Origin of the sequence: Paenibacillus sp. S02 (assembly GCF_019454065.1) — a bacterium.
Lineage (GTDB): Bacteria > Bacillota > Bacilli > Paenibacillales > Paenibacillaceae > Paenibacillus > Paenibacillus polymyxa_B.
Map to the genome: position 1 here is coordinate 57672 of NZ_CP073682.1, position 54829 is coordinate 112500.

Annotated in this window: 30 protein-coding genes (2 of these 30 only partly in view); 29 read left to right on the forward strand and 1 reads right to left on the reverse strand. The window is 48.4% G+C overall.

Annotated features, from left to right (window positions below; translation table 11 throughout):
- The 29 genes from KAI36_RS00275 to KAI36_RS00415 form a co-directional block, all read left to right on the forward strand.
- Positions 1-524, forward strand: partial view of a protein kinase domain-containing protein gene (locus KAI36_RS00275; RefSeq protein WP_023986445.1) — the 3' portion only. The gene continues 415 nt to the left of window position 1, outside the view; 524 of the gene's 939 nt are visible here — the last part of the coding sequence; its start codon lies off the left edge, out of view; its stop codon occupies positions 522-524.
- A 66-nt stretch (positions 525-590) separates the two neighbouring features.
- The gene (tilS, locus tag KAI36_RS00280; protein WP_220026533.1) at positions 591-2039 is read left to right on the forward strand and encodes a tRNA lysidine(34) synthetase TilS; all 1449 of its coding nucleotides are present in this window, start codon (positions 591-593) and stop codon (positions 2037-2039) included.
- A 47-nt stretch (positions 2040-2086) separates the two neighbouring features.
- Positions 2087-2626: a hypoxanthine phosphoribosyltransferase gene (gene hpt, locus KAI36_RS00285; protein ID WP_023986447.1), complete on the forward strand. Its 540-nt coding sequence runs from the start codon at positions 2087-2089 to the stop codon at positions 2624-2626.
- 97 nt (positions 2627-2723) lie between these two features.
- Positions 2724-4763, forward strand: a complete 2040-nt coding sequence (gene ftsH, locus KAI36_RS00290; RefSeq protein WP_220026534.1) for an ATP-dependent zinc metalloprotease FtsH — start codon at positions 2724-2726, stop codon at positions 4761-4763.
- 277 nt (positions 4764-5040) lie between these two features.
- Positions 5041-6654: an L-aspartate oxidase gene (nadB, locus tag KAI36_RS00295; protein WP_220026535.1), complete on the forward strand. Its 1614-nt coding sequence runs from the start codon at positions 5041-5043 to the stop codon at positions 6652-6654.
- A complete protein-coding gene (gene nadC / locus KAI36_RS00300) occupies positions 6644-7534 on the forward strand; it encodes a carboxylating nicotinate-nucleotide diphosphorylase (protein WP_220026536.1) in 891 nt (296 codons plus the stop codon). Before nadB ends, nadC begins: the two co-directional genes overlap by 11 nt.
- Positions 7535-7540: 6 nt before the next feature.
- Positions 7541-8308 (forward strand): type III pantothenate kinase, encoded by a 768-nt coding sequence (locus KAI36_RS00305; RefSeq protein ID WP_220026537.1) that lies wholly within the window; start codon positions 7541-7543, stop codon positions 8306-8308.
- Positions 8309-8528: 220 nt separating this feature from the next.
- Positions 8529-9413: an Hsp33 family molecular chaperone HslO gene (gene hslO / locus KAI36_RS00310; protein WP_220026538.1), complete on the forward strand. Its 885-nt coding sequence runs from the start codon at positions 8529-8531 to the stop codon at positions 9411-9413.
- Between the two features lie 20 nt (positions 9414-9433).
- On the forward strand, positions 9434-10378 hold the full coding sequence (locus tag KAI36_RS00315) for a peptidyl-prolyl cis-trans isomerase (protein WP_220026539.1): 945 nt from the start codon (positions 9434-9436) through the stop codon (positions 10376-10378).
- A gap of 239 nt (positions 10379-10617) precedes the next feature.
- On the forward strand, positions 10618-11556 hold the full coding sequence (gene cysK, locus KAI36_RS00320; RefSeq protein ID WP_028542507.1) for a cysteine synthase A: 939 nt from the start codon (positions 10618-10620) through the stop codon (positions 11554-11556).
- A gap of 126 nt (positions 11557-11682) precedes the next feature.
- Positions 11683-13305 (forward strand): anthranilate synthase component I family protein, encoded by a 1623-nt coding sequence (locus KAI36_RS00325; RefSeq protein WP_220026540.1) that lies wholly within the window; start codon positions 11683-11685, stop codon positions 13303-13305.
- A 5-nt stretch (positions 13306-13310) separates the two neighbouring features.
- Positions 13311-13886: an aminodeoxychorismate/anthranilate synthase component II gene (gene pabA / locus KAI36_RS00330; RefSeq protein ID WP_013308153.1), complete on the forward strand. Its 576-nt coding sequence runs from the start codon at positions 13311-13313 to the stop codon at positions 13884-13886.
- A gap of 3 nt (positions 13887-13889) precedes the next feature.
- Complete coding sequence (locus tag KAI36_RS00335) at positions 13890-14786, forward strand: aminotransferase class IV (RefSeq protein WP_220026541.1); 897 nt, start codon at positions 13890-13892, stop codon at positions 14784-14786.
- Entirely contained in the window at positions 14783-15649 is an 867-nt protein-coding gene (folP, locus tag KAI36_RS00340) for a dihydropteroate synthase (RefSeq protein WP_220026542.1), read from the forward strand. The genes KAI36_RS00335 and folP overlap by 4 nt, the downstream gene beginning before the upstream one ends.
- A gap of 220 nt (positions 15650-15869) precedes the next feature.
- Complete coding sequence (folB, locus tag KAI36_RS00345; RefSeq protein WP_023986457.1) at positions 15870-16232, forward strand: dihydroneopterin aldolase; 363 nt, start codon at positions 15870-15872, stop codon at positions 16230-16232.
- A 9-nt stretch (positions 16233-16241) separates the two neighbouring features.
- A complete protein-coding gene (gene folK / locus KAI36_RS00350; RefSeq protein WP_220026543.1) occupies positions 16242-16790 on the forward strand; it encodes a 2-amino-4-hydroxy-6-hydroxymethyldihydropteridine diphosphokinase in 549 nt (182 codons plus the stop codon).
- Complete coding sequence (locus tag KAI36_RS00355; RefSeq protein ID WP_220026544.1) at positions 16742-16942, forward strand: helix-turn-helix domain-containing protein; 201 nt, start codon at positions 16742-16744, stop codon at positions 16940-16942. The genes folK and KAI36_RS00355 overlap by 49 nt, the downstream gene beginning before the upstream one ends.
- Positions 16943-16986: 44 nt before the next feature.
- On the forward strand, positions 16987-18015 hold the full coding sequence (dusB, locus tag KAI36_RS00360) for a tRNA dihydrouridine synthase DusB (protein WP_220026545.1): 1029 nt from the start codon (positions 16987-16989) through the stop codon (positions 18013-18015).
- Positions 18016-18229: 214 nt separating this feature from the next.
- A complete protein-coding gene (gene greA / locus KAI36_RS00365; RefSeq protein WP_013308160.1) occupies positions 18230-18706 on the forward strand; it encodes a transcription elongation factor GreA in 477 nt (158 codons plus the stop codon).
- A gap of 110 nt (positions 18707-18816) precedes the next feature.
- Positions 18817-20343 (forward strand): lysine--tRNA ligase, encoded by a 1527-nt coding sequence (gene lysS, locus KAI36_RS00370; RefSeq protein ID WP_220026546.1) that lies wholly within the window; start codon positions 18817-18819, stop codon positions 20341-20343.
- 85 nt (positions 20344-20428) lie between these two features.
- Positions 20429-21766, forward strand: coding sequence for a TrkH family potassium uptake protein (locus KAI36_RS00375; RefSeq protein ID WP_071639027.1), 1338 nt, complete (start codon positions 20429-20431; stop codon positions 21764-21766).
- A gap of 295 nt (positions 21767-22061) precedes the next feature.
- Positions 22062-22595: a hypothetical protein gene (locus KAI36_RS00380; RefSeq protein WP_220026547.1), complete on the forward strand. Its 534-nt coding sequence runs from the start codon at positions 22062-22064 to the stop codon at positions 22593-22595.
- 468 nt (positions 22596-23063) lie between these two features.
- Positions 23064-23834 (forward strand): enoyl-ACP reductase FabI, encoded by a 771-nt coding sequence (gene fabI, locus KAI36_RS00385; RefSeq protein ID WP_013308164.1) that lies wholly within the window; start codon positions 23064-23066, stop codon positions 23832-23834.
- A gap of 12 nt (positions 23835-23846) precedes the next feature.
- A complete protein-coding gene (locus KAI36_RS00390; RefSeq protein WP_220026562.1) occupies positions 23847-25307 on the forward strand; it encodes a class I adenylate-forming enzyme family protein in 1461 nt (486 codons plus the stop codon).
- Positions 25308-25351: 44 nt separating this feature from the next.
- Positions 25352-26575 (forward strand): aldehyde dehydrogenase family protein, encoded by a 1224-nt coding sequence (locus KAI36_RS00395; RefSeq protein ID WP_220026564.1) that lies wholly within the window; start codon positions 25352-25354, stop codon positions 26573-26575.
- Complete coding sequence (locus tag KAI36_RS00400) at positions 26572-28272, forward strand: thiamine pyrophosphate-binding protein (protein ID WP_220026565.1); 1701 nt, start codon at positions 26572-26574, stop codon at positions 28270-28272. Before KAI36_RS00395 ends, KAI36_RS00400 begins: the two co-directional genes overlap by 4 nt.
- Before the next feature lie 23 nt (positions 28273-28295).
- Positions 28296-29537, forward strand: a complete 1242-nt coding sequence (gene fabF, locus KAI36_RS00405) for a beta-ketoacyl-ACP synthase II (protein ID WP_025721666.1) — start codon at positions 28296-28298, stop codon at positions 29535-29537.
- A gap of 4 nt (positions 29538-29541) precedes the next feature.
- Entirely contained in the window at positions 29542-29949 is a 408-nt protein-coding gene (locus KAI36_RS00410) for a 3-hydroxyacyl-ACP dehydratase FabZ family protein (protein WP_220026567.1), read from the forward strand.
- Positions 29950-30042: 93 nt separating this feature from the next.
- Positions 30043-53769, forward strand: a complete 23727-nt coding sequence (locus KAI36_RS00415; RefSeq protein ID WP_220026569.1) for a non-ribosomal peptide synthase/polyketide synthase — start codon at positions 30043-30045, stop codon at positions 53767-53769.
- A gap of 110 nt (positions 53770-53879) precedes the next feature.
- On the opposite strand, the gene KAI36_RS00420 is transcribed toward KAI36_RS00415, so the two are convergent.
- On the reverse strand, positions 53880-54829 hold the 3' portion of the coding sequence (locus KAI36_RS00420) for an alpha/beta hydrolase (protein ID WP_220026571.1). The gene runs 85 nt beyond the window's last position; the window shows 950 of its 1035 coding nt (coding positions 86-1035); the start codon falls outside the window, past its right edge — the gene reads right to left on this strand; the stop codon is at positions 53880-53882.

Below are 54829 nucleotides of genomic sequence, written 5' to 3' on the forward strand. Positions count from 1 at the left end.
CGGATCTCCATCAGGCAGGATGGGTGTTTGGTGACCTGAAGCCGCAGAATATTTTGGTCAATGCCTATGGAGAGGCTGAATTAATTGACTACGGCGGGGTGTCTCTTGCTGGTCGGAGTGTTAAACAATTTACAGAATGGTATGACAGGGGATTCTGGAATGCTGGCAGCCGGAATGCCGATTCCCAGTATGACCTGTTTGCCTTCGCTCTTCTAACGATTCATATATTGGAGAGCGAATCGTTAAAGGCGGCTGCGAGCAGGCTGCCACAGTTGCGTAATACGGCAGAATTGACGGTCATCATTCGCCGCAGCCGTGTATTACGCCCCTATGCCGAATGGCTACTGGGTGCAGTGCGTGGAGAATATTCCGATACTCGTGCAGCGGCCCGATCTTGGTCACGTTTGGCTTCCGCACATGTCAGGCAATCGTCGGTCAAAAGAGGGAACCCACGCTGGCTGGGATATGCTTTCACGGTATCGCTTTTGCTGCTTGCCGGAGCGCTCTGGATTGCGTTAAGGTAGCAGCATGACTTACATAAGATAACAGATGATCATCATTTTTACGGTCGGGAGAAAAGAGGGTCGTGAATGGGAACAACAAAACCGACCGGTGTTGTACAGGAAGTGCTCGCCTTGGCGCGAGATCATTCACTGTGGAGCCCCGGAGACCGCATTGTGGTTGCTGTATCCGGTGGGCCGGATTCGGTGGCCCTTTTGCACATTTTACATGAAATATCCGTTATACATATGCCTTTACAACTCGTCTGCGCTCACGTTCATCATGGCTTCAGACCAGAGGAATCGGATGCGGAGGCTGAAGAGGTACGCAATATTGCCCAAAAGCTTGAACTTCCATTTGAAATGACTCGGGTGGATGTACCCGCTTATATGAAGGAGAGCGGGAAGGGACCACAGGAAGCAGCCCGCGAGCTGCGCTACAGCTTTTTACATGATATGGCTACAAAGTGGGAAGCACAGCATATTGCAATGGCCCACCACGGCGACGATCAAGCCGAAACGGTTCTCTTGCACTTGCTGCGTGGTAGCGGCCCAGCAGGTTTGGCGGGTATGCGTTTGGCGCGCAGGGAAAAAAATGTGCAACTCATTCGCCCGCTGCTACGTATGTACAAGGCTGACCTGATTGATTTTTGTAACTTTTATGGTCTTTCCTATGTGATAGACAGCACTAATTTATCGTCCAAATACCGCCGTAACGCCATCCGCATGGATGTGCTTCCTTTTTTGGGGCAATATAATGAGCGACTGACACCGTCCCTAAACCGGTTGGCCGAAACGATGGCTGACGAAAATGACTTTATGGAGGCATCTACGCTGTCGGCATACGAGAAAATGGTGAGCTTGGATAATGGCAGGTACATGTTTCCCATCGCTTCATACCGTAAGCTATCCGTTGCTTTACAACGGAGGTTGATTAAACTAATATTAAATTATCTGCCTTCGGACAGTGAAAATTTTGATTTTCGTAAAATTGAGACCGTTCGACTAAGACTTCTCCAAGAGGCATCGTCTACATGGAGTTTGGATTTGGGAGGCGGTGCGGTTGGAGTCCGCGAATATGACCAGGCGGTTTTGTTTGACCGTACGCAAGTCGTTATGGGCAAATGGTGCTATGGACTAAGTGCATTGCCTATTTCCGGTGAGCTAGAGTTGCCTGAGGCAGGTGGTATACTTCGGTGGCGAAGGGCTTCCTATTCGGATGCGGACCATCCGGCGAATAAGGAGGAAGCGTGGTTCGACGCAGATCAATTGAGTCTGCCTTTGACTGTACGCTCGCGATTACCTGGAGATACCATGTATGTAATGGGATTAAACGGAAGAAAAAAGGTTAAAGATATTTTTATTGATGAAAAAATACCTCCTTCAATGCGTTCCGTTATTCCCATCGTCTGCGACCACTCTGGAGCTATTCTCTGGATTCCGGGCGTACGACGTTCTGTACATGCCGCGGTGCAAAAGCACACGTCTTCGGTTATATATATGTCATGGCAAAGACGAGAGAGTCCGAGGCACCGGTAATTGCGCAGGAACGGCTTTCATAGTATAAACTTAGGAGGTTTACACCGTTGCAGAATGATATTCAGGAAATATTGATCAGCGAAGAAGAAATTCAGAGTAAAATTAAGGAATTGGGTGCACAGCTCAGCGTAAAATATGAAGGTAAAAATCCATTGGTGATTTGCGTGCTGAAAGGTGCGTTTATCTTTATGGCTGATTTGGTTAAATCCATTACAGTGCCGTTGGAGCTTGATTTCATGGCTGTATCAAGTTATGGAGCGTCCACAAAATCCTCAGGTATCATAAAAATCATTAAGGATTTGGACGCATCTGTGGAAGGACGCGACGTTCTGATTGTCGAAGATATTATCGACAGCGGCCTGACGCTGACGCATTTGATCGAACTGCTGAAGAACCGTAATGCCAATTCGGTATGTGTCGTAACCTTGTTCGACAAGCCTGCACGCCGGACGGTTAATCTTGAAGCAGATTATACTGGATTTACGCTTCCAGATGCGTTTGTTGTCGGCTATGGTCTGGACTATGCCGAGCACTACCGGAACCTCCCATACATAGGGATTTTAAAGCCGGAAATCTACACCAGCTAATCTCAGCCTCCAGTCCTAGGACTAAATAAGGCCCTTTGTTGAGAAGGACTTACAGGCTATGGTAAAATAACTTAAGTGTCTCGAGAGGAGGTAGGGGATGAATCGGTTCATCCGGAATTCTGGTTTTTATTTGATTCTTTTTTTAGTTGTGGTGGGTATCGTTCAGTTTGTTAGCAACAGTAACGAAGCCTCCGATCTCCCTAGATATGACCAATTACGGCAAGAGGTTAAAGCTAATAACATCTCTAAAGTAACGGTCCAATTTGACGGTTACGCCTATCTTGTAACCGGTGCATATAAGAAGCAGCCGGCTAATGCTAAATCGACCAATTTTTCCGTGTATGTTCCACCAACGGATCAAGCACTAAGTGAACTGGTGAATGCCAGCGAAACGAACGGGTTTGAATACGTGCAGAAGAAAATGGAAGGCGAAAGCATTTGGCTGACGTTTTTGACTTCTATCATTCCTTTGGTGATCATGTTCCTGTTGTTCTTCTTCCTGTTTAATCAGGCACAGGGCGGTGGCGGCAAAGTTATGAACTTCGGCAAGAGCAAAGCCCGTCTGTATAACGAAGAGAAGAAGAAAGTTACGTTCGAGGACGTGGCAGGGGCTGACGAAGAGAAGCAGGAGCTTGTCGAAGTTGTAGAATTCTTGAAGGACCCACGCAAGTTTGCAGCTGTGGGTGCTCGTATTCCAAAAGGTGTTCTGTTAGTGGGCCCTCCAGGTACGGGTAAAACACTCTTGGCGAGAGCTGTTGCAGGCGAGGCCGGAGTACCGTTTTTCAGCATCTCGGGTTCTGATTTTGTAGAAATGTTCGTCGGGGTCGGTGCTTCCCGTGTTCGTGATTTGTTCGAGAACGCGAAGAAGAACGCACCTTGTATCATTTTCATTGATGAGATTGATGCCGTTGGACGTCAACGTGGCGCCGGATTAGGTGGCGGACATGATGAACGTGAGCAGACGCTCAACCAATTGCTCGTGGAGATGGATGGATTCGGCGCAAACGAAGGTATCATCATCGTAGCGGCTACAAACCGTCCGGATATTTTAGACCCGGCGTTGCTTCGTCCAGGACGTTTTGACCGTCAAATTACGGTTGACCGTCCAGATGTTAAAGGCCGTGAAGCAGTATTGTATGTACATGCTCGCAACAAGCCATTAACGAAGGATGTTAAATTGGACGTAATTGCGAAACGTACAACAGGCTTTACAGGCGCTGACCTGGAAAATCTGTTGAACGAAGCTGCCTTGTTGGCGGCTCGTCGTAACCGCAGAGATATTTCGATGCGAGAAGTAGATGAAGCCATCGACCGTGTTATCGTAGGTACAGAAAAACGCAGCCGCGTAATCAGTGACCGCGAGAAACGAATTGTTGCTTATCATGAAGCAGGCCATACGATTATTGGTTTCTTCTTGGAAAATGCCGACATGGTTCACAAGGTAACGATTATTCCTCGTGGACGTGCAGGCGGATATGTCATCATGCTTCCGAAGGAAGACCGCATGCTGACTACCAAGCAGGAATTGCTGGACAAAATCACTGGATTGTTGGGTGGACGCGTATCCGAGGAACTGTTCATTGGTGAGATCGGAACGGGAGCCTATAGCGACTTCCAGCAAGCGACAAGCATTGCACGCAGCATGATCGTAGAATATGGTATGAGTGAGAAGCTTGGTCCGATGCAGTTCGGTACTTCACAAGGCCAAGTATTCCTTGGACGCGATATCGGTCATGAGCAGAACTACAGTGATCAGATCGCTTATCAGATTGACCAGGAGATGAATCGCTTCATCACTGAATCTTATGAGCGTGCTAGAGAACTCCTGACCAAGTATTCCAAAGAGGTTCATTTGATTGCTCAAACCTTGCTGGTAGAAGAAACCTTGGAACTTGAACAAATCAAACGTTTGATCGAGACAGGTTCTTTGGATGGTGGCACGACTGAGGGAGAAAGAACACCGGAAAACGGTGAGCCTGTGATCGACAACATTGGCGACGTCCGTGTACGTATTCAAGGTAAGGATGACGAGCCTAAGAATACAACGGATCAACCGAATGATATCCCTAATCTGCAAAAGCCAGAGGATGATAACAATTCGGGCAACTCCGGTGGTACTCCACCGACAACAACCTAATCATCCGATGGATAGTTGAATAAGCGTATATGTAAGCTCCGGGGAACCAGGTATTATGGGTTTTCCGGAGTTTTTTAAATGGAAGATTATTGCTAACGTGATTTGACAGACACCGGAACGTTGTGTACATTTATTGTTAAATAAACGGCTGTCGTCTTCTTAGCTTATAAAAGCCAACAGCCGCTGCAATCGACTTTCTATCATTTTGAACATATACGTGAGCGCATACTGTAGAACCTATGGTGTGCGCTATTCTTCTGTGAAATCAGGTGAAGGCATGATTCCAAGATATCTAGTTGATTTTGATGTAGCGGAATTGACCCGATTGGAGGCCGACGTGTTAATAATCGGCTCGGGCATTGCGGGCTTATATACGGCGATTAAGGCTGCGGAGAATCGGAAAGTGTTGCTGATTACCAAGAAGACTTTGATGGAAAGCAACACGCGTTATGCTCAAGGCGGCATCGCTGCTGTCACATCGGACGAGGATACACCAGCTTATCATATGGAAGATACCCTGATTGCTGGTGCAGGTCTGTGTGAATCTGAGGCGGTCAGAACGCTTGTCCATGAAGGTCCAGTTGGTATTCAGGAGTTAATACGTATGGGAACGGCCTTTGACCGTGTGGATGGTGAACTAGCGTTGACACGGGAAGGAGCACATAGTCATCGGCGTATTTTGCATGCAAATGGAGATGCTACGGGTTATGAAATTGTTCGTGCGTTGTCAAAGCAGGTTGCTGCCCATCCCGGTATCGAAGTGTGGGAAGAGTGCATGGTAATTGATCTGCTGACGGAGCATGGTGAGTGTATTGGGGCCCTCGTCCAAAAGCCAGGTGGGGAAAGGTCGTATATAACCGCTAATGCAACGATTTTGTGCTCAGGAGGTAGCGGGCAATTATACCGCTATACGACCAATCCGGATATTGCAACCGGGGATGGTATTGCTATGGCATATCGTGCTGGGGCGATTGTACGGGATATGGAATTCATACAGTTTCATCCTACGGCGTTGTGCCATCCGGGCGCTCCAAGGTTTCTAATTTCCGAAGCCGTACGGGGAGAAGGAGCCGTGTTACGCAATATTCACGGAGAACGCTTCATGGACAAGTATGATTCCCGGCAGGAGCTTGCACCCAGAGATATCGTAGCTCGTGCTATCATTCATGAGATGGAACGCACCCAAGCTGCGTTTGTATACCTGGATATTACGCATGAGCCACCTGAGCGGGTGAAGCAACGTTTTCCAACAATTTATCGGACATGTCTGTCATTTGGTTTGGATATGACGACAGACTGGATCCCCATTGCGCCTGCTGCTCATTATATGATGGGTGGTGTTCAGACCAATTTACACGGGGAAAGCTCTATTGCGCGTTTGTTCGCCTGCGGGGAGACCTCTTCTACAGGTGTTCACGGAGCTAATCGTCTGGCGAGCAATTCGTTATCTGAAGCTATTGTATTCGCCAGCAGGATTATTGAGCGACTGCATTCATTGCCACCGCTGGTCGGCCATACGTTGATATCTTATAGCGATAACCGTACAGAGTTCCCGGCTTCATCGGTCGCGGAGCAGCGGCATAAGCTGCAAGAAGCAATGGTTCGTTATGCTGGAGTTCGGCGGCACGGCGAGGGGCTGCAAGCAGCATTAGATGAGTTGCAAGGGCAAATGCCTATTTTTGAGGGTATGATCGCCAGCCGGGAAGAGATCGAATTTGCCAATTTGCTCACCTGTGCTTTATTAGTAACAGATGGTGCGCTGCTACGTGAGGAGAGCCGGGGAGCGCATTATCGCGAGGATTTTCCTGAGACAGATGATAGCGTCTGGCGAAAGCATGTTCAGCAGAGACGTGAGCAAGGGATAACGGAGGAGTACGTTCATGACATCTAACAGCGAGCTTTATGGAGAGTTTAGTGGATATCAGGAAGAACTGACAGCACAAATTCGCAGCTGGCTGCGAGAAGATACGGGCTCTGGCGATGTAACCACGCGCTGGACGATTGAGCAGGGCCACCATTCCAAGGCTGTCATTCATGCCAAGGAGAGCGGCGTGGTTGCCGGTTTACCCGTGGCTGCCCTTGTATTTCAGGTAGTGGACCCTTTCTTGTCGTTCACTCCGCTGGTGACGGATGGACAGTGGATTGAAAAGGGAAGCGTTTTGGCGGAAGTGACGGGTAGTACCCATGCGATTTTGACTGGAGAACGACTGGCGTTAAATTTGCTCCAACGGATGTCTGGCATTGCCACGCGGACTCGGGCTTTTATAGATCAATTGCATGGTTTGTCCACTCGCTTGGTGGATACACGTAAAACAACACCAGGACATCGGCTGCTGGAGAAGTATGCTGTGCGTGTAGGCGGTGGCTCGAATCATCGCTTTGGCCTGTACGATGCTGTTATGATTAAGGATAATCATATTAAGGGTGCAGGTGGGATTGAACAAGCTGTAAGTCGAGCGCGCGCGCATATACCGCATACGATGACCATTGAAGTAGAGACGGAAAACATGAAACAAGTTCAGGAAGCCCTGGAAGCTGGGGCGGATATCATTATGCTGGATAACATGTCTGCCCCAGATATGAAGGAAGCCGTTCGGTTCATTCGGGAACGGGCACCACATGTCAAAACAGAAGCCTCGGGCAATGTATCGCTGGATACAGTGCGTGAGATGGCTGAGAGCGGCGTAGATGTGATTTCTGTAGGCAGGCTGACATACTCTTTTCATAACCTGGATATCAGCCTTGACCTTAACGCAAAGAAAGATAGGTGACACCCATTGATTCTTGTAGTGGATGTAGGTAATACCAATATTGTTCTGGGGATGTACGAAGGGCGGGAGCTGTTGCACCATTACCGGATTAGTACCTCCAGACAGGCAACCGCAGATGAATACGGCGTACTCATACATAATCTTTTTAGTATGGGTGGCGTATTAAAGGATGACATCCAGGGAGTTATTATTTCCTCTGTCGTTCCGCCGTTGGTCCGTGTATTAGAAGAAATGTGCGATAAATACATAGGCAAAACGCCGTTAATCGTCGGACCGGGAATCAAGACCGGTCTTAACCTGCGTTATGAGAATCCGCGTGAAGTAGGCGCGGATCGGATCGTGAACGCTGTTGCGGCTGTCGAACGGTTCGGCGGGCCGCTGGTTGTGGTGGATTTTGGGACAGCGACGACGTTTGATTGTATTGACGATAAGGGAAACTACTTGGGCGGTGTCATTGTGCCGGGTATCGGGATTTCGACAGAGGCACTGTATCAACGGGCTTCCAAGCTACCCCGCATCGAGTTGGAGAAACCCAAAAAGGTTATTGGTCGTAATACGGTTCATGCCATGCAAGCTGGGATTATCTTCGGTTATGCTGGGCAAGTGGATGGCATTGTGCGGCGCATTAAGGAAGAAATGCGGGCGGAGCCTACAGTTATTGCTACCGGAGGTCTTGCAGAGCTAATCGCATCAGAGACAGAGAGCATTCAGAAAGTGTTGCCGATGTTGACGCTCGAAGGATTACGCATCATTTACCAACGTAACGCCGAATAAAAAAAGTGGATATAAGCTGCCGCTGAGTCCAACCGAATGATCTTATCGGTTTGGATTAGCGGCGTTTTTCGTCTATACTGAAATATGTTACGTTTTTGAACAATTCGCGTGATCTGTAGATGCAGGTTGTTTATATAGTAGGAAATTATGCTTCAATGATGAGCAATACTAACGAAAATAAGCAGCATAGCTGTCCTGGTGAATAGGGGAGGATATCAATATGGAAAATAAGCAGGATCGACTTATTCGTGGCACAGCCATGGATGGGAGGGTTAGAGCTTTTGCTGTTCGGACAACTCAATTGGTAGAGGAATTGCGGAGAAGACATGATACGTATCCAACGGCTACCGCTGCTTTGGGGCGAACCCTCACAGCAGGTGCTATTATGGGTTCTATGCTAAAAGGCAAAGAGCGCTTGACCATTCAAGTTAAAGGTGATGGACCGATTGGGCAAATCATCGTTGATGCCAATGCTGTAGGGGAAGTGCGAGGTTATGTTACTGAACCGCATGTGCATTTGCCAAGCAATAGTATGGGCAAACTGGATGTAGCGGGTGCCGTAGGTACAGAGGGGTTCATTCATATCATCAAGGATTTGGGGTTAAAAGAACCGTATCGCGGCAGTACTCCGATTATTTCCGGTGAACTGGGTGAGGACTTTACCTATTATTTTGCCAAATCGGAACAGACCCCGTCAGCGGTGGGCTTGGGTGTGTTGGTAGATACTGATAACTCGGTTATTGTGGCTGGTGGATTTATTATTCAGTTGCTTCCAGGCTTGAATGATGATGAGATTACTGCGATCGAAAATGCAGTCAGCTCCATTCCCCCCGTTACTGCTTTGCTGGATCAAGGGTTGGAACTTGATGAAATGCTGCGCTGGATGCTGCCGGACGTTCGGATTCTCGATGAATTGGATATCCATTTTCAATGTGAGTGTTCACGTGAGCGCGTGGAAAAAACATTGATCAGTTTGGGAGAAAGCGAATTAGAGCAGTTAATTGAGGAAGACGGACAGGCTGAGGTCGTATGTCACTTTTGTAATGAGGCTTATCAGTTTAATAAGGATGAATTGCAAAATCTGTTAGATCAAGCCAAATCCTAACCGGATGGGCGGTGCAAGCGATGACTACACGGGAAAAAGGATTATGGACAGCTGTCATTATTCTGACCGTTAGCGTCGCCGCCTTAAGTGGTCTTATCATGCTTCGGGGGCTGTCAAAGCCGGGTGATGTAAGCAAGGATGACGGCGATCATACTGTGGCGGAGATGGGTCAGGAAGGCATATCGGAGGAACAGTGGGTAGCGGAACTGAAAAAGCGATATGGAACCAATACGCTGCTGCAAATGTTGAATCGTAAAGCCGTGCAGGCTGAAACCAAGCGTCTCGGTATCAAGATCACCCAAGAGGATTTACAGCAGGTGCTGGAGCAGGATAGTAAAGGGTATGACTCAGATCATGCCTACTTTGATGAAATGCAGCGACAGTTTGGCTTAGATCCGGTTGACTTGCGGAATGAAGCGGAATACCGGATTGGTTTGGAGAAAATAGCCACGCAGGGTATTCAGGTTCAGGAAGCTGAGATTGACGAGTATTGGGAACAGCACCCTGAGGAATTTGCCTTCGGTAAGCAGATCCAATTGGCAGCTCTTTATGTGGATAATGCGGAGGAAGCAGAAGCGTTGCTAGATCGGGTCAAGCAAGGGGAGAGCTTCGATGTGCTGATTCAAGAGTACTCAGGTAAGCCTTTTGGCAAGGATAGCAGCGGGCAGTTGGGATGGGTGGATGAATATGATCCATTGCAACCGGAGGCGATCATGAAGGCGGCGAGAGAGCTAACCTCCGGGGATGTTGCAGGTCCGATCTCTGTTAACGATGGCTATGCTGTCATTTATGTACAGGATGTCCGGTTGAAGAGTTCTCCGGATAAGCAGCAGATCCGGCAGCAAATTCGCCGATCTCTTGCGCTTGCACAGGCCGCTCCTTTGGAAGAGGTCGAGAAGAGTCTACGTGATAAATATGGAGCGCGTATTTTATCTGGAAAAGATGCATCCTCCGCTGCTCTGTAACGTAGTGAAAGAATATTGGTTTGAAGGAAGCGCGATGCTGATAACGCGGGTTGACAGCATCGCAGCTTACTCACTCGTATTGACATTGGAATTGAAGATTGTTATGATTAGCGTATAAAACCCACTATTTTTATCGGAAATTAAATGAACGGTACAAAACTAAAGTGATTGACTAAGATTGATCTACAATATGATTTCGCAATTTTTAATATATCATCTACAGTCAGGGAGGAATTATCATGGCTAAAGTTGTTAATAACATCACCGAACTTATCGGGGAAACTCCCCTCGTTCGGCTCAACCGGATCGTACCGGAAGATAGCGCCGAAATTTATTTGAAACTGGAATATCAGAACCCAGGCTCCAGTGTAAAAGATCGTATTGCGATTAGCATGGTAGAAGAGGCTGAACGTGAAGGTTTGCTTAAGCCAGGCGGTACGATTATTGAAGCAACTAGCGGTAATACAGGAATCGGCTTGGCTATGGTTGCTGCTGCGAAGGGTTATAAAGCAGTAATCGTTATGCCAGAAACGATGAGCATAGAGCGTCGTAATTTGCTGCGTGCTTATGGAGCCGAACTTGTGTTAACACCAGGATCAGAAGGTATGAACGGGTCCGTTAAGAAAATGGAAGAATTGCTGAGTGAAAATCCGGAATATTTTGCTGCTGAGCAGTTCAAGAACAAAGCTAATATCAAAATTCACCGTGAAACGACCGGTCCTGAGATTGTGGAAGCCATTCGTTCCATTGGCGGAACTCTGGATGCTTTTATAGCGGGAATAGGTACTGGCGGAACCATTTCTGGTGCCGGAGAAGTGCTTAAGAAAGAATTCCCTGATATTAAAGTTGTGGCTGTAGAGCCTGCCTCTTCCCCGCTGTTAGCAGGCGGTAAGCCAGGACCCCACAAGATCCAAGGGCTGGGTGCAAACTTTATTCCTGAAATTTTAAACCGTGATATCTATGATGAAATTATTCATGTAGAAAACGATGAAGCTTTCGAGGTAGCACGTAGAGTGGCCAAGGAAGAGGGCATTTTGTCCGGTATTTCATCTGGCGCGGCTGTTCATGCGGCTTTGAAACTTGCTAAGCAATTGGGCAAGGGTAAACGGATCGTTGTCATTGTTCCAAGTAATGGAGAACGTTACCTGAGCACACCACTATACAATTTCGAGCTGTAATTATGTCGTAATTGTGTATACTATACGTAAGGATTCCCTCATTTCCCTGTTGCAGGGGGGTGGGGGTTTCTTTTTAAGGAGAGAATATAGACTTATTGAAAAGTAGGGAAGGGGAAGCACACACGGATGAAATCGACAGCTAGAGTGACGGAGACGCAGTGGCAGGTTTGGCAGGAGGAAGGCTGGAGCATACTTCCCTATATTGCTGAGTACCCATTACCCGTGGGGGGGCTACCGTCATCGTGGCGGAAGGCTTGGGAGGATTCGTCGCCATATGCCTTTTTGCTGGAGAGCGCTAAAGGTGGGAGGTACACCTATCTGGCCTTAAATCCGGTTGCTATATTGGAGGGCAAGGGAGAACATGCAGTTTGGACTGATTTGCAAAGCGGGAAGCATGGAGATATGCATGGTAAACCTTTGAAAGTCATGAGCAACTGGATCGCTCCTTACCGTGCGCCGCGTGTACCTGGCATGCCTTTTTTCTCTGGAGGATTTGCGGGTTATCTTGGCTACGATGTAGCTCGCTCGTTGGAGCGTTTGCCATCTCAAGCTGCAGACGATACAGACATACCTGATTATGTATGGATGAGGGTGGATGAGCTATGGATTTATGATCACGAGAAATCCTGCATATATTGTGCTGTTCATATGCCCGCTCCTGCGCATTCCGATAAAGTCAGCAATAATACCGATTTGACCAATCATGCTATGCTGGATGGGCCCAATCCCATACTTTGCGAGCGTTACGCGGAAGCTGCCCAACGTGCAGAACGTATGCTGACTCAGTGGAATAACATCATAAATGCAGGAGAGATTGATCCTGCGTACCCTCGTCGTTGTGCTAGGCTCGCCGAAGAAGGGTTAGAGGCTGCTCATCTTGAATCTGAAGGCTGGACAGTGGCATTTAACCAACAGGATTTTGAACATGCCGTAAAACGTGTGCAGGAATACATTGCCCAAGGGGATGTATTCCAGGTTAATTTGTCGATTCGTCAGCAACGTGCGCTTACAGCCCTCCCTGAAAATATATATGAATGGCTTCGTCTGCTGAATCCTTCCCCTTATATGGGTATTCTGCGTATGCCAGATTTACGGATCGTTAGTGGCTCGCCGGAATTGTTGGTGAAGCTGGAGGATGGACGTGTGAGCGCCCGACCTATTGCAGGTACGAGAAGAAGAGGGATAACACCGGATGAAGATGCCGCTATGGCAGCAGAGCTTCTATCAAGCGAAAAAGAACGCGCCGAGCATATTATGCTCGTCGATCTGGAGCGTAACGATATCGGACGGATTGCCGAATACGGATCGGTGCATGTGCCTGAACTGCTGACTGTCGAATACTATTCGCACGTTATGCACCTGGTTTCTCAGGTTGAGGGAAAATTAGCTCCGGGTCGTACAGCTATAGATGTAATTGCTGCTACCTTTCCAGGCGGAACCATTACCGGGGCACCCAAGGTGCGCACCATGGAAATTATTGAAGAATTAGAGCCCGTTCGTCGGGGGCCTTATACAGGGTCCCTTGGATGGATTGACTATAACGGTAATATGGAATTAAATATTATAATAAGAACATTAGCTGTTAAAGGCAGCACTGCCTATTTGCAGACAGGTGCGGGGATCGTCATCGATTCAGAGCCGTACAGGGAATACCGGGAATGTCGGAACAAGGCTAGAGCTGTCATGAAGGCGGTACAATGTGGTGAAGAAGAAGCCGCTTTGAGCAGAGGCGGTATCACAGGAGGGTGAGTCGTATGATTTTGGTGATTGATAATTATGATTCGTTTACGTACAATCTTGTTCAATATTTGGGTGAACTTGGCGAAGAAGTAACCGTAAAACGGAACGATGAGATTGATGTGAAAGGCATAGAAGAGCTGGCACCAGAGCATATTTTGATCTCGCCGGGCCCATGCACGCCGAATGAGGCAGGGATATCACTGGATGTGATCAGCCATTTTAAAGGTCGCATTCCGATTTTTGGCGTTTGCCTCGGCCACCAGGCCATCGGACAGGCTTTCGGCGGTAAGGTTATCCGGGCTGAACGACTCATGCACGGTAAAACATCACCGATTCTTCATCACAATACGTCAGTATTTGAAGGTTTGCCTTCTCCGTTCACAGCAACCCGGTATCACTCATTGCTGGTGGAGCGCGAGAGTCTGCCTGAATGTCTAGAGATTACCGCTGAAACCGCAGAAGGTGAAATTATGGGTTTGCGGCATAAAGAATTTGCCGTAGAAGGAGTTCAGTTCCATCCAGAATCCATTATTACGGATTATGGGCATCAACTGTTACGCAATTTCCTAAAACGCAAGGTAGGCGTCTGATTCATGAAATATATCGGAGTCAACGGCGTCCTCACGGAAGCCGCAAAAGCCGTGATTCACGTAAGTGATCACGGCTTTTTATACGGAATGGGTTTGTTTGAAACATTCCGCACCTACAAGGGTGTCCCATTCTTGCTGGATCGGCATCTGCATCGACTGCAGGAAGGTTGCCGAATGCTCGGCATTCCTTTTCAACCGGATGAGGAGCAACTTACGAGACACATCCAACATCTGATGGTGGCGAATGGACTGGATGAGGCCTATATCCGTTACACTGTATCAGCGGGCGAAGAGGTGCTAGGATTGCCAACGGGGGACTATACGCGTCCTAATCATATTCTGTTCGCTAAAACGTTGCCCTCTACCAATACACAAACCGGGCAATCCACTTCCCCATCGGCGCTTCAGTTGTTGCGAACTCCCAGAAACACTCCAGAGGGTGAGGTTCGCTTAAAGTCGCTCCATTATATGAATAACATTCTTGCGAAGCGGGAACTTCAGCAGTATGCCGAGGCTGTCCATTATAAGGCCGAAGGAATGATGCTTACGGCGGATGGTTTTCTGGCAGAGGGAATGGTCAGCAATCTGTTTTTTGTGCGGAATAATACGCTGTATACCCCTGACTTGTCTACAGGGATTCTGCCAGGCATTACACGTGAGTTCATTTTGGAGCTGGCGCAATTGCGAGACATTCCTTGTAAGCAAGGCCTATACCGCTGGGACGAGCTGAAACAGGCTGATGAAATTTTCATAACCAACTCTATACAAGAAATACGGCCCGTGAATTTGTTGTTGGAACCGGGGGGAGCGACGAACCATTTATCGGTTCCCTTGACGCAGACCAGGTCCATAACAGCTTTGCTGTTGCACGATTATAGACAGAAAGCAGGGATCAAGTGAACATACCGACCCTTTATCAACGTAGTTACCGAATGGGGGATGCCGAGTTTACGCTCGGACATTCCACACAGATCATGGGCATACTGAATGTGACCCCGGATTCATTTTCCGATGGAGGATTACATTATAGCCCAGAGATTGCTGTTTTACATGCATTGAAGCTGGTGGAAGATGGAGCTGATATCATAGACATTGGTGGAGAGTCTACCCGCCCGGGACATGATCCGGTAGGTGTGGAAGAGGAGTTGGCTCGGGTCATTCCGGTCATCCAGGCGATCCATCGTATTGCACCGCACATCCCGTTATCAGTGGATACTTACAAAGCTGAGGTAGCCAGGCAGGCACTTGAGGCTGGCGCACATATCATTAATGATGTGTGGGGGTTTAAGGCAGACCCCGATATGGCACGTATAGCTTCGGAATTCGATTGTCCGGTCATTTTGATGCATAATCGTCATGACCGTAACTATAGTGATTTGGTTTCTGATATGCTGTCCGATTTAAAAGAAAGTATCCGATTAGCGCTGGATGCAGGGGTACGTGAGGAACAGATCATTTTAGACCCAGGTATCGGTTTTGCCAAGGATTACGATGAAAATATTCATGCCATGACTTCTCTCGATACATTGAGTCAGCTGGGCTTTCCGCTGTTATTGGCTACGTCACGCAAAAGATTTATTCGTACAGCACTGGATTTGCCTGTGAATGACGTGGTGGAGGGCACGGCGGCTACTGTTGCTTTTGGCATTGCTCAAGGGTGCCAAATTGTGCGTGTACACGATGTTGCGCAAATCAAGCGCACCGTACGTATGTGTGATGCGATGGTGTACGGGTCTAAAAATGCACTGAGTTATGGTGGTTAGAAGACGCTTCATGAATGATTTGATCCTACGATCGCTGTTGCAACGGGATTCTTTGAATTGGTAAAACATATGACTGTAAGAATCCCGTTGCAAAGGCGAGCGCTTCGCTTCTCCGGATTCAAATCCTTCATTCCGCTACAACGCGCCATAAAGTCACTGTATTTTTAGAAAAAAATTTATTATAAAAAATTGAAATAAAAAAACAGGGGGTCTACCCACGATGGATAAAATGGTTTTGCATCGTATGGAGTATTACGGGTATCATGGCGTTTTTCCAGAGGAACGTAAGCTGGGACAGCGTTTCTACATTGATTTGGAACTGGAGCTTGATCTGCGTGAAGCGGGTGAGCAGGATGCTTTGGACAAAACGGTTAATTACGCCGAGGTGCATTACACCGTTAAAGATATTGTAGAAAAGGAATCTTACCAATTGATTGAAGCTTTGGGCGAACGTATTGCATCTTCCCTACTGGACACTTATACTAGTGTCAATGCACTGACTGTCAAAGTCACAAAGCCGCATCCGCCGTTTGATATTCATTTTCAGGGCGTGACGGTTGAGCTTTATCGCGCAAGAAAGTAGGAACGATACATGAATGCACATTCGACCTCTGAGGCATCAGAGGCTTATATTGCTTTAGGGGCTAATTTGGGGGAGCGCGAGCATACCCTGTATGAAGCCATTACGGTGCTGGACGAACATCCGGGTATACGGGTGCTTCGGTGCTCCAGCCTGTACGAAACAGAGCCTGTTGGGTATCTGGATCAACCTTCTTTTTTGAACATGACGGTAGCCGTATCTACAACACTTGCTCCAGAGGAGCTTCTGGTATATATGCTGGAGGTGGAGAGTCGTCTGGGGAGAGTAAGACATATTCCTAATGGGCCACGAACCATTGATCTGGATTTGTTATGGATGGAAGCGGCGCAACTGGCTACACCGGATTTGGAGCTTCCTCACCCTCGTATGTTGGAGCGTGCTTTTGTGCTGGTTCCTTTGGCTGATATCGTTCCGAACCAAGATCCGTCCGGTCTGTACAGTATCGTGCATACTGCATTGAATTCTGTGGATGGAAAGGACGGCATACAGCTTTGGCAAACATGCAGCTGGCGCAACGACTCCGCGCCTTTCGGAAGCTAAAAGGGTTCACACAGCAGGAGTTGGCAGAACGTACTGGTATATCTTTGACTGTATTAGGTGCTGTGGAGCGAGGCAATCGTACAGTAGACCCAGACATGCTGAACATTATCGCCCAAACGCTAGAAATTGAAGTCCGGGAACTGACGGAATGACGATAAGTGACGATACAAAAGAAAGAATAAAGGGGTGAACAGATATGTTGAAAATCGGCGATATTGAAATGAAAAATCAAGTCGTTCTGGCTCCGATGGCAGGCGTGTGTAACCCTGCTTTTCGCCTGATCGCCAAGGAATTCGGTACAGGTCTGGTGTGCGCAGAAATGGTTAGTGATAAGGCGATCATTCACGGCAACAAGCGTACGCGCGAGATGCTGTTTGTAGATGAACGCGAGAAGCCGCTTAGCTTGCAAATTTTCGGGGGAGACCGCGAATCTTTGGTGGAAGCAGCGAAGGTCGTAGATCAGGAAACGAATGCAGATATTATTGACATCAATATGGGCTGCCCGGTTCCCAAAGTGACCAAATGTGATGCGGGTGCTCGTTGGCTGCTCGATCCAAACAAGATTTATGAAATGGTATCGGCGGTAGTGGAATCAGTAAGCAAGCCGGTTACCGTGAAAATGCGTATTGGTTGGGATAGCGAGCATATTTATGCCGTAGAGAACGCTCGCGCTGTTGAACGTGCCGGAGGTCAGGCCGTTAGCGTACATGGCCGTACACGGGAGCAACTGTATACGGGACATGCGAATTGGGATATTATAAAAGAAGTTAAAGAAGCAGTTTCCATTCCTGTAATTGGAAACGGTGATGTGGCATCACCGGAAGATGCCCGCCGCATGCTGGATTTGACCAATTGTGATGGCGTTATGATCGGACGCGGTGCTCTGGGGAATCCATGGATGCTCTACCGTACGATTGAGTACTTGCAAACAGGTGAGCTGTTGCCCGATCCTGCACCGGAAGAAAAAATCCGCATTGCCATTCTGCATATGGATCGTCTGGTTGCATTGAAGGGTGAAGCGGTAGCTGTCCGTGAAATGCGCAAGCATCTGGCTTGGTACCTCAAGGGGCTTAAAGGTTCTGCACGTATTAAGGATGTCATTATGGAAGAAACAAAGCGCGATGATATGGTACATATTTTGGATCAATTTGTATCTCAATTGCACATGGTAGAAAACGATGAGCCTTCTACAAGCGCTGCTTCTCCTGCTGCTGTTGCGCAATAAGGAAGCTGTTCCGGCCTGCGCACGCGATTGACTTTTCCAATTGCTTGCCCTATAATCGTTCAGTATAAAATCTTGATGTATGCTACAAATTGTGTGCAGCTCTCAAGACAACAGCAGGAAATGTTCTCATTCCCTCAGAGTGGCATATTATGTTTTGAAAGCGTGCATTCCGATGCACTTTTAAACTTTTCCCATGACAGGAGAATCGGTTAAGATGAGCGATAAAGAAGTCATTCTGACACAGGAAGGTCTTAGAAAGCTCGAAGATGAGCTTGAGAACTTAAAGTCTGTCAAACGCCGCGAAGTGGCTGAACGGATTAAGGTAGCCATCGGATACGGAGATATTAGTGAAAACTCCGAATATGAGGATGCAAAGAATGAGCAGGCCTTTATTGAAGGCCGTGTAATTACGTTGGAAAAGATGCTACGCAATGCCCGCATTATCAATAGTGATGAAATTGACACCGATGTTGTGGGAGTAGGCGCAACTGTAACCGTTGAAGATTTGGAATTCGGAGATATTACAGAGTATGCTATCGTAGGCTCTGCCGAATCCGACCCGCTACAGAATAAGATTTCGAATGAAAGTCCGGTTGGCAAGGCAATTCTCGGTAAGAAAAAGGGAACTGTTGTGGATGTCACCGTTCCAGCAGGCGTTATTCAATATAAAATCGTGGATATCAAGAAATAAGACACGGACTTTGGAATTTAATGTAAAAGCTTCCTTGTGGAAGCTTTTTTTCTCTACACCCGGACGGACCCCGGCCCGTCTATTCATATTGAAGGAGCTGATTTAGCACCATGTCGGATGAAACTACTAACCAGGAAACACAAGAAAATCGCGAGGAATTAAGTGAATTATTACAAATTCGTCGTGCCAAATTGGACGAGCTTCGCTCATTGGGCATTGATCCTTTTGGACGCAAATACATACGCACGGCTGAAGCGGGCGTACTACTGAGCAAGTATGACAGTTTGACTAAGGAAGAACTGGAAGAAAAGAATATTGAAGTTAGCATAGCAGGCCGTATTATGGCTAAACGTGTGATGGGAAAAGCCAGCTTTGCTCATATACAGGATCTGAGTGGACGTATTCAAATTTATGTTCGTCAAGACACGGTACCTGAATCCAAATATAAAGCATTTGGTATTTTGGATCTGGGCGATATTGTTGGTGTTAAGGGTGTGCTCTTTAAGACCAAAACAGGCGAAACGACAATCAAAGTGCTGGATATTGAGGTCTTGTCCAAATCCTTGTATCCATTACCGGAGAAATATCATGGTCTGAAGGATGTTGAATTGCGTTACCGTCAGCGGTATGTCGATCTGGTTATGAACCCTGAAGTACAAAAAACGTTCATTACACGGTCCCGCATTATTCAATCCATGCGTCGTTATCTCGATTCGCTCGGCTATTTGGAAGTTGAAACTCCAACATTGCATTCCATTGCTGGCGGGGCGGCAGCGAAGCCATTTGTTACGCACCATAATGCATTGGACATGCAGCTCTATATGCGTATTGCTATTGAACTCCATTTGAAACGACTAATTGTCGGCGGAATGGAGAAAGTATATGAGATCGGGCGTGTTTACCGTAATGAAGGTATTTCGACCCGCCATAACCCTGAGTTTACGATGATTGAGCTGTATGAAGCGTATGCTGATTATAAAGATATCATGCAATTGACGGAAAACATGGTTGCACATATTGCGCAGGAAGTACTGGGCACACAGCACATTCAATATCAAGGCCAGGAAGTGGATCTGACGCCGCAATGGCGCAGAGTTTCCATGGTCGATGCTGTAAAAGAAGTAACAGGCGTAGACTTTAGCGTGCAGATGGGTAATGAAGAAGCTCATCGCCTTGCGAAAGAGCATAAGGTTCCGGTTGAGCCGCATATGACATTTGGTCATATCCTGAATGCATTCTTTGAGCAGTTCGTAGAGGAAACGCTCATTCAGCCGACCTTTATTACGGGACATCCGGTTGAAATCTCGCCGTTGGCCAAGAAAAACGAACAAGATCCGCGGTTTACGGATCGCTTCGAGCTGTTCGTGGTCGCTCGTGAGCATGCGAATGCGTTCACTGAGCTGAATGATCCAATTGACCAGCGCCAACGTTTTGAAGGCCAATTGCTGGAACGTGAGCACGGTAACGATGAGGCTCATGAAATGGATGATGACTTTATCCGCGCCTTGGAATACGGTATGCCGCCAACAGGCGGACTGGGCATCGGCATCGATCGTTTGGTCATGTTGCTGACAGATGCGCCTTCCATTCGCGATGTGCTGCTTTTCCCGCATATGCGTAACCGTACAGTAGAATAACATAACATTATGAATATAGAGGATCAGCCGGGCTTCCCGTGTCTTGTTCCTCTTTTTCATAAGAACGGATGGAGAGAATACTCTAATGAAACGCAGCGTCAAGCTTAGTCGGTTCGCATCGCCTCCTTTTATATTGGTCATCGGATATTTGTTGATTATTGCATTAGGTACTTTGCTACTGATGCTTCCTGTTGCCAATCATAGTGGACATGCTCCGCATTGGATTGATTCGCTTTTTACGTCCGTCTCAGCCGCTTGTGTCACAGGACTGGTCGTTGTTGACGTCGATTCAACGTATACGATGTTTGGCGAAACCGTCATTCTGGTGCTGATGCAGTTAGGCGGGCTGGGGTTTATGACCTTAGCGACCTTGTTTGCGCTGTTGTTGGGGCGGCGATTATCGTTAAAGGATCGGTTGCTGCTTAAGGAGGCTATTAATGCCGATAGCATGGAAGGGATCGTGCGTATTATTCGCAAGGTGCTGATCTTCTCTTTTACCATTGAGGCGATAGCTGCCGTCGTCTTAGCTTTGCGGTGGATGCGAGAGATGCCTGTCGGACAAGCGATATATTATGGAATATTCCATTCCGTATCCCTCTTTAATAACGGAGGATTCGATCTGTTCGGGACTAGCTTCCAACAATACGCTGGAGATTTTGTTTTCAATATGATTGCATCTGTGCTCGTTATATCAGGAGGCTTGGGTTTCCTTGTACTTAGCGATCTGTTCGATTTTCGCCGTACCCGGAGACTGTCTCTACACTCCAAAATGGTGCTTAGCGTGTCGGGAGTGCTCATTGTGATTGGTGCGCTGGTTTTATTTGTTTTTGAGTTTACCAATGCACGAACCTTGGGCGCGCTGAACTGGGAAGGCAAAGTATATGGAGCTGTCTTTCAATCGGTCTCCACGAGATCATCAGGTACGAGCACAGTCGATATCAGCGGGTTAAGGCAGGCAAGTCAGTTTTTTATTATGTTGCTGATGATTATCGGTGCTTCTCCGGGTTCCACTGGAGGAGGAATTAAAACGACTACGTTTCTGCTTATGGTTGGTGCGCTAATCGCCGTCATGCGAGGACAGAAGGAAATTGTGTTTTTCCGCCATAGGGTCCCCAAAGATATCATGATGCGGGCGCTGACCATTATTGTACTGGCCCTATTTATATTCTCGATTGTGGTTATACTGCTCTTAATGACAGAGGATGCCCCATTTCTCTCCCTTGCATTTGAGGCTGCTTCCGCAATCGGAACGGTAGGGTTGTCTGTAGGAGTGACGCCTGGATTGTCTGACGCAGGCAAGCTGATTATTTGTGTGACTATGTTTATTGGTCGGATTGGTCCTCTTACGATTGCCTATGCCATTCGTCCACGCTCGACCAAGACATTGTACCGTCGGCCCGAAGGGCATATTGTAATTGGATAGTGTATCTGTAAAAAAAAGATGTACCCGTGCTGATTAGCATAGGTACATCTTTTTTTCATTTCAGATCATCATAATTCTTTATGGGTAGCATATCATGTAAAATGCCCATTTTGAGAACAAGACGAAATGGTCTGAACAGATACTGTTTTTCACGAAAAAAACGGCTATTTGTTTCCTTTTATGTAATTATAGACAAGATACTAGGAATATTATGTATAATATTGTATGATAGTGGGCATGAAAGGGGGATAGTTGAGGTGAATACCAATTTCTAATTTGAAAGGAATCATCTATTATGTATTTATTTATCATTAGTGCAGAAGTTTTATTTTGGGTTTTTGTTGTTGCAGGGTTAATCGCAAGGTATATGTTTGGCTTGAAGAAATTAGGTGGTCTTCTTTTACTATTTACCCCCATTATTGATATCCTGCTACTGATTGCGGTGTTCATCACGGTGAGAAGCGGCATGGAGATAACGACTGCTACTGGTCTGGCGGCCTGTTATTTTGGTATTACAGTAGCATTTGGTCATAGGTTAATTAAGTGGGCGGATGTACGGTTCTCCCATTGGTTTGGTAAGGGACCCAAGCCTGAACGCAAGTATGGTGCTGCTCATGCAAAAGAGGAACGGATAGGTTGGTTGCTTCACCTTTTGGGCTGGGCTATAGGTAATGCTTTGTTGCTCGCCATCATTGTGTATGTTGATGATCCGCAGCGTACGGTGTCTTTGGAGGGCATTATGCAAACATGGGCGATCGTTCTGGCAATCGACTTTGTTGTCTCCTTTAGCTATACTTTAGCTCCCAAAAAACAAAAGCGTAGTCTATAGAGGTTAAGGCTTCACACTTAGATTAGATAAAATCTGGCTGGTCACTCAGGATGTTCAAATCGGAAGACTCATTGTTGGTGAAAATGAAGTGGTTACTTCCGGTAGTGGGGTGAGTCCGTCATCGGAATGTAAATATTTACAAAAATATGAGGATTTTATGTTTAACTCGCTTTTGACAGTCACCTTATTTTTACCTCGCTACCTTTTTTCACACACATGTATCCCTTTCGATTTGAACACAGACCAACAGAAGCAACACAACTATTTTTTGTGAGATGACAGACAGCATGCATGATGTGTTACGCAAATTTTAAAATAAATTTTGTGATTTGCCTAAAACGTCGCCTATCCAAGTTTGGCAATTAACGCGATAATATTCCAGGAAAGATTACATATGTCTATAAATGTAGACATACGCAATTAAGTTGTTATTTTGTTTGAAAATGTAAAAAAAGAAAGGTGGTTTCTGTGGCAGTACTACTGAGCGGTAAGAACATTTTGATTATGGGCGTGGCTAATAACAGGAGTATTGCCTGGGGGACAGCTCAATCTTTAGCTGCTGAAGGAGCACAGCTCATTTTTACTTACGAAAATGAGAGGGTTGCAGAGCGGGTACTAAAGCTCGTTGAAACCATTCCGGGAGCACTGGTCTGTCCTTGTAATGTACAAAGCAATGAAGAGCTTGATGCATTGGCGGATTTTCTAAAAGAAAAAGTAGGCGTGTTGCATGGTTATTTTCACAGTGTCGCCTATGCTAAGGCTGAGGATTTGGATGGCTTGTTCGTTGACACTTCTCGTGAGGGATTCGCCGTTGCACAAGAAATCAGTGCCTATTCTCTGGCTGCTGTCTCCCGTCGAGTATACCCACTGATGACAGAGGGTGGAAGTATCGTCACCATGACGTATATTGGCGCAGAACGAGCGATCAAAAATTACAACGTTATGGGTGTGGCGAAGGCTTCACTGGAAGCCAGTATGCGCTATCTGTCGAATGATCTGGGCACATATGGCATTCGTGTAAATGCGATTTCCGCTGGTCCGATACGGACCTTGGCTGCCTATGGTATTAAAGATTTTAACACAATGCTCAAACATATTGAAGAAACTACGCCCCTACGCAAGACGGTTGATACGTCGGAAGTCGGAGATACGGCGTTATTCCTATTTTCCCATTTATCGAGAGGCATTACGGGTGAAGTTATCCATGTAGATGCTGGATACCATATTACGGGGATGTAAGGAGGGAACGTTGTGCTTATTACGCATACGGATTGCCGTATTATCTCACCTGAAGGAATTATGACTAGGGAGCGTCTGGAGCGAGACGTTACGATCTTCTCCCGGATGTTGACGCTCAGAGGAATTCCCGAAGACGGTAGAGTGATTCTGAAAGCGGCCAATTCCTATTGGTTTGTTGTGTCTCTGTTTTCCCTGTGTAATATTGCTGTTTCGGTGACTGTGGTGGACGAGCAGACTGTGCTCGATGAGGTGGCCCAAATCTATGATGAAGCGGGTGCCTGTTGCATCCTTACGGATTCCGATTTAGAACTTCCTCATGCTCTCGTTATTCTGATTCAAGATCTGATTCAAGAAGAAGCAGTACACCCGGATTGGGTGGGAGAGCCAAAGCTTGAAGCCCTCGACTTTAACAAGTGGTGCGAGAGGCCAGATGCGCTCATTCTGTATTCTTCAGGTACGACGGGAAAACCCAAGGGAATCGTGAAAGCTGGTTCAGCTTTTATGGAGAATATCAGGCATTCCATACACGCCATGAACTACCTACCGTCTGACCATATGCTCCCCGTTGTGCCTTTCTCTCATTTTTATGGAATCTCACTTATCTTCTCCTGGTGGTTAACCTCATGTTCTCTCATCATCTGCAATCCCAAAAACCTCTGGAGCGTCATTGCAAGTATTACGAAAGACCGGGCGACGGTCGTAGACGCTAACCCCTCTGCTTTTTACACCTTGTTGCGTATGCTAAACCGAAAACCCGAACAACTGGAAATGGTCAAGGAAGCTCCGGTGCGCATGTGGTGCGTAGGCGGTTCCCCACTTACCCAAGACCTCGAAGAGAAATTTAACAACATATTTGGACAGCCCCTGCTGAATGGTTACGGCCTTTCTGAACTGGGCAACGTTACGCTGGGGACGCTAGAGTGTCCGAAGGGTTGTGGCCTACCCTTACCTGGTGTGGATCTGAGAATACTAGATTCTACAGGCAACCAGCAGGCGGACGGTATCGTAGGCGAAGTGTGGATACGCAGTGCTGGATGCATGGAAGGTTACTTGAATCGTCCAGACCTGACGCAATCCGTTCTACAGGACGGCTGGTTCAAGACGGGGGATCTGGGCTATCTGGATGACGGAATGCTGTATGTTATTGGTCGCAGCGGTAAGACGGTCAACCGGATGGGCTACATGGTATCTCCGGTCTATATTGAGGACCGGATTGGTTCGCTTGGTTACCGATCCTGCGTGATCACCTTGGAGGATGAGGCTAAAGGGACATTGCTTGTTGCATTCATCGAAGGTGAATCCTCGCAAGCCTTGTCTGTACTCCGCAAAGAAATAAATCGTGTACTTCCTTCATACATGTTTCCCGATCTTTTGCTTCCGCTCGACCATTTTCCTTTAAATCGCAATGGAAAAGTAGATCGTCTGGAGATGGAGCGTATTGCCCTGGAGAAAGTTGCATCTCGCAAAGTATAGCAAGATATTTACCAAAACCGCATATAGGAAAGGGAGAATGTGCCATGAGTATAAATCCAGAATTGGCAGAAAACACACTGTTTTTGAAAAGGCATGAATCTATTCTGAAGTGCCTCAATTATTTGATTGAAAATCGGCAGGAAGTGATGGATATTCTCACGCAATTTTCATCCTATCGGGCTGCCAATGCAGAAATTGACTCCACGATCCTTACACTTCAAGGTGCTCTGCAAGAAGTGCAAACCTATCAGCCAAGCTGGCAACGATCTATGGCTGTATTCATGCCTTCCAACGTCATTTTGTACTCCTATGCATTATACCTCTTGATTCCGTCCCTGTACGTTGAAAATATAGACTTTCGCCCTTCTTCTCACGTAAACGAGTACGTCAACATGCTGCATGAAAAGCTTCAGGCTGTACACGGATTACCCATCTATATTCGTAAGGTCAGTCAAAGGGTTTTTATGGAAAATTCGGTTATGCCAGCTGATATTGTGGTGTTCACCGGGAGCTATGTCAATGCGGAGAAGATCAAAAAACAAATCCGAAAAGACCAACTCTACATCTTCTATGGACAAGGGATCAATCCTTTCGTCATCGGACCTGATGCCGATCTGGAACTGGCGGTTACCGATGTAATCCGAATGAGACTGTTCAACTCAGGACAGGACTGCCTGGGACCCGACATCATTCTGGTACATCAAGAGGTGAGTGAGCATTTCAAAGATCTGCTGATTCAACGGCTTGACCAACTTGTGTTTGGAGCCAACGATGATCCGAACGCAAACTATTCCCCTATTTTCTATAAAGATGCGCTGAACTCGGTTTCTGAATATTTTAATACGAACGATAAGTTTATTATTTACGGCGGCGGCATTGATTTCCGTACGAAAAAGATGGAGCCGACGGTTGTATATAGTGAATTGGATCAGAATCTGGATATTATTGAGTATTTTTCGCCAGTCTTCAATGTAGTTAGCTACCAAGACGACGAGCAATTGATCAAACGTATTTCCTCCAGTTATTTCAGTGAACGTGCAATGGGTTGCAGCTTATACGGATCGGAGCACCTGACGGACGTTTTACGAAAGAAGCACACATTGACCATTAATCAGACGCTTGAGGATGTGGATCAAGGCAATAAGCCTTTTGGTGGCTACGGAACGATGTCGAACTATATTTTTTACGATTTCAAGCTCATTTCGAAGCCGATCTTGATTTCAGAAATTGTCGCAGAGTATTTGTCGGAAAAGAGGAGTTTGGTATGACTGCGAGCTTCTTTCCCTGGGATGCCATCATTGGCTACTTAAAATCGGCTGGGGTTCAGCATCTCTTTGGATTACCAAGTGATGATCTCAAAATCGTATCGTCACTCCCCTCATCCGGTATGGATTTTATTCTGTGCAAAGATCAACGTAATGCTGTGTTCATGGCAGCAGGTTATGCGCTCACCACCAACCAGATGTCCGTATGTGTTGTGGGGAAAGGCCCTGCGCTCAGTAATACACTCACAGGGCTGCTGGAAGCCAAAAACCTGGGCGCTCCGCTCCTGCTTCTGGCGCTTGGTACCGGAGGAGACAAGCTGGGTACCCGATCCTTTCAGGAAGCCGATCAAATCTCACTCGTGAAGCCGCTCGTAAAATGGGCTTATCGTGTCGAGCATGTGGATCGGCTTGTATGGGCGATGGAGCGGGCTGCCTTTTTGGCTATCAATGGAGCACCGGGTCCTGTCTATATCGAACTCCCTGAAAACCTGATGGACCAGCCTGTGCCAACAGGGTTTCAGTTTACCCCACCAGAAAAGCTGTCGTGCTCTCCGTCTCGTCGGGAGTTGGATGCATCGTGGGGAATTATTGAGAACGCCCGCAGGCCACTCATTCTAGTCGGAGGCGGAATGAAGTCAGGTACAGGTGATGTGATTGAGCGGTTTGCTAACCAACATGGAGCGGCCTTGTTCGCAACCGCCTCGGGACGGGGTGTAGTTGATGAAGACCACGAACTCTTCTGTGGTGTTGCGGGACTCTATACGGATCTCAATCTAAGACAAATCTGGAAGGAATCTGATGTAGTGATCACACTGGGCAGTCGATTGGAAGAAACGGCTACTTTCGAGTGGGATATTTTGCTACAGGATACACCTTTGATTCAAGTCAATGTAAATCTGGAGGATTTTGCACACGAATACAAGGGTATCAAGGTGCTTGGTGATGGATATGCAGCGGTGGAGCAGTGGCTTGAACGGCGCGGGCAGGAGCCTGATGGAGTGTGGCTTGAAACGATTAGGAGTTGTAAACAGGAGGCTTTTTCTCACAGGGCTATTTATTTGGAAAAGCTGAAAAAGACCCCTGGAATCCACGTTCCTGAGCTGTTGGACATGATTCAGACGGAGTTCCCTGAAAATCTGGTGCTTCTTCAAGAGAATGGATTGCAGGATATGTGGTCCTACTTTTATCCATATTTTCGCTTTGCCCACGGTTCTCTTTCGATTGTTCCTAGTGATCAAACGAGTCTTGGATTCGGTGCGGCGGCTGCTCTGGGAGCAAGCGTGGCAACACAACGTCCAGTAGTAGCACTCGTAGGTGACGGTGCGTTCAATCTCTTCTGTTCGGATTTTATGACGGCGGTGGAGTATCAAATACCGTTAATCTATCTCGTACTCAATAATGGTGGCTATGGTTGGTTGCAGAATCAGATGAATTATAAACATCTCGCAGGGCAGTCCCTCCCGTTTGTTTCTGAGGCGGCCAAGACAGGAATTCAAATTCCCCAGTATGAGTTTGTGGAAAGCCTTGCAATTCGGAGTAAGGGAGAGGCACGGGAACAGCTTCAGCTTGCTTGGCAAAAGTATCAGGAGAACAAGCTTGTGGTCGTCGAGGTATATGCTGATCTTGCGGATGTGCATGAAAAAATCAGTCATGTGTATGGCGACTTTCCTCTCTACGAGCAACAGGCTTCCAAGAATTAATTTCAACGAAGGACGTGGATACAGTGAGAAGACGTGTTGTAGTGACTGGACAGGGAGTCGTAACGCCGGTCGGGCTTAATCTTACGGATTTCTGGAATTCACTGTTGGAAGGAAAAAGCGGAATCGGACCTGTCACTGCTTTCGATACAGCGGACATTCCGACAAAGATCGGTGCACAGGTTACGGGCTTTGACCCATTGCAATATATGAGCAAGAAGGAAGCTAATAAAGTCGCACAGTTCACTCAGTTTGCTTTGGCGGCTGCCCGGCAGGCAGTGGAGCAATCAAAATTGGTGATTGATGAGCGGAATGCAAGTCGCGTGGGGGTTATTGTCGGCTCTGGAGCAGGCGGCCTCGACGTTATAGAGGAGAACTATGGGAAATTAACAAAGCTTGGTCCCAAAAGAGTTTCTCCTTATTTTGTTTCCTCGATGATGATTAATTCAGCACCTGGTGAAATCTCCATTGCTATTGGAGCCAAGGGGCCTTCTTTTGCTGTGGTTACGGCTTGTGCCACAGGAAGTAATGCCATTGGTGAGGCATTACGTACGATCCAGTACGGCACGGCTGATGTTGTGGTTGCTGGTGGAGCAGAAGCCAATTTTAGTCAGCTTGATCTGGCATCTTTTGCGAATATCCATGCTCTCTCCAGACGTAATGAAGAGCCGCAGAAGGCCAGTCGTCCGTTTGATGTGGATCGCGATGGATTCGTCATCGGTGGAGGAGCAGGAGTCTTGGTGCTGGAGGAGTTGGAGTATGCTTTGAACCGCGGAGCCACCATTCTGGCCGAAGTTGTGGGTTACGGATGCACAACTGATGCGTATCATATCACGGCTCCAGATCCCTCTGGCTCTGGCCCGGCAGAAGCGATCAACATCGCACTGCAGGATGGCGGCTTGACACCGCAGGAAATCGACTATGTCAATGCCCACGGTACGAGTACGCCATTTAATGATCGTATGGAGATTAACGCTATTCAAAAAGTATTCGGGGAGCATGCCCCCCATTTGGCGATATCGTCTATTAAATCCATGACTGGCCATTTAATGGGCGGTGCAGGGGCAGTCGAATTAATTGCGACTGTGCAGAGCATGATTCACAGCAAAGTACCACCGACACTCAATTGCGACAATCCTGAAGCTCCTGAATTGAATTTTGTGCCGCATGTATATCAGGAACGCGAGGTCCGCGCGGCGATTAGCAATTCATTTGGTTTCGGAGGGCACAACGTCTGCCTTGCTGTTCGCAAGTGGGAAGGGGAATAAGCCTGTGAGCGAAGAGCTAATCCATATCCCGGATGTGCTTCCGCACCGGTACCCATTTCTTCTGTTGGATGGCGTGACCGGGTACGAAACGTCGCAATGGGCGAAGGGATACAAGCTTGTCACCTGGAGTGAGTGGTTCATTACAGACACTAATCCATACATGCCTCCTATGTTGATTGTGGAGTCGCTTGCACAATTAGCGGCATTCGCTGCGATTGATAAAAAAGGCATTTCATACCTGACCAACCTCAATGGAATTCGATTCCATAGCTTGGCGAAGCCTGGGGACCGAATTGATCTCTATTTTGAAGTGATCAAGCGTCGGCGGGGCTATATACTCGGAAGCGGTCGGGCTTCCGTAGGCGATCGATTGGTGGCTGAGGCGGAAGAAATTGTTTCACTGGATCAATGACGGGGTGGAAGCGCACGTTAAACTGTCCTTTTGTCCTCCTGACTGCCAGGTGCAGCGGGAGGATATTCACATCATGGAATAGGAGTGAATGAGATGAATGACATGCAATTATATGATTTAACAAATGCGCAGAAGCGTATATGGTATACCGAATTACTCTACCCAGATACGTCAGTGTCACAGCTTTCCGGTACAGCTAAGATGAAGGGGCACATCAATATTGCTGCCTTTATGCAGTCCATTAATTTGATTATCAAACAGTATGATGCGTTCCGCATTCGTATTACCTCAGTGGATGGAGTGCCTCAGCAGTACGTCGTTCCTTATGAAGAGAGACAGTTGGAGTGCCTGGATCTTAGCCACTATGAAAGTGTATCTGAGGTGGAAGCCTTACTTGAGCAACACAAAAGCAAACCCTTGCCCCTGCTGGATTCTGAGCTCTTCCAGTTTTTAATTGTGAAGATTAGCGAGGAAGAGTATTGGATTAATATCAAGATGCACCATATTATTTCTGACGGAATATCAATGGTGGTCTATGGCAATCAGCTGACAGCATTTTACATGGAGTTAATTCAAGGAAATGAACCGAAGCTGGGCGACGATTGCTCGTATATTCAATATATTGCTGATGAGAATGCATACGAACTTTCTGACAGATACCAAAAAGATAAGGCTTACTGGCTGGATAAATTTTCTGATTTGCCTGAGCTTACGGGTTGGAAGTCATATAATCCGTTATCTTTAAGCACCCACGCCGTTCGGGAGCATTTTACCGTACCAGAAGTGCTATATCACGAGCTGCAAGCATTTTGCCAACAGAACAGGATTTCTTTGTTCCAGTTCTTCATGGGTGCGATGTATATCTACATACACAAAATGACGAATCAGCCGGATGTGGTGATTGGCACTTCGTTCGCTAACCGGGGGAACAAAAAAGAGAAGCAAAAGATAGGTATGTTCGTCAGCACCGCTGCTGCCAGAACATACGTCAAAAAGGATATGGATGTGTTGAGCTTTCTGCAGGATGTAGCCAGAGATCAGATGTCAGTCCTGCGGCATCAGAAGTATCCATACAATCAGTTAATTCAGGATCTTAGAGAAATGCATGGTAACAAGGATATTCAGCGGCTTTTTGGCGTTTCAATGGAATATCGTCTTATCAATTGGGTTGATTTGGATGATGTGCGCATTTTGACGGATTATGATTTCTGCGGGGACGAAGTGAACGATTTCGTGCTTCATATCGTGGAGATCCTGGATGAAGGCGAACTGGTACTGGATGTCGATTATCGGACGGAGCTGTTTGAACGCAGTGAAGTTAAGGACATGGTTTCCCAGTTGCTTACGATCGCCGAGCAGATCATTCATTCACCTCAGCTTTCTATCGCAGAGGTAAACTTATTGGGTGAACCAGAAGAGCAATCCATTTTGGCTCTTTCGGAAGGCGCTGCAGTCGACTATCCACGTGAGAAGACCATCCATGGCTTATTCGAGGAACAAGCCGAGCGCACGCCAGATCACGTAGCCGTTCAGATGGACGAGCAGAGCATTACATACCTAGCTCTAAACGAGCAGGCTAACCAGCTTGCGAGATATTTGCGCTCCGAGGGAGTAGTTGCAGATACGCTCGTAGGGATTATGGCTGACCGTTCCTTGGAGATGGTCATTGGGATGTTGGCCATTTTGAAAGCAGGTGGTGCCTATGTACCGATTGATCCCGATTATCCCGAAGAACGTATCCATTATATGTTGGAGGATTCAGGTGTCCGTCTGTTGCTCACTCAAAGTCATCTATGGGAGAGCACCGCTTTTGACGGAAAGCTTGTGAGTTTGGACGAGGCTGCAACGTATACAGGAGATGCTTCCAATCTGGAGAGTATTTCGGGACCAAGCCATCTGGCCTATGTTATCTACACGTCGGGTACGACCGGCAAGCCGAAGGGCACGCTGATTGAGCATAAAAATGTAGTTCGACTGCTCTTTAACGATAAAAATTTATTTGATTTCAGCTCTCAGGATACGTGGACGCTGTTCCATTCGTTCTGCTTCGATTTCTCCGTTTGGGAGATGTACGGAGCGCTTCTTTACGGAGGGAAATTGGTGATTGTTCCATCTCTCACAGCCAAGAGCCCAGCAGCTTTCCTGGAGTTGTTAAAAGACAACCAAGTCACCATTTTAAATCAGACGCCGACGTATTTTTATCAGGTGCTACAGGAAGAGTTAGCGCACTCTTCGACAGAGCTTAGTCTTAGAAAAATCATTTTTGGTGGAGAGGCCTTAAGCCCATCTCTTTTGAGAAACTGGCGAGTCAAGTATCCTGATGTGCAGCTGATTAATATGTACGGAATTACGGAAACAACGGTCCATGTCACCTACAAGGAAATCACGGAACATGAGATTGAAGCGGGGAAAAGCAATATTGGCAGAACGATCCCCACACTTAGCGCTTATATTCTCGATGAGCAAAGACGCCTACAGCCTGTTGGGGTTCCGGGAGAGCTATACATTGCAGGGGACGGTCTTGCCCGTGGGTATTTGAATCGGCCGGATTTGACGTCTGAGAAATTCGTTGAGCATCCGTATCGGGCGGGAGAGCGGCTGTACCGAACTGGGGATCTTGCTCGTTGGTTGCCTGATGGAAATATTGAGTATTTGGGGCGGATCGACCATCAGGTCAAAATTCGCGGCTACCGAATTGAGCTTGGCGAGGTAGAAGCCCAAATTCTCAAGGCTCCGAATGTACGAGAAACGATTGTCCTCGCACGGGATGACGAACAGGGCCAAAAATTGCTGTGCGCCTACTATGTAGCCTCTAGTGATCTTTCGCCGGGGGAATTGCGGTCTCAGCTGGCAGCGGAACTCCCCGCTTACATGATTCCTTCTTATTTTGTCCGGCTGGAGCAAATGCCGCTTACGCCAAATGGCAAACTGGATCGCCGTGCGTTGCCGGCTCCTGAAAGCAGCGTACAATCCGGCGAGGCTTATTTGGCTCCGAGAACTGCTGTGGAAGCTCAGATGGTACTCATCTGGCAAGATATCTTGGGAGTTGCCCGCGTCGGTGTCAGAGATAATTTCTTTGAAATTGGTGGTCACTCTTTGCGGGCAACAGTGCTCGTTTCACGGATTCACAAAGAATTGGGATGTAGCATTTCGCTGCGTGAGGTGTTTCAGTCACCTACGGTCGAATCCTTGGCGCAACTTGTGAAAAAACACATTCCGACCATGTACGAAACTATCCCACAGGCAGCGGAAAGCGAAGCTTACCCAGTATCCTCAGCGCAAAAGCGCTTATACGTGCTGAGACAGATGGATGGGGGAGAGCTTAGCTACAATATGCCAGGGGTCTTCACAGTGGATGGACCGTTGGATCGCACGCGGCTGGAGTCCGCGTTCCAGGCACTGATCCAGCGTCATGAATCCCTGAGAACCGGCTTTTATATGCAGGATGGAGAGCTTGTTCAGCGTGTGCATAGGAATGTGCCGTTCGCGTTGAACTACACAGAGGCTTCGGTGGAGGAGACGGATACGCTCATTCACAGCTTTATTCGTGCCTTTGATCTGAGCCAGGCTCCATTACTGCGTGTTAGCTTGGTGAAGCTCCAGGAGGAGCGTCATCTGTTGCTGTTTGATATGCATCACATCATTTCAGATGGGGTTTCTATTCAAATATTGATACAGGAACTTACTCATTTGTATCAAGGAGAACAGCTACCAGAACTGCACATCCAATACAAGGATTATGCTGTATGGCAACGGGAACAGTCAGAGAATCAATGGCAAGATCTTGAGAAATATTGGCTGCAATCCTTTGAAGGAGAGTTGCCGGTATTGGATTTGCCTACAGACTTCCAACGACCTTCAGTTCGGAGCTTCGAGGGTAGCCGAATTGATTTTACATTGGATGAGTCTGGAAATAAGGCGATACAAGAGCTAGCATCCCGTACAGGTACTACACTGTATATGGTATTGCTGGCCGCTTATTCGGTACTACTGCACAAATATACAGGACAGGAGGACATCGTCGTAGGTTCTCCAGTAGCCGGAAGACCGCAGGCTGAGCTTGAGGGCATCATCGGAATGTTTGTCAACACACTGGCCTTGCGCAGCTACCCGGCAGGAGATAAAACCTTTGAGGATTATCTTCTGGAAATCAAGGAAACGGCGCTCAAGGCGTTTGAGCATCAGGATTACCCTTTTGAAAAATTGGTCGAAAAGCTGGGCGTAGGACGTGATGTCAGCCGCAATCCGCTCTTTGACACCTTATTGGTATTACAAAATACCGAGCAGGAAGAGCAGGATATGGACGGAGTGCACTTTACTCCTTACTTGATGGACACCGTCACAGCCAAATTTGACCTGTCTCTCAATGTAGAGGAGAAGGGTTCAAAATTAGCCTTTGGCCTCGAGTATAGTACGGCTTTATATCGGCGTGAAAGTGTAGAGCGACTTGCAACGCACTTGCTCCGGGTTCTGCATGCAGTCTCGGCCAATCCTCAGTTGCAACTGGCCGAGATTGAAATGATCACACCGGAGGAGAAAGTACAGATCGTTGAAGTATTTAACGCGACATCGGCTCCTTATCCAAGGGACAAGACCATTCATGAGCTGTTCGCAGAACAAGTCAAGCGTACACCAGAGCAGACGGCGCTTGTATTCGGCGATGTCCAGCTAACGTATCTTGAATTGGAAGACAAAGCGAGCCGACTGGCCCAAACACTGCGTCGTTTGGGAACGTTGAGGGAGCAGCCTGTGGCCGTGATGGGCGGACGAAGCATCGAGATGGTCATTGGTATGCTCGCGGTGCTTCAAGCAGGTGGAGCCTATGTGCCGATTGATCCTGATTACCCGGAAGATCGGGTTCGTTATATGCTTAATGATTCCGACGCCAAGCTATTATTGGTGCAAAAGGGCGAGCTTATAAGTGTAGACTACGGTATACCGATTGTCGATCTTAGCAGTGAAGAGGCTTATGCTGCTGAGCCTGCCCAGCCGGAGACGGCTCAGGGATCGCAGGGGCTTGCTTATGTCATCTATACATCGGGTACGACGGGTAGACCGAAGGGCGTTATGGTTGAACACCGGAACGTGGTCCGTCTGGTCAAAGAGACCAACTATGTGGAGCTGAATGAATCCACACGAATTTTGCAGACAGGAGCCGTGGCCTTCGATGCTTCTACCTTTGAGATATGGGGAGCGTTGCTTAACGGTGGGCAACTCTATTTTGTAGAGAATGACGACATTCTGATTGCTGATAGGCTCAAAGCGGCTATTGCCAAGTACGGGATTACAACATTGTGGCTTACTTCACCCCTTTTCAATCAGCTTTCCCTACAGGATGAGTACCTGTTCAGAGGGCTAAAAGCATTGTTAGTCGGCGGTGACGTACTGTCCCTATCTCATATGAATCGTGTAATCGAGGCTAATCCTGATCTTGTCCCTATCAATTGCTATGGTCCGACAGAGAATACGACCTTCTCCACCACCTACAAGATTCCGGGTCGTGCCGAAGGGGGTGTGCCGATTGGTCGCCCAATTAGTAATTCGACCGCTTATGTGGTCAATGGATCGCTGCAATTACAGCCTATTGGTGCTTGGGGTGAACTCATTGTCGGCGGTGAAGGTGTAGCGCGCGGATATCTCAATCGTCCTGATCTCACAGCAGAGAAATTTGTTCCTAGTCCTGTTAAGGACGGAGAACCCTGCTACCGAACGGGGGATTTGGTACGCTGGCTTCCAGATGGGAATTTGGAGTTTAAAGGAAGAATTGATGAGCAGGTCAAAATTCGTGGTTACCGCATCGAACTCCCTGAAATCGAGGCCCAACTGGCCAAGGTGGAGTCAGTAATCGACGCCGTAGTGGTCGTTCGAGCGGATGAGCTTGGAGAGAAGCAGCTTTGCGCTTATTATGTGGCGGATCGTACGCTCACGGCAGGCGAAGTACGTCTTTCCCTATCGCAGGTACTTCCGGGCTATATGATTCCATCCTACTTTATCCAGATGGACCGTATGCCATTAACGTCAAACGGAAAAGTGGACCGCAGGTCTCTGCCGGCTCCTCAAGTAGGCGCGCATACAGGACGGAAGTATACAGCTCCTCGTACACCGGCTGAAGAAGCTTTGGCATCTGTCTGGCAAGGGGTACTGGGTGCCGAACAGGTGGGTATCCATGACAATTTCTTTGAATTGGGCGGAGACTCCATCAAGGCCATTCAGGTGTCGTCACGGTTACTGCAGGCCGGCTATCGGTTAGAGATGAAGCAGCTGTTCAAATCGCCAACCATTGCCGAGCTGGGCGCGGAAATACAAACGGCTGTGCATATGGCTGAACAGGGAGTTGTGCGTGGAGCGACTCGCTTGACTCCAGTCCAACAGTGGTTCTTTGGACGGAAGCAGGCAGAGCCTCATCACTTCAATCAAGCGGTTATGCTGTATCGTGAACAAGGGTTTGAGGAAAAGGCCTTGCATCAGGTGCTAAGAAAACTCGCTGAGCATCATGACGCCCTTCGCATGGTTTTCCGTCAGACAGAGCATGGCTACGAAGCTTGGAATCGTGATCTTGAAGAAGGAGAGCTTTATAGCCTGTTCACCGCTGATTTACGGAATGAATCCGATCCGGCTGCAGCCATTACATCGCTGTCGGATGACATTCAGCGCAGTATCAATCTGGCAGAAGGTCCACTGCTGAAGTTAGGGCTCTTCCATTGTCAGGATGGAGACCACCTTCTGATCGTGATCCACCATTTGGTGGTGGACGGAGTATCCTGGCGGATTTTGTTCGAGGATATTGCAGCCGGCTATGAGCAGGTGATTCAAGGACAAGCGCTGACATTCCCGCAGAAGACGGATTCCTTCCGTGACTGGGGAGACGCCCTTGCTCGTTATTCGGAAGGTCCTGAAATGGAGACTCATCGGGCGTATTGGAGAGAGCTGGAGGATCAGCCACTCGAACAGTTGCCGAAGGATGAGACTGTGGAAAGCCTTCTTTTACAAGATAGCAAAGTAGTAACAGCACAATGGACTATAGAAGAAACCGACCAATTGTTGAGAAAAGCCCATCGTGCTTATCAAACAGAGACGAATGATCTGCTATTGACTGCTCTGGGCATGGCGGTATCCAAATGGTCTGGCATCGGAAAGGTTGCTGTAAATCTGGAAGGACACGGTCGTGAGCCGATTATACCGAATATCGACATCACCCGTACTGTAGGCTGGTTTACAAGTCAATATCCGGTGATTTTAGACTTGGGGGATGACCCAGAAGTGGCCTCCTTGATCAAGTCTGTGAAAGAGGGGCTGCGCCAGATTCCGAACAAAGGTATTGGCTACGGGTTGCTTAAAACGATGGCAAGTCAGTTGGATGAAGACAGCTTCAGCTTGCAGCCTGAGATTTCTTTTAACTATTTGGGGCAATTTGATCAGGATTTGCAAGGCAGCTCGTTGCAGATTTCTCCTTATCCGACCGGAAGCGCCCAAAGCTTGTTGGAGGAACCGGCCTATACGCTAGATATCAATGGCATGGTGACGGACGGAGCCCTGACGCTTACGATTACTTATAACGGAAAACAGTATAAGTTATCTACGATAGAACAGCTCGCTGGATATATTGAAGAAAGCCTGCGGGAGCTTCTCCAGCATTGCCTAACCCAAGAAAAAACCGTATTGACACCAAGCGACGTGCTTGCGAAGGGTCTAAGCATTGCCGATCTGGAGGAGCTTTCTAAGCAGACCAGCCACATAGGCGATATTGAGAATGTATATAGTCTGACGCCGATGCAGAAGGGCATGCTGTTCCATGATATGTTTGAGCCGCATACAGGTGCTTATTTTGAACAGGCTGCCTTTGACTTTAAGGGTAGCTTTGATCCGACCGCCTTCGGACACAGTCTGGATGCAGTGGTGGAGCGTCATGCCATCCTGCGCACGAACTTTTACAGCGGCTGGGGCAGCGAGCCCTTGCAGGTTGTATTTCGGCACAGAGGCGCTAAATTGGTGTACGAAGACCTGCGGGAGATGAATGCATCGCAGCGCGAAGCTTACCTGAAGACATTTGGTGCTAAGGACAAAGCACTGGGCTTCAACCTGGCTGAAGACGAGCTTCTCCGTGTATCAATTTTACAAACAGATGAAGAGAGCTTCCGCCTCTTATGGAGCTTTCACCACATCGTCATGGATGGCTGGTGTGTTCCGTTAATTACGAAGGAGGTATTTGAACACTATTTTGCCCTCCTGGAAGGAAGAGAGCCGCAGCTGGCAGAGGTTCATCCGTACAGTCGATATATCGAATGGCTGGAACAGCAGGATGAAGCAGTTGCGTCCAACTATTGGAGCCGATATCTGGCCGGTTACGAGCAGCAGACGCTTTTACCTCAAGTCGGTGGAGCAAGTAAGGGAGAAGGCTATGTAGCAGAAAAGCTGAATTATCCTCTCAGCAGGGAATTGACTGAGCGCCTTGAAAAGGTGGCCAGGGATGCTCATGTCACGATGAATATATTGCTGCAGTCCCTCTGGGGCATTGCGCTTCAACGCTATAACGGTAGCCGGGATGTCGTGTACGGAAGCGTAGTATCAGGCAGACCAGCAGAAATTCCGGGCATTGACCGGATGATCGGTTTGTTCATCAATACGATTCCCGTTCGTGTGAAGACAGAGGAGAATCTCCCCTTCACCGTTCTGATGAAGCAGCAGCAGGAACAATATATGGCTTCTCATATGTATGACACCTACCCGTTGTTTGAGATTCAGGCTCAGACGGATCAGAAGCAGGATCTAATCTCCCATATTATGGTGTTTGAGAACTATCCTGTGGAGGAGGAGGTAGAGCGTCTGGGTGGTGGCGAGGCTGCCTTTGAGATTGAGGAAGCGGAGCTTCTTGAGCAAACGAATTATGATTTTAATTTAATTGTCCTCCCTGGCGAAGAGATGAGATTGCTGTTCCAGTACAATGCACTTGTTTATGACCAAGTGACAATTGGGCAAATCAAGGGCCATCTGGTTCACCTTATGGAACAAATTGTAGAGAACCCTGCTATTTCCGTGGATGCTCTAGAATTAGTCACGCCGCAGGAGAGAGAACAGATTCTGAACGTATGGGGAAATACGAAAGGCATTTACGAGCACTGTAACACGTTCCACGGGTTGTTGGAGCAACAGGTGGGACGAACGCCGGATGCGACTGCCATTTGGTTCGAGGACGAGAGTCTGACCTATGCCGAGCTCAATGCAAAAGCCAATGGACTGGCAAGAAGGCTCCGTACTCAGGGAATCAAGACGGGAGATCTGGTGGGACTGATTGCTGAACGGTCGCTCGAAATGATCGTTGGGATCTACGGCATTATGAAAGCCGGGGGTGCCTATGTTCCAATCGATCCAGAGTATCCGAAAGAACGAATCAGTTACATGCTTGAAGATTCCGGGGCGAAGCTGATCCTTACACAGGCCCATTTCTTGGGGCATCTCGGATGGACGGAAAATGTTTTGCTGCTGGATGAATCATCGACCTATGATGCCGATACCTCGAATTTGGAGGATACTGCTGGCCCGGATGATCTGGCTTACGTGATCTACACTTCAGGTACGACGGGGCAGCCTAAGGGCGTATTAGTCGAGCATCGGGGACTACCAAATCTTTCGGACGTATATGGGGCACACTTCGAAGTTACACCGCAGGATCGGATCGTTCAGTTTGCAAGCCTGTCGTTTGATGCATCGGTTTCGGAAATTTTAACGGCGCTGAGCCACGGGGGTGTTCTGTGCATCCCTTCTACACAAGATATTTTAGATCATGCCCTGTTCGAGCAGTTCATGAACGATAAGGGGATTACGGTAGCGACTTTGCCACCTGCTTACGCTATCCACCTTGATCCAGAGCGTTTGCCAACACTGCGGTGCCTGCTAACCGCTGGATCGGCCGCATCGGTCGAGTTGATCGAAGAGTGGAGGAAGCATGTACGTTACTCTAATGGCTATGGCCCAACGGAGGACTCCGTATGCACCACCATCTGGTCTGTCCCGGACAGTGAGGAAGCAACGGATATTGTATCTATTGGACGACCTATTGCTAACCATAGTGTGTACATCTTGGATGACCATTTTAGATTGCAACCTGTCGGTGTAGCTGGAGAGCTATGCATTTCGAGTATCGGATTAGCACGGGGGTATCATAACCGGCCTGAGTTAATGGATGAGAAGTTCGTGGACAATCCGTTTGCTCCAGGAGAGCGTATGTATCGGACGGGTGACCTGGTTCGCTGGTTACCGAATGGAACCATCGAGTACTTAGGCCGAATAGATCACCAAGTCAAAATCCGCGGCTACCGTATCGAGCTAGGCGAGGTAGAAGCACAAATGCTCAGAGTGCCATCCGTTCAGGAAGTCGTAGCCATGGCTGTAGAGGGCGATGACGGCTACAAAGATCTAGTCGCTTATTTCGTAGCTGCTCAGAAACTTGAGGTATCCGAGCTTCGGGCCGTCCTGTCGGAGATGTTACCTGGATATATGATCCCTTCCCGCTTCATACAACTGAAGGATATGCCTCTGACGTCGAACGGAAAAATCGATCGAAAAGCGCTGCAGGGCGAGCGTGGATGGGCAGCGGCTTCATCGGAGGCTCCAAGGACACCTGTGGAAATCCAATTAGCCGAAATCTGGCAAGAGGTGCTGGGTGTAGAGAGCGCGGGATTGAAGGATAATTTCTTCCATTTTGGAGGTCATTCACTGCGTGCAGCCCTGCTAGTCTCACGAATTCGCAAGGAAATGAATCGCGAGATTAGTCTGAGAGCAGTGTTCGAGTCTCCTACCATTGAAGGATTGGCTCGTGCCATTGAGGGCTATACACCGCTGAATTTCGAAGAAATTCCTACAGCAGGAGCGAGAGAGCATTACCCATTGTCCTCGGCTCAAAAACGACTGTTTATTCTAAGTCAGCTGGAAGGTGGAGAGCTAAGCTACAATATGCCGGGTATCCTTACGGTTGAGGGAGCTTTGGATCGGGAACGGCTAGAGCAGGCATTCCGTCGTCTGATTCATCGTCATGGTTCGCTGCGTACTCGTTTTGTGACTGTGAACGGTGAACCTGTACAGCAGCTCCTGACGGATGTTCCGTTTACTGTGGAATATGCGGAGTTGAGCGAGGAAGAGGCAGGAGCTACCCTTCAGCAGTTTGTCCGTCCTTTCGATCTAGGTGTAGCTCCATTGCTGAGGGTCGGTCTCATTCGAATTGCACATGAGCGCCATTTACTATTGTTTGACATGCATCATATTGTCTCAGATGGGGTTTCTATGAATATTCTCATAGAAGAGTTTCTCCGCTTCTACCAAGAGGAGGACGTATTTCCTGAGCTACAGATCCAGTACACAGACTATGCTGTATGGCAGCAAGAGCAGCTCGGAAGCGAGCGTCTTAAGGCCCAGGAAGCTTACTGGCTGGATGCTTTCCGCGGAAGCTTGCCAGTGCTGGATTTGCCAGGAGATGAAGTTCGTCCTGCGGTGCGAAGCTTTGCGGGCGATCGAATCGACTTCCAAATTGATTCTTCTCTGAGTGCTTCACTTCAGGAGCTGGCTACCCGAACGGGTTCCACTCTGTTCATGGTACTGCTGGCAGCCTATACAGCGCTCTTGCACAAGTACACAGGTCAGGAAGATGTCATTGTCGGTTCACCTGTGGCAGGAAGATCCCATGCGACACTCGAAGGCCTCATCGGTATGTTCGTCGGCACAGTGGCACTTCGTACTTATCCAGAAGGAGAAAAGCCTTTCGAGGCTTATCTGCAGGAAGTGAAGGAAACAGCGCTGCGGGCCTATGAAAACCAGGATTACCCGTTCGAGGAGCTGGTAGAAAAGCTGGAGCTTCAGCGTGATTTGAGCCGTAACCCGCTATTTGATACCATGTTTGTCCTGCAAAATATCGAGCAGGGAGAACAAGAAATAGAAGGATTGCGCTTCACTCCTTACGATAATGTACATCCGGCTGCCAAGTTCGATCTCACGCTGACCGTGAGTGAAGTAGACGGGGCATTGAACTGCACGCTTGAGTACGCGACTGCGATCTACAAGCAAGAGACTGCTGAGCGGATGGCAGGCCACTTTGTACAGCTTATTCGGGAAGCCGTCTCCAATCCGGGAATGCCGTTGTCATCCCTTGATATCGTGACACCTCAGGAAAAATCAAGGCTGATGAAAGCGCCGGACGAAGCCAAGGCAGATTATCCTCGTGACAAGACGATCCATGCGCTGTTCGAGGAGCAGGCCGGACGTACTCCGAATGCAGTGGCAGTCGTATGTGAAGATGCAACCCTGTCCTACAGCGAGCTGAACGAGCGGGCCAATGGACTTGCCCGAACGCTGAGGGAACGTGGTTTGCAACCAGACGGTTTGGCTGGAATTATGGCGGATCGTTCCCTTGAAATGGTGGTCGGAATTTTAGCCATCTTGAAGGCAGGCGGGGCCTATGTCCCTGTAGACCCTGAATATCCAGAGGACCGCATTCGCTTTATGCTTGAGGATTCGGGAGCCAAGCTACTGCTGACACAAGCGCATCTGGAGCAACGTGTCTCCTTCGCCGGGGACATCGTGAGTCTGGATAAAACGGCTTCCTACAAGGAGGATGTCTCAAACCTGCAGCCTGCAGCCGGACCAGAGCATCTTGCCTACGTCATCTACACATCGGGTACGACAGGCAAGCCAAAGGGAACGCTGATCGAGCATAAAAATGTAGTTCGCTTGCTCTTTAATGATAAAAATATGTTTGACTTTGGTCCTCAGGATACGTGGACACTGTTCCATTCATTCTGTTTTGACTTCTCTGTATGGGAAATGTACGGAGCATTGCTGAACGGAGGACGGTTGGTCATCGTTCCATCGCTTACCGCGAAGAGTCCGGATCGTTTCTTGCAATTGCTTAAGGATCAGAAGGTCACCGTTTTGAACCAGACACCGACGTACTTCTATCAGTTGCTACAGGAAGAGCTCGGTCATCAGGCGGCAGAACTGAGCCTCCGTATGATTATCTTCGGTGGAGAGGCATTAGCTCCGGCCCTGCTCAAGGACTGGAGAACGAAGTATCCGCAAGTGCAACTCATCAACATGTACGGCATTACCGAAACGACCGTACATGTAACCTACAAGGAAATTACAGAGTTGGAAATTGAACAGGGCCGCAGCAATATCGGCACCACGATTCCGACGCTGCGAGCGTACATTTTGGATGAACAACGCCGTCCACAGCCGATTGGCATTCCGGGTGAACTCTATGTGGCGGGCGTAGGCCTGGCGCGAGGCTATCTGAACCGACCGGAATTGACGGAAGAGAAGTTTGTCGCTCATCCGTTTGAAGCGGGCGAGCGCATGTACCGCTCGGGTGACTTGGCACGCTGGTTGCCGGATGGCAGCATGGAGTATTTGGGACGGATTGACCATCAGGTAAAAATCCGTGGTTACCGTATCGAGCTGGGCGAAGTGGAAGCGAAGTTGCTCCATGCTCCGTCTGTAAGGGAGGCCGTTGTGCTCGCCCGGGAGGATGGAAGTGGACAAAAAGTGCTTGTCGGCTATTTCACTGCCGATCAGATGCTGACGGTAGGCGAGTTGAGGAAAGCCTTGGCTGCTGAACTGCCTGCTTATATGATTCCATCTTACTTTATGCAATTGGAACAGATGCCTTTGACGCCAAATGGCAAGCTGGATCGCAAAGCGCTTCCGGCTCCGGAGGCCAATGTGCAGACTGGAGCGGTTTATGAACCGCCAAGGACGAAGGCTGAGGAAGCTTTAGTTTCCGTATGGCAAGGTGTGCTGGGAGCGCAGCAGGTAGGCATCCATGACCATTTCTTCGATCTGGGTGGTGACTCCATCAAGGCGATTCAAGTGTCCTCGAGATTGTTCCAAGCTGGATATAAATTAGAGATGAAGGATCTCTTTAAATATCCGACAATTGCCGAGCTAAGCCCGTATCTTCAGGCAGCCGGACGTACAGCGGAACAGGGCGAAATTAAAGGTGCAGCAGAGTTAATGCCAATTCAGCGTTGGTTCTTTGAACGCCATACAGCGGAGCCGCACCATTATAATCATGCCGTCATGCTCTATCGGAAAGACGGCTTTGATGAGGCTGCACTCCGGTTGACAATGGATCAAATCGCGATCCATCATGACGCGCTGCGCATGGTTTTCCGGCCTACAGAAGCTGGATACGCAGCTTGGAATCGGGGAATGGACGAAGGCGAGCTCTACACATTGGACATTGCCGATGTGCGGCAGGCGGAAGACCAGACAGCTGCGGTTCAGGCCCAAGCCGATGCCATTCAGGCAAGCTTTGACTTGAAAGGTGGCCCACTGTTCAAGCTAGGCCTGTTCCATTGTGACGATGGCGATCATTTGTTGATTGTCATTCATCACCTCTTGGTTGACGGCGTATCCTGGCGCATCCTGTTTGAGGACATTGCAGCGGGGTACGAGCAGGCATTGAATGGACAAGCAATCGTCCTTCCACAAAAGACCGATTCGTATCTTGTATGGTCTGAGCAAGCGACGAAGTATGCAGCAGGGGCTGCTCTGGACAAGGAGCGTGCATACTGGCAGCTGATCGAGGAGGCGATTTTGGCCCCACTGCCGAAGGATGAGGATCATAAGCCGGGCACCATTCGGGATACTGAATCGGTTACGGTAACGTGGTCTGCGCAGGAAACAGACCTGCTGTTGCGACAAGCGAACCGGGCGTATCATACGGAGACGAATGACTTGCTCTTGACTGCTCTGGGGGCAGCCATTCAGCGCTGGACAGGCATGGAGCAGATTTTGGTCAATCTTGAAGGGCATGGACGGGAAATGATCGTACCAGACCTGGATATTACCCGTACCGTGGGTTGGTTCACAACCCAGTATCCGGTTCTGCTGAACCTGCAAGGCAGACAGGAAGTATCTGCGCGAATCAAGCGCATCAAGGAGAATTTGCGAGAGGTTCCGCACAAAGGAATCGGCTACGGTCTTCTGAAGTATATGGCACCGGAGAAAAGTGTCGGATTCGGCGTAGAGCCGGAGATTTCCTTCAATTATCTTGGGCAGTTTGATCAGGATTTGGAGGGTAATGCTCTTAGCCTATCCACACATTCAGTTGGTAAGGCGCTCAGTGATCTCACACCTCAGCAATATGCTCTGGATGTGAATGGCATGATTGCCGAAGGCCAGCTATCACTGACGATTACGTACAGCAGCAGGCAGTATCGTAAGGAGACGGTGAGCCATTTTGCCGAATTATTACAGTCAAGCCTTAGTGAGGTCATCCGTCATTGTGTGGCTCAGGAGCGTTCACAGCTTACACCTAGTGATGTTCTGTTCCAAGGATTAACATTGGAGCAGCTTGATCGACTCACGGCGCAGACGGCTCACATCGGAGAGATTGAGGATGTGTACAAGCTGACGCCAATGCAGAAGGGAATGCTGTTTCACAGCCTGCTGGAGCCGGACTCCTCTTCATACTTCGAACAGGCAACGTTTGAGCTGCGTGGCAGCTTCGATGTAGATACCTTCTTCGAGAGCTTCCAGGCTTTGGTGCAACGACATGCCATACTACGTACCGGATTTTACAACAACATTGCTGATGTACCGCTGCAAGTTGTCTTTAAGCAACGGTTAATCCCTCTGCACTACGTAGATTTGCGCGACGCATCTATGCAGGAACAAGAAGCCCGAATCAAGGCTTATATTGCTGAAGATATGGTTAAGGGGTTTAGCTTGTCAGAAGATCCGCTGATGCGAGTGACCGTCTTGCAGAAAGATCAAAGCTGTCTTGTATTGTGGAGCTTCCACCATATTGTCATGGATGGCTGGTGTATCCCGATCATTACACAGGAGCTGTTCGATTATTATTCTGCCAAGAAACAGCAAATACAGCCTGTCCTGCCGCCAGCTCAGCCCTATAGCCGTTATATCGAGTGGCTTGATGCACAGGATGATGAAGAAGCTTCAACGTATTGGAGCCAATATCTCGAAGATTATGACGGGAATACTGTATTGCCGGAAGGTAAAACGAAATCTCAAGCCAAAGAGGCGGGCTATGTTCTGAATGAGCATGTTCTCCATCTGGGCGCATCCTTGACAGGTAAAATGGATGTTGTCGCGAAGCGCAATCACGTGACCGTCAACACACTCATGCAGACAGCTTGGGGACTGATTCTTCAACGTTATAATGCCAGCTCGGATGTCGTTTTCGGCGGCGTTGTGTCGGGTAGACCCGCTGAGATTGCAGGGATCGAAAATATGGTGGGCCTGTTCATTAATACAGTACCTATCCGTGTACAGTCATCCAAAGACGAAGCCTTTGTCGAGGTGATGAAACGTACACAGGCACAGTCATTGGCTGGTCGTGCCTACGACACCTATCCACTGTATGAAATTCAGGGGAAAACAACCCAAAAGCAGGACTTGATTTCTCATATTATGATCTTTGAAAATTACCCGCTCGACGAGCAGGTGGAGCAATCGGGTAATCAAACGGAGGACAATCTCGAAGTCGCCAACTTCACCATGTTTGAACAAACCAATTATGACTTTAACCTGGTTGTGATTCCAGGCGAAGACATCAAGGTCTGCATTCGCTATAATGCTTCGGTTTACGAGCAAGAAAGCATTGCACGAATCGGAGGACACTTGTTGCAGATGCTCGATCAGGTGGCTGCTCGTCCGCAGGCGACGATACAGGAACTGGAGATTGTAACATCTGAGGAACGGATGAACCTGCTTGACTGGGGCGGCAAGGCCCATACCTATCCAAGTGATCAGGGTCTGCATACCTTGTTTGAAGAACAGGTTGTCCGTACGCCGGATAAGATTGCGGCTGTAAACGGGGACACTCAGATCACGTATCGAGAGCTGAACGAGCAGGCGAACAGACTAGCTTCCACCTTGATAGACCAAGGACTACGGAGTGAACAAGTGGTAGGTCTGTTGGCAGATCGGTCTGTAGAGCTGCTTGTCGCTATCATGGGTGTGCTCAAAGCGGGTGGAGCCTATGTACCTATTGATCCTGAATATCCGCAGGAGCGGATTCAGTATATTCTGAAGGATTCTGGCGCTGAAATTCTGCTCACACAAAGCCACCTGACGGAGTTGGCCTCTTTTGAGGGGACGGTTATGGAATTGGATTCCCGGCACATCTACGGAACCGAGGTGGATAATCCCAATATTCCTGTTGGAGGAAACGATCTGGTGTATTTAATCTATACCTCGGGTACAACCGGAAATCCGAAGGGAACCATGATTAACCACAAAGGGATCGTGAACTACATCTGGTGGGCCAATAAGGTCTATTGTGCCGGGGAGCCAACGGATTTCCCGCTGTACTCATCCATTTCCTTTGACTTGACGATGACATCAATGTTTACTCCGTTAATAAACGGAGGAATAGTACGGATTTATGATGGTATAGATAAAGCGGAGGTTGTTCAGCATATTTTGCGCGAAAATGCGGTGGATATTCTCAAGCTGACGCCGACACATCTCAGTCTGATTAAAGATATGGCCATTCCAGCGGAAAGCCGCATTCAGCAGCTCATTGTGGGTGGAGAGAATTTGACCACACATTTGTCGAAAACCATCACAGATCTCTTTGGCGGCAACATCAAAATCTACAATGAATATGGACCAACAGAAACCGTCGTCGGCTGCATGATTCACCTGTATAATCCTGCGAAGGATACGCGTGAATCTGTACCGATTGGACTGCCAGCGGACAATATATACATTCATATCCTGGATGAACAGCTTCGTCTCGTACCATTAGGCGTGGAGGGCGAAATGTACATCGCCGGGGACGGGGTAGCCCGTGGATATCTGAACCGTCCTGAGCTTACCGCAGATAAATTCATTAGAAATCCATTCGCTTCGGAAGGAAATATGTATCGCACCGGGGATTTGGCTCGTCGCCTTCCTAATGGAGACATTGAGTACATTGGACGCATTGACCATCAAGTTAAAATACGGGGCTATCGTATTGAGCTTGGTGAGATTGAGGCCAAGCTGCTGGACATTCCACTTGTCGAGGAAGCTCTCATTGTTGCGTGGGCAGATGCTCATGGGCAGAAATCGCTGTGTGCTTACTTCGTAGCTGATCGCGAAATGTCTGTCAGCGAGCTGAGAAACGAACTGTCTGCCGGACTGCCTGCATATATGATTCCGTCTTACTTCGTCCAATTGGACGTGATGCCTCTGACACCGAATGGCAAGCTGGATCGCAAGGCACTGCCTGAACCGAACTCAGGTATAAAGGCGGGAGCAGACTTTACCGCTCCGCAGACGGATGTGGAGAACATTTTGGCTTCAATCTGGCAAGGTGTACTCGGCGTGCCGCTTGTCGGCATTCATGATAATTTCTTTGAGCTTGGAGGTGACTCGATCAAATCCATTCAAGTATCCTCAAGGCTTCTCCAAGCAGGCTATAAGCTTGAAATGAAGGATTTGTTCGGTTATCCGACAATTGCAGAGTTGGCGCAGCGCGTTAGTGTAGTCAGCCGAATTGCGGACCAAAGCGAGGTACACGGAGCGGTAAGACTGGGACCTGCCCAGCACAGATTCTTCGATGAACAGTCGATGGATCTGCATCACTTTAATCAGTCGGTCATGTTGTACCGACGGGATGGCTTCAATACCGATGCGCTCGCCGAGGTTGTTCGGAAAATTGCAGAGCATCATGATGCTTTACGACTGATGTTCCGCCAAGGAGAGCAGGGATTGGAGGCCTGGAACCGGAGCGTGGGTGAGGGAGAACTCTATAGCCTCCAAATCCACGACCTGCGGGATGAAACAGACCCGGCTTCAGCAATAGAAGCAGGTGCGGAAGCCATTCAGCGCAGCATCTCTCTGGAGGATGGACCTCTCTTTAGACTGGGTCTGTTCCGCTGTGCGGAAGGAGAACATTTGTTGATCGTTATTCATCATCTGGCTGTGGATGGCGTATCCTGGCGTATTCTCTTTGAGGACCTGCAGGAAGGCTACGAGCAGGCAGCACGTGGAGAAGCGGTCAAGCTTCCACAGAAGACGGATTCGTACCGTGCATGGGTTGAGGGAATCACACAATTTGCAAACAGCCCGACGGCTGAACAAGAACTCAGCTATTGGGCAGAAGTAGAGGGAGATGGCTTTGTCCCTCTTCCCAAAGATAAGGTAGACGGCGCTCTTCTCATCAAAGACAGTGAGGCTGTCACGGTGAGATGGTCACCAGAAGAGACAGAGCAGTTCCTGAAAGAAGCGAACCGCACTTACAATACGGAGGTTAACGATCTGCTCCTGACGGCTCTAGGTATGGCTGTTCACGAGTGGACGGGAATCGAACGTGTAGGCATCCTTCTGGAGGGACATGGGCGGGAGCCTGTTGTACCGGAACTGGATATTACTCGCACAATAGGCTGGTTTACAAGTCAATACCCTGTCGCCCTTGTGATGGGAGGCGAATTGGAGATCGGCGCCAGAATTAAGCACGTCAAGGAAGGCTTGCGTCGTATCCCGAACAAAGGTGTCGGATATGGTATTTTGAAATATTTAAGCGACGGTTCCGATGTCTCCTCCTTCTCGGCTGAACCGGAGATTACCTTCAACTACTTGGGACAGTTCGACCAGGATCTTGCAGGAGGGACGATGGAAGTATCGCCTTACTCAGTAGGACCTGAGGTCAGTGAGCAGATGGTGCAGCATCAGGCATTGAACATTAATGGACTGATTGCCGAAGGACAGCTTCAACTTTCGGTCAGCTATAACCGTCATCAGTTCCACGGGGAGTCCGTGGCTAAGTTTGTTGGCATTCTGAAGAACCGTCTCAGCGAAGTCATTGGACATTGCGTAAGTAAGGAAAGAACAGAACTTACACCAAGCGATGTACTCCTCAAAGATATCAGCTTGGAAAAAATCGAGGAGTTAGAAGAGCAGACACGACATATCGGTAGTATTGAAAATATGTATAAACTGACACCGATGCAAAAAGGAATGTTGTTCCACAGCTTGCTGGAGCCTCATTCGGAAGTCTACTTTGAGCAGGCCAAGTTTGAAATTCAGGGAGCATTCTATCCTGAGGATTTTAAACGCAGCTTAAAATATCTGATGAAACGGCATGCCATATTGAGAACCAATTTCCATGCCGGGTGGGGCGATTTCCCTATTCAGATTGTGTTCAAAGAAAGAGCGTGTGACTTCGTATACGAGGATCTGCACGAGCTGGAAGCCGATGAACTCCAAGCGCGTCTTGCAGCTTATACTGCTCAGGACAAAGCAAGAGGCTTTAATCTTGCTGAAGAAGCGTTGCTGCGTGTTGCTATTCTACGTACAGCAGAAGAGGCTTACCATTTGCTGTGGAGCTCTCATCACATCATTTTGGATGGCTGGTGTATGCCGCTTGTGCTCCAGGAAGTGTTTGAGACGTATGGGGTTCTGCGTGAGCAAAGGGAACCTGAGCTTCCTGCAGCTGTATCGTACAGTCAGTATATTCAATGGTTGGAGAAGCAAGGCGAGGAAGAGGCATCCTCTTACTGGAGAGGGTACCTGGAAGGTTACGAGCAGCAGACGAAGCTGCCGCAGGCCATCACACAGCCATCGGCAAAAGCGGAAGCCTACGTGTCGGAGAAGCTGGTATTCACGTTGGATGCGGAACTGACCGATCGCCTGGAACAGGTGGCCAAGCAGCATCAGGTGACGATGAATACGCTGATGCAAGCAGCCTGGGGAATTGTGTTGCAGCGCTACAATAGAAGCCAGGATATCGTCTTCGGAAGTGTGGTATCGGGAAGACCTGCCGAGATTCCGGGTATCGAAAGCATGATCGGTCTCTTCATTAATACAGTTCCGGTTCGGGTTCAGGCAGAGGGAAGCGATTCGTTCTCCCATGTGATGAAAAGACAGCAGGAATTATATTTGGCAGGACATGCTTATGATTCCTATCCGCTCTATGAGATTCAAGCACAGAGCGAACAAAAGCAAGATTTGATTTCTCATATTATGGTGTTCGAAAATTACCCGGTAGAAGAGCATCTGGAAGAGAAAATTGCCAGTGAAGAGGCTGAATACAAAATTACGGATGTTCAGATGTTTGAACAGACGAATTATGATTTTAACCTCATTATGCTGCCGGGTCGTAATCTGGAGTTCTTGTACCGTTACAATGCCCGCGTCTATGATCGGGAGAGTGTGGAACGAATTCAAGGACACTTGACGAGAATTCTGACAAGCGTTGCTGTTCAACCTGCTATCCGTATTGATGAGCTGGAGCTGATCACGCCAGAAGAGAAATCGCAGATTATAGAGGTGTGGGGCGATACAGCAGCTCCTTATCCGCGTGAGCAGACCTTACACGGTATATTTGAGGAAAAAGCGGCACTCACACCGGATCGTACAGCACTTATTTACGGTGAAACGGAGCTTACCTATGGAGAACTTCATCAGCAGGCGAACCGCCTTGCACGTACGCTGCGTGCCCAAGGGGTCAGACCGGACCAACCAGTCGGCATCATGGTCGAGCGCTCGCTTGAGATGATCATTGGCATTCATGCCATTCTCAAAGCTGGCGGGGCCTATGTGCCGATTGATCCGGAGTTCCCGGAAGATCGTATTCGTCACATGCTGGAGGATTCGGGAGCGAAGCTTCTGCTGACGAAGAACCATCTCAAAGATCGTTTTCAGTTCACTGGCACGATCCTGGCACTTGATGATCCGCAGACGTATCATGCGGATAGCTCGAATCTGGAGCCAATTGCGGGGCCGGAGCATCTGGCGTATATCATTTACACGTCAGGTTCAACCGGCAAGCCGAAGGGCGTAATGATTGAACATCGCGCTGCCGTCCATACGCTGAGTCAGTTGGAAGCTGAATATCCGATGTTGGCAGGCGACCGTTTCCTGCTCAAAACGACATTCACCTTTGACTTCTCCGTGCCAGAGCTGTTCTGCTGGTTCTTTGGACAGGGGACTCTCGTGATCCTGCCGCAAGGCGTGGACAAAGACCCGATGGCACTGCTAGAGGCCGTGGATACGAACCGTATCACGCATCTCAATTTGGTGCCGTCGATGCTCAGTGTGCTCGTTCAATACTTGAAAGAAAGCGGCAACCAAGGATTCCTTACTCTGAAATACCTGTTTGCCTGCGGCGAGACACTGCCTGCCAAACTTGTGGAAGAGTATTATAGAGTATCTCCTTATGCAGTACTGGAAAATATCTATGGTCCTACGGAAGCAGCCGTATATGCGACTCGGTATACAACGAGCCTTGAGACTGCGGCTCTAACGCATGTGCCAATCGGCAAACCGTACGCTAACGTCCAAGTATGGATGATGGACAGCGCTTCTCAGGTATCACCTGTGGGGGTACCGGGAGAACTCTGCATTGCGGGCGAAGGGGTAGCGCGGGGGTATTTCAACCAGCCGGACCTGACGGCAGAGAAGTTCATTCCTCACCCGTACAAACCGGGAGCACGAATTTACCGAACGGGCGATTTGGCCCGATGGCTGCCAGACGGGAATATTGAGTATTTGGGGCGGATCGATCACCAGGTGAAAATCCGCGGTTACCGCATTGAGCTGGGAGAAGTGGAAGCACAAATTTTGAAAGTGCCATCTGTGCAGGAAGCGGTTGTTCTTGCACTGGCTGATTCTACTGGAAGTACTCAGCTTTGTGCATACTTTGTGGCCGAAGAGGGGCTTGCAGCGGGCGTACTACGTGAGGCACTGGCCAGCGAGCTGCCAAGCTACATGATTCCGACTGCTTTCGTACAGTTGGCACAAATGCCGCTGAATCCGAATGGCAAATTGGATCGCAAAGCGCTACCGGCACCGGAAACACTTCTGCGGAGCACAGCGGAGTATATCGCGCCGCGTACGCAGACAGAAGTAGAGCTCGCTCAGATTTGGTCCGAGGTGCTCGGCGTACAGGAAATCGGGATCAGGGATCATTTCTTCGAACTTGGGGGCCATTCCCTGAAAGTATTGGGCTTGATCCAAAGGATCTCGTCCGGTATGGGCGTACAGCTCCCACTCCAAGTCGTGTTTAATCTGCCGACTGTGGAAGAAATGGCGCATGAAATTTCCAAGCTGCAGGCAACAACTGCTGCTAATGAAGAAGAAATGGAAATTATCCGCTTCCCAGGGAAAGGAACGCTCAAAGTGTTTTGCTTCCCTCCACGGGTAGGCCACTCTCTGGGGTACTATGAGATGGCCAAGGAGCTGGATGGGCTTTGCGAGGTGTACGGGATGGAATTTATCGGCGACCGTTTCCAGGGTCAAGATATGCTGGATCGATACATCGATGCCATCGTGGATATTCAAGCAGAGGGCCCATATGTATTCCTGGGATACTCACTTGGGGGAAATCTCGCCTTCGAGGTAGCTAAAGCCATGGAAATCCGAGGTCACCATGTTGGCGACCTTATTATGGTAGATGCTATGAGAAAGATGTCCAAGGATGAATCGACACCAGAGGAGCTTGAAGAGATTGTCGAGACGGTGCTGGACAGCATTAGAGAGCAGTACAAAGTATTCCTCGCAGATCCAGCGGACAGGGAGCGAGTCATGGATAAAATGCTGGTTTACTCTACCTACCGCGATGAGCTTATTAACGCAGGTGAAGTTCATGCGAATATCCATGCTCTGATTGCAGAAGATGATAGTATTGGTCCGGATACATCATTAGATAAATTGTTATGGCAACAGGCGACACTTGGCCAATACAAAGAATACGAAGTCATCGGAACGCATGATGTGTTGCTTGATTCCGGTTTTGTCGGGGAAAATGCTAAAGTACTGAGACAGATACTTGGCAAGGTCACAGAGGCCTCATCTAAAAACAAGCCCATTTTGTCCTAAGCTCAATCAAGCATAATAAGTGTTAGGCAACAAAGACGCCCGGATTCCTTTATATAGAAGGAACTCGGGCGTCTTTTATTTTTTTATGCTGTCCTTAACATATAAAGTCCCTAATGATCTGTGTATGCTTTAGACATGGTTGACTGAAAGTGTCTTGTGTCGGTGATGAGTTCACGGATGACTTGGATGACAAGCTCCGGTTGATCATGGATGATCATATGCTCGCTCTTCTTGGCAACAATAAATTTGCTGTTTGTAGAGATGTTAAGCATCTCGCGCTGTCCCATTTGCCAGCTTTGTTCGATCTGATCATTTCCGCGTTTACTAATACCGAACTGAGTCAAATCTTGTTGAATGCCCCGGGCAATTACACGTACAGGGAGGTTACCCAGAGGCTGTCCCCGTATGGCATCTTCGGTAGTGCTTGCTAGATCACCCTCCTCCGCAACAGATCGAAAGTATTTAGAGGAAGCGACAATATTCACAAAAGCTTTTCTATCTTGATATTCGACCCGACCCGTTAGCATTAAATTGGGGAACAGGCGAAAAGCCCCTGACTTTTCTAGGAGAATGGATATTAACGGGGAGGGATTGACCTTAGGCCGTTCCTTGGCATAGATCTCATTTGTCCGGCGAGCGTCATTCTCAGGCCTGGCATCTACCAGAACCAATCCTGCCACTTCGTCTTTGTATGTCTGCGCGTACAGTCTTGAGTACATCCCTCCGAGGGAATGGCCTACCAGAATATAAGGGGCTTGGATGTCTGCATTCTTTAAGGCGACATGAAGCTCTCGAACGATGTTTTCCCCGGTTCGTGGAGTAGCAGCCTCCTCGCTCCAGGCATAGCCTGCCCGGTCATAGGATACAACAGTGGCGAATGATGACAGTTTTTCGGGAATATCTCTCCATGACAGGCTACTTTCCCCGCTCCCTGATTCAAGCAATATTGTTGGAGAGCCGCTACCGAGTTTACGAATATGAAGTCGATAGCCCCCGGCATCGACCAATTCCCCCGGAGGTGGGTATTGTGATTTATCCTTTTTGGATGCAATCCACTCAT

Excerpts from the sequence above, each read along its gene's own strand:
- KAI36_RS00325 (WP_220026540.1), top strand. The coding sequence starts at position 11,683 with ATGAAATCGACAGCTAGAGTGACGGAGACGCAGTGGCAGGTTTGGCAG.
- KAI36_RS00380 (WP_220026547.1), top strand. The coding sequence starts at position 22,062 with ATGTATTTATTTATCATTAGTGCAGAAGTTTTATTTTGGGTTTTTGTT.
- tilS (WP_220026533.1), top strand. The coding sequence starts at position 591 with ATGGGAACAACAAAACCGACCGGTGTTGTACAGGAAGTGCTCGCCTTG.
- nadB (WP_220026535.1), top strand. The coding sequence starts at position 5,041 with ATGATTCCAAGATATCTAGTTGATTTTGATGTAGCGGAATTGACCCGA.
- KAI36_RS00375 (WP_071639027.1), top strand. The coding sequence starts at position 20,429 with ATGAAACGCAGCGTCAAGCTTAGTCGGTTCGCATCGCCTCCTTTTATA.
- lysS (WP_220026546.1), top strand. The coding sequence starts at position 18,817 with ATGTCGGATGAAACTACTAACCAGGAAACACAAGAAAATCGCGAGGAA.
- dusB (WP_220026545.1), top strand. The coding sequence starts at position 16,987 with ATGTTGAAAATCGGCGATATTGAAATGAAAAATCAAGTCGTTCTGGCT.
- folK (WP_220026543.1), top strand. The coding sequence starts at position 16,242 with ATGAATGCACATTCGACCTCTGAGGCATCAGAGGCTTATATTGCTTTA.
- nadC (WP_220026536.1), top strand. The coding sequence starts at position 6,644 with ATGACATCTAACAGCGAGCTTTATGGAGAGTTTAGTGGATATCAGGAA.
- cysK (WP_028542507.1), top strand. The coding sequence starts at position 10,618 with ATGGCTAAAGTTGTTAATAACATCACCGAACTTATCGGGGAAACTCCC.
- KAI36_RS00415 (WP_220026569.1), top strand. The coding sequence starts at position 30,043 with ATGAATGACATGCAATTATATGATTTAACAAATGCGCAGAAGCGTATA.
- KAI36_RS00395 (WP_220026564.1), top strand. The coding sequence starts at position 25,352 with ATGAGTATAAATCCAGAATTGGCAGAAAACACACTGTTTTTGAAAAGG.
- hslO (WP_220026538.1), top strand. The coding sequence starts at position 8,529 with ATGGAAAATAAGCAGGATCGACTTATTCGTGGCACAGCCATGGATGGG.
- KAI36_RS00335 (WP_220026541.1), top strand. The coding sequence starts at position 13,890 with ATGAAATATATCGGAGTCAACGGCGTCCTCACGGAAGCCGCAAAAGCC.
- ftsH (WP_220026534.1), top strand. The coding sequence starts at position 2,724 with ATGAATCGGTTCATCCGGAATTCTGGTTTTTATTTGATTCTTTTTTTA.
- KAI36_RS00400 (WP_220026565.1), top strand. The coding sequence starts at position 26,572 with ATGACTGCGAGCTTCTTTCCCTGGGATGCCATCATTGGCTACTTAAAA.
- folB (WP_023986457.1), top strand. The coding sequence starts at position 15,870 with ATGGATAAAATGGTTTTGCATCGTATGGAGTATTACGGGTATCATGGC.
- KAI36_RS00315 (WP_220026539.1), top strand. The coding sequence starts at position 9,434 with ATGACTACACGGGAAAAAGGATTATGGACAGCTGTCATTATTCTGACC.
- greA (WP_013308160.1), top strand. The coding sequence starts at position 18,230 with ATGAGCGATAAAGAAGTCATTCTGACACAGGAAGGTCTTAGAAAGCTC.
- pabA (WP_013308153.1), top strand. The coding sequence starts at position 13,311 with ATGATTTTGGTGATTGATAATTATGATTCGTTTACGTACAATCTTGTT.